The organism is Futiania mangrovi (genome assembly GCF_024158125.1).
Lineage (GTDB): Bacteria > Pseudomonadota > Alphaproteobacteria > Futianiales > Futianiaceae > Futiania > Futiania mangrovi.
Genome location: NZ_JAMZFT010000001.1, coordinates 1,352,283 through 1,406,301 on the forward strand (window position 1 = coordinate 1,352,283; position 54,019 = coordinate 1,406,301).

A 54,019-nucleotide genomic window follows, 5' to 3' on the forward strand; every position below is an offset into this window, starting at 1 on the left:
TGGAGCCCGATGCGGAAGGCGCAGGCGCGCCCCCGCGGGCGCCCGCCGACGCCGCCGTGCGCCCCCTGCTCGACCGGCTGATCGGCAGCCTGCGCGGTGCGGAGACGGTCCCATGATCCGCGGAGCCGTCACTGCCGCGGGGCTCCTCGCGCTCTGGTGGCTCGTGACGGTCGCGACGGCCGTGCCCGCCTACATCCTGCCGGGGCCGGACCGCGTGCTTGCAGCGCTCTGGACCCATCGCGCGGTGCTGGCGGAAAACGCGGGCGTGACGCTGCTGGAGATCGTGCTGGGGCTGGCGCTCGGTCTCGCGCTTGGCGTCGGGGCGGCGCTGGGCATGGCGATGTCTGCGCGCGCGGAACGCTGGGTGAAGCCTGTCATCGTGATCAGCCAGGCGCTGCCGGTCTTCGCGCTCGCGCCCATTCTCGTGCTCTGGCTGGGGTTCGGGCTCGCCTCCAAGGTGGCGATGGCGGCGCTGATCATCTTCTTTCCGGTGGCGGCCGCCTTCCACGACGGGCTCGCGCGGACCGAGCCCGGCTGGATCGACCTTGCACGCACGCTGAGGGCGCGGCCCGGCGCCCGCGTCCGCGCGGGCGACCTGCGCATCCTCTGGCATATCCGGATGCCCGCAGCGCTGCCGGCGCTGGCGTCGGGCGCGCGCGTCGCGGCAGCGGTTGCCCCCATCGGCGCGGTCGTGGGCGAATGGGTGGGATCGAGCGCGGGCCTCGGCCGCCTGATGCTGCACGCCAACGCGCGGCTTCAGGTCGATCTCATGTTCGCTGCCCTGCTGGTGCTCGCGGTCATGGCGCTGGCCGTGTGGGCGCTCGTGGATACCAGCTTCCGCCGCCTGGTGCGCTGGAACGCCACCGACAGCTGACCGGCGGACCGAGGTTCGTCAGCCCTCGCGCACCTCGATGTAGATGGCGGACCGGCCCTTGCCTCCCATCTCGAAGGCGACACGCACGGACTGCCCTTCCTCGAGGTGCAGAAGGCCGCTGCGGCGCAGGGTCTCCATGTGCACGAAGATGTCGCCGCCGTCGGCGGTCCCGTCCACGAGGAAGCCGTAGCCCTTGACCCGGTTGAACCATTTGACCGTTGCATCGATCAGTTCGTCCTCGGGCGGGCGCTCGGTCTGGACCTCGCGCATCTGGCCGTTCAGCATCTGCGCGCGCTGCTGCAGGACATCGGCCTCCGGCATCGCGATCTCGAAGACCTGAACGGCCTGAAGCCCGCGTTTGCCCTCGACCACGTCGCAGGCAATCGTCATTCCCTCGGTCAGCGTCGTCCGGCTGTAGGGACCGAGCGCGGAATGGTGCAGAAGCACATCCCCCGTGCCCTCGTCGGGCACGATGAATCCGTAGCCCTTGACCGGATCGAACCACTTTAACGTTCCACGCAACCGGAACACTTCCGGCTCCTTGCGCGAGGCACCTACATCCCCAGACATGACCCCCACCCCAATGAGAAGCTACTTTAGCCTTCGATTATGAGGCCTACAGTTTAAACAAAAGACAAGAGACTCTCCAAACCCATTGAAAGAAAACACCAATTAGGATGTATGAGCCTACCGGCCTCACACGTGCCGCGTGTGCAGCGGCACATTTTTTGACTTCCGGAACCTTGCGGGCGGCATCCGGACGCGCTACTTGCGACGGAACGTCAAGAACGACCGCGCACATGGCGCGGCGGCAGGCAGGGCACGAGGGGGAGTAACGGGGGTCATGCTGCATTCCGTGACGCTGGGTCTCGGTCTGGCGGTCCTGTGGCTGGCGTTGTCCGGCTATTATGACAAGCCCCTGCTTCTGGGACTTGGCGTATTTTCCGTGCTGCTCGTGACCTGGATCGCGCGCCGCATGGACGTGGTCGACGGCGAAGCCGTGCCGCTTCAGATGCGCTCCGCCATCTTCGGGTACTGGCCCTGGCTCGGCAAGGAAATCACCAAGTCCGCCATCGCCGTGTGCAAGCTTGCGCTCGGCCCGAAATCCGCGCTGTCGCCGACGCTCGTGCGGGTCAAGGCATCGCAGAGGACGGATCTGGGCCGTGTGACCTATGCCAACTCCATCACGCTGACGCCGGGAACGGTCACGGTCGACATCGACGAGGACGTCCTTCTCGTCCACGGCCTGACGCGGGCCATGGCCGCGGATGTCGAGGCGGGCGAGATCGACCGGCGCGTCACCGCGGCAGAGGGGCGGTAGCGCGATGTTCCTCGCCGCCACAATTGCCGTCCTGGTCGCGCTGGCGCTGACGCTGGTGCGCCTGTTCGCGGGGCCGTCGCTCTACGACCGCGTGCTCGCGCTCAATTCTGTCGGCACCAAGACCGTGCTGCTGATCGGTCTCGTCGGCTTCCTGACGGAACGGCCGGAGTTCCTCGACATTGCGCTTCTCTACGCGCTGATCAATTTCGCAGGCACGTTCGTGATCCTGAAGTTCTTCCGGTACCGTGCCGTCGGCGACATGGCGCACCAGAGCATGGACACGCTCAGCGCCGACACGCCGCGCGATCCGCGTGGGGAGGACCGGCGATGAGTGCGAGCGAACTCCTCGCCCTCGCGCTCGACGCGGCAAGCTGGGCACTGCTGGTGACCGGCGGGCTGATGCTGGTGATCGGCGCCATAGGCCTTCTGCGGTTTCCCGACTTCTACACGCGCCTGCACGCGGGCGGCGTGATCGACACGCTGGGCGCCGACCTGATGCTGCTCGGCATGGCGCTGCAGGCGGGTTTCTCGCTGGTGACCGTGAAACTGCTGCTGATCGGGCTGTTCCTGTTCTTCACCAGCCCGACGTCGACGCATGCCACGGCCAATGCCGCCTATTTCGCCGGCCTCCGCCCGGTTACGGCGGATGACGGGGACAAGGACGGCGGCCCCAAGCCGGGGGAGCCCGCCTGATGGAGATCTACGTCAACGTCGTGCTGATGGGGATGCTCGCGATCATCGCGCTTGCCATCGTGCGCGTGCGGCATCTCTTTGCCGCGGTGATGCTGGCAGGCGTCTACAGCCTCGTTGCGGCCATCGTCTTCGTCTCGCTCGACGCGGTGGACGTGGCCTTTACCGAGGCGGCGGTCGGCGCGGGCGTGTCCACGCTGCTGTTCCTCGGGGCGCTGGCGCTCACGACGCGGCGCGAAAAGGTCGTGCAAGGGCGAAGCATCGTGCCGCTGGTCGTCGTGCTGGCGGTGGGCGCGGCCCTGGTCTACGGCACGCTGGACCTGCCGAAGTTCGGCGACCCCTCCGCGCCGGTGCAGACCCATGTCGCGCCCTTCTACATCCAGGACACCCGCGACACGATCCAGATCCCGAACATCGTGACGACCGTTCTGGCGAGTTATCGCGGCTTCGACACGCTGGGCGAGGTGGTCGTGGTCTTCACCGCGGGCATCGGCGTGATCCTGCTGATCGGGCGTGCGCACCTGAGCCAGCGCCGCCCCGATGACGACAAATCGGGGGAAGAGGCATGAAATACCGCCTCTCCGAACGTCACAAGCTTCTCCGCATCATCGCGAAGATGCTCGTGCCGCCGATCATGCTGTTCGGCCTCTACGTCCAGTTCCACGGCGACTACGGCCCGGGCGGCGGTTTCCAGGCCGGGATCATCTTCGCCACCGGCATCGCGCTCTACGGCATCGTGTTCGGCCTCGACAAGGCGAAGGCGGTCTTTCCGATGGGCTGGGCGCGCGCCCTCGTGGCTGGCGGCGTTCTGCTGTACGCCGGCACCGGCGTGTGGTCGATGCTGCGGGGCGCGCAGTTCCTGAACTACAACGTGCTCGCCCACGAGGTCGCACACGCCCAGCATTACGGCATCCTGCTCGTGGAGTTCGGCGTCGGCATGACGGTCGCGGGCGTGATCATCGCGATCTTCTACTCCTTCGCCGGCCGCCCGCCGCGCATGAGCGACGAGGACTGGTAGCATGGCCGATTTCGACCATCTGAGCGGGCTGGTTCTCGGCCTCTACAACTACTGGATCGTCATCGCGCTGATGATGACCGGTCTCTACATCGTCATGGCGTGCGGCAACCTGGTGAAGAAGATCGTCGGTCTGAACGTGTTCCAGACGTCGGTGTTCCTGTTCTACATCTCCATGGGCAAGGTCGAGGGCGGCACCGCGCCGATCCTGACCGGCGACCCGGCGGAGGTGTTCTCCAACCCCCTGCCCCACGTGCTGATCCTGACCGCTATCGTCGTCGGCGTGGCGGGCACGGCGCTGGGCCTCGCACTCGCCGTCCGCATCCGCGAGAGCTACGGCACGATCGAGGAGGACGAGATCAACGAGGCCGACATCTCCGACGCGCGCCTTGGCAAGGGCAGCCGCGCATGAGCACGTCCAGCGGTCTCGCCATGGGCCTCGTCGCCCAGCTTCCCGCCTTGCAGGTCGTGGTGCCGCTTCTGGCCGCGCCGGTCTGCTCGCTGATGCGGGTGCGCCATTTGCCGTGGGCCTTCACCCTTGCGGTGACGGCGGCGACCTTCCTCATCTCCCTCGCCCTGCTGCTCGAGGTGCTGGCGGGCGGCACCATCTCCTACCACATGGGCGGATGGCAGCCACCGTTCGGGATCGAGTACCGGATCGACGTCTTCAACGCCTTCGTGCTGCTTATCGTCTCGGCGCTGGCGCTGGTCGTCCTGCCCTTCGCCAAGCGGTCGGTGGAGCGCGAGGTTCCGGCCAGCACGCACGCCCTCTTCTACACCATGTGGCTCGCCTGTTTCGCGGGGCTGCTGGGTGTGGTGGCGACGGGCGACGCGTTCAACCTGTTCGTATTCATCGAGATCTCGTCGCTCGCCACCTATGTGCTGATCGCCAAGGGGTCGGGCAATGACCGGCGCGCGCTGACCGCGTCCTTCCACTACCTCATCATGGGGACGATCGGTGCGACGCTCTACCTGATCGGGCTCGGCTTCCTCTACATGCTCACGGGCACGCTCAACATGGCGGACCTCGCCGAGCGCCTGCCGAGCGTGGAGGACAACCGCGCCGTCATCGTGGCCTTCGCCTTCATCACCATCGGCCTTGGCCTGAAGGCGGCGATGTTCCCGCTGCACACCTGGCTGCCGAACGCCTATGCCTACGCGCCGTCCGCGGTTACCGCCTTCCTTGCATCGACGGCGACGAAGGTCGCGGTCTATGCGCTGATCCGGATGCTGTTCACGATCTTCGGCTTCGACGTCGGGTTCGAGGTCGAGATCCTGACCTACGTGTTCCTGCCGCTGGCGCTTGCCGCCATGTTCTCCGCCTCCATCGCGGCGATCCTGCAGGAGGACATGAAGCGCATGCTCGCCTATTCGAGCGTCGCGCAACTGGGCTACATCGTGCTCGGCCTGTCGCTGAGCCTGACGAGCGAAAGCGGGCTCACGGCGAGCCTCCTGCACCTCTTCAACCATGCGCTGATGAAGGGCGCGGCCTTCCTCGCGGTCGGCGCGATCTTCTACCGGCTCGGCACGGTGAACCTCGCGGGCATCGCGGGGCTGGGGCGCCGCATGCCCTGGACGTTCGGGGTGTTCATCGTGGCGGGCCTCGCGCTGATCGGCGTGCCGGGTACCGCGGGCTTCGTCTCCAAATGGTACCTGGTGGGCGCCGCCATCCAGGCGGGCCTGTGGCCCATCGCGGCGCTGATCGTGATGAGTTCTCTGCTGGCCGTTCTCTACATCTGGCGCACGATCGAGGCGGCCTTCTTCCGCCCGCTGCCGGAGGATGCCGACGAAGTGCGCGAGGCGCCGCTGAGCCTCTTGCTGCCGGGCATCGTCCTGGCGGCAGCCTGCATCGTCTTCGGCATTCATGCCGCGCCCATCGTCGAGGTCGCGCAGACCGCGGCGGGCGCGCTGCTCGGCCAGGCGCAGTGAGGGACACGGATCCATGACCATGACCCTCGCCCTCTGGCTCGTCCTCATCATTCCGGTCGCTGCGACCGTGCTGATCCTGATGTCGGCGGGCAAGCCGAACCAGCGGGAGGCGGTGACGATCCTGTCCGCACTGGCGCTGTTTGCCAACGTCCTCTGGCTGACGGGAGAGGTGCTGTCCGGCACGCCGGGCGAGATCACCTTCCTGACGATGCTGCCGGGCCTCGACCTCGCCTTCCGGATCGAACCGCTGGGGCTGCTGTTCGGCCTCGTGGCGTCGGGCCTGTGGATCATCAACTCGCTCTATTCGATCGGCTACATGCGCGGGAACCGGGAGAAGCACCAGACGCGCTTCTACGCCTGCTTCCCCATCGCCATCGGCGGCGCGCTGGGCATCGCCTATTCGGCGAACCTGGCGACCATGTTCCTGTTCTACGAGGTGCTCACGCTCTCGACCTGGCCCCTGGTCGCGCACAAGCAGAACGAGGACGCGAAGGCCGGCGCGCGGGTCTATCTCGGCGTGCTGATCGCCACCTCCATCGGCCTCTTCCTGCCCGCGATCATCTGGACGTGGACGCTGGCGGGCACGGTCGACTTCCGCCTCGGCGGCATTCTCGCGGGCCATGTCGAGGGGGTGGCGCTGATCGCGCTGCTGGCGCTCTTCATGTTCGGGATCGGCAAGGCGGCGCTGATGCCGATGCACCGCTGGCTCCCCTCGGCCATGGTCGCGCCGACGCCGGTCTCGGCGCTGCTGCATGCCGTCGCGGTCGTGAAGGCGGGCGTGTTCTCCGTGCTGAAGGTCATGGTTTACATCTTCGGCACGGATTTCATGGCGGAAACGGGGGCGAGCGAGTGGCTCGTCTACGCCGCGGCGGGCAGCCTCACGCTCGCCTCGCTCATTGCCATGCGGAAGGACAACCTGAAGGCCCGGCTCGCCTATTCGACGGTCAGCCAGCTTTCCTACGTCACGCTGGGCGCAGCGCTTGCGACCAGTTTTGGCGTCGTGGGCGCGGCCCTGCAGATCGCCATGCACGCCATGGGCAAGATCACGCTCTTCTTCGGCGCGGGCGCGATCTACACCGCCCACCACAAGACCGAGATCAGCGAGATGGACGGCCTCGGCCGCCGGATGCCCTTCACCTATGGCGCGATGCTGATCGGCGCGTTGTCGATCATCGGCCTGCCGCCCCTGGGGGGCGTGTGGGCCAAATGGTACCTCATGTCCGGCGCGGTCGACGCGCAGATGCTGTGGGTCGTGGGCATCCTGATGCTGTCGTCGCTGCTGAACGTCGCCTATCTGCTGCCGATCATGGCGCGCGGCTTCTTCAAGCCGCCGGCGGAGGACGTCGCGGGCAAGGGCCTGGCGGAGGCTCCGGCCTTCTGCGTCGTGCCGCTGTGCCTGACCGCGCTGGGCTGCGTGGTGCTGTTCTTCATGGCGGGCGACATCATCGATCTCATCGCACCGATCGCGGGGATGCAATGACGGGGCAGCCGACAACCCACGAGACCGAAGAGACGCGCGGCGTACTGGAACGCGCACGCGGCATCGGATCGCTGGCCGTTATCTGCGCGGTGCTGGCGCTGGGCGGACTCGGCGCGCACCTCGACGCCTACGCCAAGCTCGATCTCGAGAAGATCCCCGCCGTCTATGGCATCGCGGGCGTGGCCGGGGTCTTCGCGGCAGGTATTCTGGCGCTTATCGGGCGCTGGGTGCTGGTGCGGCGGGAGGATCATTATGACCGCGGCTGACCTGATCCCCACCCTGCCCTCACTGCCCGCCGACGTGATGGCCGCGCTGTGGACGCCCGGCATCGTGCTGATGCTCGCGGGCCTCGTGGCCGCCGTGGGCAGCCAGACGATCCGCGCGGGCGCGCTGCTCCTCGGGCCGCTGCTCGCCTTCCTGGTGCTGCTCGGCACGCCGGTCGGCACGACGGTGACGCTCGAATGGCTGGGCTTCGAGTTGACACCCGTGCGCCACGACCGGCTGTCGCTCGTCTTCGTTCTCGTGTTCCTGCTCGCGGCGCTGCTCGCAGGGGTCTACGCGCTACATTCGAAAAGCCGGCTGGAGGTGTCCTCCGCCCTGATCTATGCCGGCGCGGCCGTCGGCGCGGTGATGGCGGGCGACCTCGTCACGCTCTTCATCTACTGGGAACTGACGGCCATCGCCTCTGTCTTCCTGATCTGGGTGAACGGCACCGACAGGGCGTACCGGGCGGGGATGCGCTACCTTCTGGTGCAGGTGGTCTCCGGCTTGCTGCTGATCGGCGGCGCAGTCGTGATCTGGCGCGAGACGGGCACGCTCGCCTTCGACCGGATGGTGCTCGAAAGCCCGGCGACCTGGGCGATCTTCGTGGCGTTCGGCATCAAGGCGGCCTTCCCGCTGCTCAATGGCTGGATGCAGGACGGCTACCCGGAAGGCAGCGTCATCGGCACCGTGGTGCTATCCGCGTTCACGACGAAGCTTGCGATCTACGCGCTTGCCCGCGGGTTTCCGGGGACCGAACTGCTCATCCCCATCGGCGCGGCGATGGCCGTGTGGCCCGCGATCCCGGCGATCCTGGAGACGGACCTGCGCCGCGTGCTGGCCTATGCGCTCAACTGCCAGCTGGGCTTCATGGTCGTGGGCATCGGCGTCGGCACGGCGGAGGGGATCAACGGCGCGGTCGGCCACGCCTTCGCCAGCACGATCTACCAGGGCCTGCTCTACATGGCGACGGGCGCGGTTCTGTTCCGCATGGGCACGGTGGAGGTGTCGCGCCTCGGCGGCCTTGCGCGCGCCATGCCGCTGACGGCGGCCTTCTGTATCGTGGGTGCAGCGGCGATGGCGGCGGCGCCGCTTTTCTCCTCCTATGTCGTGAAGTCGCTTACGCTGTCGGCGGCGGCCCACGAGGGGCACTACGCGGCCTACATCGCGCTCATCGTGGCGGGCGGCCTCGCGGTCGTGCATGGCGGGCTGAAGGTGCCCTATCTCGCTTTCTTCGCGCCGCGCCGCGGGCCTGCGCCGGCGGAGGAACCGCGGGAGGCGCCGGCGAACATGCTGATCGCCATGGCGCTGGCGGCGGGCGTGACGGTGGGGCTCGGCGTGTCGCCCACCGCGTTCTACGCGCTCCTGCCCTTCCCCGTGGAGTATGCGCCCTACAAGACGGCGAGCGTGCTGACGCAGCTTCAGCTTCTGACCTTCGCCGCTCTCGCCTTCGCGCTCCTGCTGCGCTGGGGGCTCGTGATCCGCGACCGCAAGGTGGTCGTGCTGAACACCGACTGGCTCTACCGGGTGCCGGGCCGCTTCCTCGCGGTCGAGCTTTCGGACCAGGCGGCGCAGTTCCGCGCCGGCCTCGCGCGCATCGGGATGGGGCTTGCCCGCGACCTGGGCGGCTTCTTCCTGCGCACGCACGGCCCGGAGGGCGTGATGGCCCGGCCATGGCCCATCGGCCTGACTGTCATGTGGGTGGCGATCGTTCTCGTCTGCAGCCTGGTTCTGTATTACCTCTAGGACGATGAACAGGCGTCCGGCCCCCTCGAAGGGGCCGGCGCGACGCACCAACGGGGCCGGACGTGCCCCGCGCAACCACGTCACGAACGGGAGAACAGCCACATGAAACTCAGCGGCGAATACCGGATCCCCGCCCCGCGCGAGCAGGTGTGGGAGGCGCTGAACGACCCGGACGTGCTGAAGGAGTGCATTCCCGGCTGCGAGGAGGTGACGAAGACCTCCGACAATTCCTTCGAGGCGAAGGTGAAGGCGAAGGTCGGCCCCGTCTCCGCCAACTTCAAGGGCAATGTGGAGCTGACCGACCTCAACCCGCCGGAAAGCTACACGATCACCGGCTCCGGCTCGGGCGGCGCCGCGGGTGGCGCAAAGGGCGCGGCGAAGGTGAAGCTGACGCCCGACGGAGACGAGACAATCCTCAGCTACGACGTGGACGCGACCGTCTCCGGCAAGCTTGCGCAGCTCGGACAGCGCATGATCGACCCGGTCGCGAAGAAGATGGCCAACCAGTTCTTCGAAAGCTTCGCCGGGCGGCTGGGCGGCAGTGCGGTGCCCGCGCAGGAAACGGCGGAGGAAGAGGAAGCCGCTACCGCCGCGGGCAGCCCGGTGGGCGCTGGCGCCGTCGGCCCGACCGCGACGCCGTCGACCGCGGGCGGCATCCCGCAATGGGCATGGATCGCGGGCCTCGCGGCCATCGTCCTGATCCTCATCTACGTCTTCACCGGCTGAGGCCAAGGGCGCGCCCGCCCGCGACGAGCGTGAGGGCCGCGCCACCGCCTGCCGTCTATCTTCCCCAATCTGGACCTTGCGTGCTGCCGTGACCGAGACGCTTCCCACCTCCATCGACGCGACCGAGGCGCTTCTGACCGGCGGCGGCTATGTCGCCGACCGGGCGCTGTCGACCGCCCTCTTCCTGTCCCTGCGCATGGGCCGACCCCTGTTCCTCGAGGGCGAGGCCGGCGTCGGCAAGACCGAGATCGCGAAGGTGCTGAGCGCCACGCTCGGCCTGCCGCTCGTCCGCCTGCAGTGCTACGAGGGGCTCGACACCGCCGCGGCGGTCTACGAGTGGAACTACGCTGCCCAGATGATCGAGATCCGTCTCGCGGAGGCAGAGGGCATCCGCGACCGCGCCCAGCTCGGCACCGACATCTTTTCCGAGCGGTTCCTGATCCGCCGCCCGATCCTGCAGGCGCTGCAGCCCGCCGACACGGGCCGCGCGATCCTGCTGATCGACGAGCTGGACCGCACCGACGAGCCGTTCGAGGCCTATCTGCTCGAGGTGCTCTCCGACTTCCAGGTGACCGTGCCGGAGATCGGGACGATCAGGGCCAAGGAGCCGCCCATCGTCATCATCACCTCCAACCGCACGCGCGAGATCCACGACGCGCTGAAGCGCCGCTGCCTCTATCACTGGGTCGACTACCCCGATGCCGCGCGCGAGCTTGAGATCCTGCACGCCAAGGTGCCGCACGCACCGGAGGCGCTCACCGCGGAGATCGTCGCCTTCGTGCAGGCGCTGCGCGAGGAGGACCTGTTCAAGCTGCCGGGCGTCGCGGAGACGATCGACTGGGCGACCGCGCTCGTGGAACTCGACCGCCTCTCGCTCGATCCGGAGACCATCAACGACACGCTGGGCGTCGTCCTGAAGTACCAGGACGACATCGAGAAGGTGCGCGGCGGCGAGGCGCGGCGCATTCTCGACAAGGTCAAGGCCGACCTCGCCGCGCGCGGCTGACCGGGGAGGCCCCGCACGATGCCCCAAATGCGCGAACGCGGCGATCCCGGCGCCCTGGCGGAAAACATCATGCACTTCGCCCGCGTGCTGCGCGCCGCCGGCGTGCCCATCGGCCCGGCGACCGTGGTCGATGCGGTCGACGCCATGCGGTTCGGCGCCGTCCGCTCGCGCGAGGATTTCTACTGGGCGCTGCATGCCTTCTTCGTCCGCAAGCGGGAGCATCACGTCCTGTTCGACGAGGCGTTCCGCCTCTTCTGGCGCAATCCGCAGGTGCTGGAGCGGATGCTCGACACCATGCTGCCGACCATCGAGATGCCGCAGGACGCCCGCCAGAAGGACAGTGCGCGCCGCCGCGTGGCCGAAGCCTTCCTGCACGGTCTCGACCGCAAGTACGACGATCTGCCGCCGCCGAAGGTCGAACTCGACGCGACCTATGCCGCGTCGGGCGAGGAAGTGCTGAAAACCCGCGATTTCGAGCAGATGAGCGCAGAGGAACTGGAGCGCGCGAAGGAAGCCATCGCGCGCCTGCGCCTGCCGCTGCACGAGGTGCGCACCCGGCGCACCCGGGCCGCACGCACCGGCCCTGCCGTCGATCTTCGCGCGAGCCTGCGTGCCGCGATGCGCACGGGCGGGGACGTTCTGGCGCTGAAGAAGCGCCGCCAGGTCGTCCGGCACCCGCCGCTGGTCGTGCTCTGCGACATTTCCGGCAGCATGAGCCGTTATGCCCGCATGGTGCTGCATTTCCTCCATGCCATCACCGGCGCGCGCGACCGCGTGCACGTCTTCACCTTCGGCACGCGGCTCACCAACATCACGCGCGCGCTCGCACGCCGCGACGTCGACGACGCGCTGGCCGAGGTGGCGAAGGAGGTCAAGGACTGGTCGGGCGGCACCCGCATCGGGGAGGCGCTGCATGCCTTCAACCGCGACTGGTCGCGCCGCGTGCTGGGCCAGGGGGCGGTGGTGCTGCTGATCACCGACGGGCTCGACCGCGACGCGGGACGCGGGCTCGAACGGGAGGTGGAGCGGCTGCACATGTCCTGCCGCCGTCTCGTGTGGCTCAACCCCCTGCTGCGCTGGGACGGGTTCGAACCGAAGGCGCTGGGCGTGCGCGCAATCCTGCCGCACGTTGACGAATTCCGCCCGGTTCACAACATCGAAAGCCTGGAGGCGCTCGCCGCCGCGCTCAGCGATCCGCGCGTGGCCGAGCGGGGACGGAGGCTCGCCGCATGACAGACACGACGACAGATAACAATCCGACCGGCGGCACCGCGCCCGCCGACGTGCTTGCGGAGGTCGCGCGCTGGCGTGAGGCCGGCAAGGACGCCGCCGTCGCAACCGTGATCCAGACGTGGGGCTCCGCGCCGCGGCAGGCGGGCTCCATGCTCGGTATCTCCAGCGAGGGGGAGCTTGCGGGCTCCGTCTCCGGCGGCTGCGTCGAGGGCGCCGTGCTGGAGGAGGCTCTCGAGATCATGAAGACCGGCACGCCGAAGCTCCTGACCTTTGGCGTCTCCGACGACGAGGCGTGGACCGTAGGCCTCGCCTGTGGCGGCACGATCCGCGTCTTCGTGGAGAAGGTGGGCTGAGGCGATGAAAAGCGAGACCCTCGACGAGATCCTGAAAGCGCGGGCCGAGGCGCGCGCCCTCGTCGTCGCCACGCGGCTTTCCGACGGCGCACAGCGCATCGTGGCACCCGACGCGCAGGCGGGCGAGTCGACGCTCGAGCGCGCCGCGCACGCAGCCCTTCTGAGCGACAAGCCCCGCACCGTCGAGGCGGACGGCGAGGATTGGTTCCTCAACGTCTTCAACACGCCGCTGCGCCTCATCGTGGTGGGCGCGGTGCACATCGCGCAGGCGCTCGTCCCGGCGGCGCAGCTTGCGGGCTATGCGGTGACCGTGATCGACCCGCGCACCGCCTTCGCCACAGCCGACCGGTTTCCTGGCGTCGCGATCAGCCACGACTGGCCCGACGAAGCGATGGAGGCGCTGAAGCCCGATCACCGCACCGCCCTCGTCACGCTGACGCACGACCCGAAGCTCGACGATCCGGCGTTGCACGTGGCCTTGCGCTCGCCCCTTTTCTACATCGGTGCGCTGGGGTCCACACGCACGCACGCAAAGCGTGTCGCACGGCTGACCGAGGCGGGCTTCACGGAGGCCGAGATCGCGCGCATCCATGCGCCCGTTGGCCTCTCCATCGCGGCCTCGACGCCCGCCGAGATTGCCATCGCCACGCTGGCCCAGATCACCAGCGTGCTGCGGGGAGGCACGGTCCGGTGAGGTTCGGCCCGGTCCCGCTGGACGAGGCGGAGGGCGCGGTCCTCGCCCACTCCCTGAAAGCGGGCGCGGTGCGCCTGAAGAAGGGCCGCGTGCTGACGGCGGACGATCTCGCCGCACTTTCCGCTGAGGGTGTGGGCGAGGTGATTGCTGCCCGTCTCGGCAACAACGACGTGGCCGAGGACGAAGCGGCAGACATCCTCGCCGCCGCCATCGCCGGCCCCGGCACGCGCGCGGCGCCCCCCTTCACAGGCCGCGCCAATCTCTATGCGGAACTTGCGGGCCTTCTCGCCGTCGACCGTGACCGGATCGACGCGGTGAACCTCGTTGACGAGGCGATCACGCTCGCGACTCTGACGCCGTACGAGGCGGTCGCGGAGAACGACATGCTGGCGACCGTGAAGATCATTCCGTTCGCCGCACCGCGGGCGGCGCTCGACCGCGTGCTGGAGATCGTGCGCGCGGGGCCGCCCCTGCTGACGGTCGCCCCCTTCCGCGCGATGACGGCGGGGCTCGTCGCGACGACGCTGCCCGGCCTCAAGGACAGTATCCTCGACAAGACGCGGGGCGTGACGGATGCGCGGCTTGCCCAACGGGGCAGCGGCATCGGACAGGAAGACCGCGTGCCCCATGCGGAGGCCGACGTAGCCCGCGCCATCGGCGTGCAGATCGCGGCGGGCCTCTCCCCCATCCTGGTCTTCGGCGCATCGGCAACGGTCGACCGGCGCGACGCAGTGCCCGCGGGCATCGTGGCGGCGGGCGGCGAGGTCATGCACTACGGCATGCCGGTCGATCCTGGAAACCTGCTCGTCATGGGCCGCGTCGGGGACACGCCCGTCATCGGACTGCCGGGCTGCGCACGGTCTCCCAAGCTCAATGGCTTCGACTGGGTGCTCGACCGGGTGCTGTGCGGCCTGGAGGTCACGCCACGCGACATCATGCGCATGGGCGCGGGGGGCCTGCTGAAGGAAATCCCCACCCGCCCGCAGCCGCGCGACAACAGTGCCACGTCCAAGGGCCCCCGCAAGCCGCGGATAGCCGCCCTCCTGCTCGCCGCCGGCCAGTCGCGGCGGATGGGCGCCGCAAACAAGCTTCTGGAGGACATCGGCGGCGTGCCGATGGTCGTGCGCGTTGCCGATACGCTACGCGAAAGCCAGGTAGACACCGTGATCGCGGTCACGGGGCACGAGGCCGAACGGGTCTCCGCCGCGCTCGAGGGGCATGTCGCGGCCAGCGTCCAGAACCCCTCTTACGCCGAGGGTCTCAGTACGTCGCTGAAGGCGGGGCTTGCCTCCCTGCCCCCCGATGTGGATGCGGTCCTCGTCGCGCTGGGTGACATGCCGGGCCTGTCGGCCCGCGACATCGACCGGCTGATCGCCGCCTTCAACCCGGTGGAGGGGCGCGCCATCGTCGTCCCGACATACAAGGGAAAGCGTGGAAATCCCGTCCTTTGGGGCCGTCAGCTCTTTTCTGACATGAAGTCGGTTTCGGGCGATACTGGCGCGCGGCACCTCATCGGCGAACACGCAGACCTCGTGACCGAGGTCGAGATGCAGACCGACGCCGCACTCACAGATCTCGACACGCCCGAGATGCTCTCGGCCTACCGGAACCGGACCCGCACATGAGCGACCTGCCCTTCACCAAGGAGATCCTGCGCATCGCCGCCCGCGCGACGGGGGCCGGCCGCCTCGACGTGCCGGACGGCACCGCGACGCGGCGTAGCCCGACCTGCGGGGACCGCATCACGGTCGATGTCACACTGTGCGATCACGCGATCCGCTCGCTGTCCCACGACACCCGCGCCTGTGTTCTCTGCCAGGCGTCGGCTGCCATTCTGGCAGCATCTGCGATTGGCAAAACACAAAATAGTCTCCGCGACTTGCGAGAAACAGTTGCAGCGATGCTGAAAGAAGGCGGGGCCCCGCCCGCCGCTCCCTTCGCCGACTATGCCCTGCTGCAACCGGCTGCGACGCACCGTAACCGGCACGGCTGCGTCCTGCTGCCGATCGATGCGGCACTCGAGGCACTGGAAACGGCAGGCGCGGATGCCTGACGCGCCTCAGGCTGCATCTCGCCGCCTCCGGGTCCGCAGATCCAGGGCGGTCTCCTCGCCCGGCACGCACGCAGGCTGATAGAAGACGCTCACCTCCGGCAGATGCCCGCGGGCCAGCGCTGCGCGGGTCGCCGCATGCGTGATTTCGAACGCGGTCGCGCCGACGCGGCGCAGGAACGCGATCTGGTCGAGCAGCACGTCACCCGTCGCCCGGATCTCTCCCTTGAAGCCATGACGCTCACGCAGCAGGCGGATGGTCGAATACCCGCGCCCGTCGTTGAACTTCGGGAAACGCACCGCAATCATGTCGAGATGCGAAAGGTCCGCGAGCAGCGGATCAAGTGCCGCGCCGCCCTCGATCTCGACCGCCACAGGGGCCGGCCGAGCGTGCAGGGCGTCCCTCTCGCCAAGCCAGCGGCCGAGCGATACGAGCACAGCCCCCGCCTCGGGCATCTCCGCTGCATCGGCTAGGCGGGCCCACACGTCGCGCACGAAGGAGCCGTCTCGGTAGATGATCATGGGGTCGCCCTCCTCTCCCTGCCGTGCGCCCTGCCCGCCGAGACGCGCAGCCGGCGCCAGGTGGATGCCGCACTCGGTCTTCTCCTGCCCGCGCCAGCGTCCTGAGCGGCTGTCCTCCCCCGCCGCCACGCGCGTGGTGCATGGCATGCAGCCAATCGATGGATATCCTTCTGCAACAAGGGGATGTGCGGGAAGATTTCGTGCTTCCATGAAGCGTGTGACATCGTCCGCCGTCCAGCCGGCCAGCGGGTTGACCTTGATATGCCGGCCATCGCTCTCGAAAACCTGCAGGCCCTCCCGCGACGAAGCCTGAAAGCGCTTGCGCCCCGTGATCCACGCATCGAATCCGTCGAGCGCGCGGGCGAGCGGTGCGACCTTGCGCAGCGCGCAGCAGGCGTCCGGCTCCTGTGCCCAGAGCACACCTTGGGGATCGACGTTCGCAGCATCGCGGGACTCAGGCCTGACGCTGCGCACATCCGTCAGGCCCAGGTGCGCGACCAGCGCATCGCGGTAGCGCAGCGTCTCGCCGAACAGCTTGCCCGTGTCGATGAACACGACAGGCGTTGCCCGATCGATCTCCGCCACGAGCGAGAGGAGGACCGCAGATTCTGCGCCGAAACTTGAAACAAGCGCGATACGCCCCTGAAAATACCGCACGATCGCTGCGCGCAAGATCTGCTCTGCGCCTGCACCCTCATGCGCAAGGGTCAGCCCGCTCGCCATGCGCACACGGTCCGCAGGCGTTGGCCCTGCCGACATCAATGCCTCAAGCCCGGCCATAAAGCGCCTCCTTGAACGGCTGGTGGCCGACGCGACGCACGGTGTCGAGAAATGTCTCGGCAGGCCCGTTGCGCATGTGCACATAGGTATCGACGAGTGTTTCGACGGCACCCGCAATCTCCTCCGGCCCGAAGCCGGGGCCGAGGATCTGGCCGACCGCAGCCCGTTCATCCGGCGCACCGCCGAGCGTCAGCTGGTAAAGCTCCTGCCCCTTGCGCTCGACACCCAGGATCCCGATGGCGCCCACATGGTGATGGCCGCAGGCGTTGATGCAGCCGGAGATCTTGATGCGCAGGTCGCCGACGTCCACCTGCCGCACCGGATCGGCGAAGCGCGCCTGGATCTTCTGCGCCACCGGGATCGAGCGGGCGTTGGCCAGCGCGCAATAGTCGAGGCCCGGGCACGCGACAATATCGGTCACGAGACCCGCGTTGGCGGTTGCAAGTCCGTGTGCAGCGAGCCCGTCGTAAAGCGCGGACAGGCGGTCGCGGGGCACGTGCGGCAGAACGAGATTTTGCTCGTGGCTCACGCGGATCTCATCATGGGCGTGGACTTCCGCGAGGTCTGCCACCGCTTCCATCTGCTCCGCCGTTGCATCGCCCGGCACGCCCCCGGGGCCCTTGAGCGACACGGTGACGCTCACATGCCCCGGATCGCGGTGAGGGTGGAGATTGCGTGCGAGGAAGGCGGCAAAGCCCGCATCCCGCCGCGCACGGCGCGCAAGCGCGGCCTCCGCTGCGGCAACGTCGACGGCACGCGGCGCCGGCAGCGCGAAATAGGACCGGATGCGGGCGATCTCGTCAGCAGGCAGCGTCAGGGCGCCCTCGCGGATCGCCCGCCACTCCGCCTCGATCTCACGGGTCAGCACCTCGACCCCCGTCTCGTGCACGAGGATCTTGATGCGCGCCTTGTACTTGTTGTCGCGTCGGCCGGAGAGATTGTAGACGCGCAAAATTGCCTCGAGATAGGAAAGAAGGTCAGGCTCCGGTAAGAACTCCCTGATTTTCCTGGTAATCATGGGTGTGCGGCCAAGGCCGCCACCGACCCAGACCTCGAATCCGAGGGTGCCGTCCGCCGCCCGCTTCAGCGCGAGCCCGATGTCGTGGAAGCGGATCGCCGCGCGGTCGTGCGGCGCAGCCGACACCGCGATCTTGAACTTGCGCGGCAGGAAGGAAAACTCGGGGTGCAGCGAGGACCATTGCCGGACGATCTCCGCGTAAGGGCGCGGATCGGCCACCTCGTCCGCCGCAGCCCCCGCGAAATGATCCGCCGTAACGTTGCGGATGCAATTGCCCGAGGTCTGGATCGCGTGCATCTCGACGTCCGCCAGCTCGTCGAGGATGTCCGGCACATCCGCCAGCCGCGGCCAGTTGAACTGGATGTTCTGGCGCGTCGTGAAATGCCCGTACCCGCGGTCGTAGACGCGCGCGATGCGCGCCAGCCTGCGCATCTGGCGGGCATTGAGCGTTCCGTAGGGGATCGCCACCCGCAGCATGTAGGCGTGAAGCTGCAAATAGAGGCCGTTCATCAGCCGCAACGGCTTGAACTGCTCCTCCGTCAGGTCGCCAGCGAGGCGCCGCTCGACCTGGTCGCGGAACTGGGCCACGCGCTCGGCGACGAAGCGGTGATCGAACTCATCGTAACGGTACATGGTGCGCAAGGTCTCCGGCAGGCGGGCGGGTCAGGCGGCGTTCCCGGCGGTGGGGCGGCCGGTGGCGCGAATCCGCTCCCTGAGGCGGACGGGCGTCGCGCCGTCCTGGCCGAGGTCGATCAGGTAGAGGTCGAGGATGCGGTTCGAGGCGATGTCGGCCTCCGCCACCGTGCGGGCAGCTTCGGCGTCCTCGACCGAAGCGAAGCGCATCGCCGCGGCCATGTCCTCCGCCCATTCACCATCGGGCGTGCGAAAGACCGCCCTGCCGTCGCGCAGGCGCTGTGCGGTGAGGATCTGAGGCATGGGGTTCCCTCCCGTCTCAGGCCGCGGCTGCGGCAGGCACGGGCACAAGCGGCTCGGCCCGGCCCAGCCGGCCAGAAAGCGCGTCCCCGATCAGGATCAACACGGGGCCAGCGAGATCGCGCCGCCCCGCAAGCGCCGGCAGGTCCGCGACGCTCCCGCCGAGCAGGCGCATGTCCCGCCGGCTCACATTCTCGATCGCGGCGACGGGCGTATCCGGCGCGAGGCCCGCGGCGAGCAGCCTGCCCGCGGCCTCCGCCGCGACCGTCTTGCCCATGTAGACGGCAATTGTCGCCCCCTGCCCCACAAGCGCCGGCCAGGGCGCCGCATCCGCCCCCTCCGCCCCGTGGCCGGTGACGAACACCAGGCTCGACGCAACGCCGCGCAGGGTCAGCGGCAGCGCTGCCTCGGCGGCGGCCGCGAGCGCGGAGGTCACGCCCGGCACAATCTCGTAACCGATGCCGGCGGCTTCGAGCGCAGCGATCTCCTCGCCCGCGCGGCCATAGACCATCGGGTCGCCGCCCTTCAGCCGCGCGACGCGCGCGCCGCTGCGGGCATGGGCGACGATCAGGGCATCGATATCCGCCTGTTTCAGGGATGGACCGCCCTTGCGCTTGCCGGCGAGTATGCGCGCCGCATCGGGCCGCCCCACGGCCAGCACCTCAGCCGGAACGAGACTGTCGTGAACGATGACGTCCGCCTGCGCAAGAACCCGTGCCGCGCGCAAGGTCAGAAGGTCCGCAGCCCCCGGCCCTGCACCCACGAGCCAGACGAAACCGGGCTGCACGCACCGTGCCGTCGCGGCATGCGCCCGTGCGCGCCCAAGGGCATCGTCGCCCGCCGGCATCGCGTCGAGTCGATAGTGCATGAGCCACCCCTTTCTCCAGCCAAGGCGTGGACAGATAAATATTTTACATTGCAATAGTCAATTGTATTGTTTTTTACAAGTTTATTTTGTTATTTATATCCAAGCCAGCATGAAACGCCCAATCCTGACGGGAACGGGCGGTGAAAATCGAACATTTCCGGAGGTTTGCCGGTGGCGCTCCCTACGGGAATCGAACCCGTGTTTCCAGATTGAAAATCTGGCGTCCTAACCATTAGACGAAGGGAGCCCGATGGCGTGGGCGGGTGTTTATCGCCTCGCGGGGGGCTTGGCAAGACCGATCCGCGCAATTCTCCCCGGAAAAATCATGCCTCTGCCAGGGCCACGTCGTCGATCTGGATCTCCACCGCATCAGCGCCCTTCCAGTCGTCGCGGCGCAGCTTTCCCGCGATGTGGAGATGGGTGCCGCGCGCCTCCTCCAGCGCCTTGCCGAGCGCTTCGCCGACCGCGCGGAAGGCCACGCCCTTCACCCGCGTGCCCGACGAATCGGCAAGCGAAAGGCGCAGGTGCGCCTCTCCCATCACCGACAGGTGCGCAATCCGCACACCGGTAAAGGCGAGGCGCGGCTGCGGATTGCCCGCACCGTAGGGGCCCGCCTTCTCCAGCAGGTCCACGAGATCCGCCGTTGCACCGCCCAGCGCAACCGCCCCGTCGATGTGGAGCGCGGCATCGGCCCGCGCGGCCTCCACGTCCGCTGCAAGCCGGTCCGCGAGAAAGGCTGAGAAGGCGTCGAGCGCATGCTCGGCAACGGTCAGGCCCGCCGCCATCGCGTGCCCGCCGCCTGCAACCAGCAACCCCTCGTCCGCCGCCGCGCGCACCGCGCGCCCCAGGTCGACACCGGCGATGGACCGGCCCGAGCCCTTGCCCATGCCGTTCTCCATGCCGATGACGATGGCCGGCCGGCCGTAGCGTTCCTTCAGCCGGCTCGCCACGATGCCGATGACGCCCGGATGCCATCCCTCGCCCGCCACGGTGACGACGGGCACAGCGTCGGCGCCCGATATCTCGGCGCGGGCAAGCGCGGCGTCGAGGACCGCGGCCTCGATCTCCTTGCGCTCCCGGTTCCAGGCGTCGAGGTCGCACGCGATTGCAGCGGCCTCCTGCGGGTCGTCGAGGGCGAGCAGGCGGCTGCCCGCATCCGGCCGGCCCACGCGCCCGCCCGCATTGACGCGGGGGCCCAGCAGGAAACCCAGATGGTAGCAGTCGGGCCGCTGACGGAGTTTCGCCACGTCGGCAAGCGCGGCAAGCCCCGCATTGCCGCGCCGCGCCATGATCTGCAGCCCGCGCACGACGAGCGCACGATTGGGGCCGGTGAGCGGCACCACGTCCGCAACGGTGCCGAGCGCCACGAGGTCGAGAAGCTGGACGAGGTCGGGCACGGGCCGGCCCGAGCGGTCGAACCAGCCGCGGCCGCGCAACTCCCGCACCAGCGCGACAGCCAGCAGGAAGGTCACGCCAACCGCCGCAAGCTGGCCGAGACCGGAGCCGCAATCGGGCCGGTTCGGATTGATGTGGGCGAGAACGGGCAGCGGTGCGTCGCCTGTCTGGTGATGGTCGGAGACGACGATGTCGAGGCCAGCGTCGCGCGCGGCCCCCAGAACCTCGTGCGCGGCGGCCCCGCAATCGACGGTCACGACGAGCGAGGCGCCCTTCTCCTTCAGCGCCAGCAGCGCCGGGAGGTTGGGGCCGTACCCCTCCGCCAGCCGGTCGGGAATGTGGACGGCCACCGGCGTGCCCAGCAGCCGCAGAAGGCGCACCAGAAGGGCCGAGGACGTCGCACCGTCGACGTCATAGTCGCCGAAGATGCCGACCTTCTCCCCTGCCTCCACCGCATCGGCGAGGCGGACCGCGCCCGCATCCATGTCGGCGATCAGCGAGGGGTCGGGCAGGTCCTCGCGCAGCGACGGCGCGAGATAGCGCTCGGCGGACGCCGGACTGACGCCACGGCCTGCGAGGACGCGGCCGATCACCTCCGGCACTCCGGCTGTCTGGGCGATGGCGAGAGCCGTACGGTCGCAATCGGCGCGGTGCACCCAGCGCCGCCCCGTGAGCGAACGGGCCACGCCGAGGGCAGAGATATCCGCCCCTGGCGCAGCGCCGGAGATCGTGTCGGTCATGGACATGGGCCCCAGCCTAGCGGCTCGAACCCGATTCGGGCAGACGCGCGGCCGATCAGCTGAACTTGCCGGGCTTCTGATGGCGCGCGGTGATCCAGCGCACGGTCTGCGTGGAAGAGCGCATGACGATGGAGTGCGTGGTGACGATGTGCCCTTCCCGCTTCACGCCGGAGAGCATCGAACCGCTCGTCACGCCGGTCGCGGCGAACATCACGTCGCCGGACGCCATCTCTTCCATCGCGTACTTCTTGTTGAGGTCGGTCACGCCGATGCGGTGGGCGCGCGCCTTCTCCTCCTCGTTGCGGAAGACGAGACGGCCCTGCATCTGTCCGCCGATGCAGCGCAGCGCGGCGGCCGCCAGCACGCCCTCGGGCGCGCCGCCGGTGCCGAGATAGATGTCGATGCCGGTCGCCGCGTCCGTCGTGTGGATCACGCCCGCCACGTCCCCGTCGGTGATGAGGCGGATCGAGGCGCCCGTGCTGCGCACGCGGTCGATGATGTCGGCATGGCGCGGCCGGTCGAGGATGCAGGCCGTGATCTCGCTCGGATGGCACTTCTTGGCGGTCGCGAGTTCCTTGATGTTCTCCGCCGGATCGGCGTCGAGGTCGACCACGCCAGCCGGCAGGCCCGGTCCGACCGCGATCTTGTCCATGTAGACGTCGGGCGCGTGCAGCAGGGAGCCGCCCTCCGCCATCGCGATCGTGGTCAGTGCGTTCGGCATGGCCTTCGCTGTCAGCGTCGTGCCCTCCAGCGGGTCGAGCGCGATGTCGACGTCCGGGCCGTCGCCGGTGCCCACCTCCTCGCCGATGAAGAGCATGGGGGCCTCGTCCCGCTCCCCCTCGCCGATCACGATACGCCCCTTGATCGGGAGCGTATTGAGCGCGCGGCGCATGGCGTCCACCGCCGCCTGGTCGGCCGCCTTCTCGTCACCGCGGCCGATGAGGCCGTAGCAGGCCACCGCGGCCGCCTCCGTCACCCGCACCAGCTCCAGCGTCAGGACGCGATCGAGCACACCGCCCATGTTCCGTTCCCCTTCCCTTCAATGTCCGCCCGCGGTCCCGGTCTGCCGGAACGCCGTCGCAAGGCGTATCAGCTTCCTACCACGCGAATGAGGTGCGGCGCTTCCCGCACCGTGTCGAAGGCCGAGATCTCGGCCAGCGCCGCCTGCATCTCCGCCTCGCGCGTCTCATGCGTGATGATCACGACGGGCACCGCCGCACCCGGCGCGCGACCCCGCTGTATCATCTGATCGATTGACACTTCGTGACGGGCGAGCGTCGTCGTGATCGCCGCCATCACGCCCGGCTTGTCCACCACCGTGAGCCGCAGGTAGTAGACGCCCACCCGCTCCGCGATGTCGATCGGCGCGACGTCCGAGAGCGTTCCCACGGGCTGGCCGAACACCGGAAGTCGCAGGCCCCGCGCGATATCGACGAGGTCTGCAACCACCGCCGAAGCTGTCGGCCCCTCGCCCGCGCCGCGCCCGACGAGGATCGTGCGCCCCACAGCGTCCCCCTCGGTCACCACCGCGTTCTCCACACCGTCCACGTCGGCAATGGGCGCGCCGAGCGGCACCATGCACGGATGTACGCGCTGGTCGACCCCGTCACCGCGCCGCCGCGCCATGCCCAGAAGCTTGATCCGGTAGCCAAGTTCGCGGGCGAAGGCGATGTCCTCGGCCGAGACCTGCTCGATCCCCTCCACGTGCACGGCGTCGAAATTGACCGGCATGCCGAAGGCGACGGCGGCGAGGATCGCCAGCTTGTGCGCCGTGTCGATGCCGCCGACGTCGAAGGTCGGATCGGCCTCGGCATAGCCCAGCGCCTGCGCCTCCCGCAGCACCAGTTCGAAGGCGCGCCCGCTCGTCTCCATGTCGGAGAGGATGTAGTTGCAGGTGCCGTTCAGGATTCCGTAGACGCGATCGATGCGGTTGGCCGCAAGGCCCTCCTTCAGCGCCTTGATGACGGGGATGCCGCCGGCGACCGCCGCCTCGAATGCGAGCGCGAGGCCGCGGTCCTCGGCCAGCGTGGCGAGCCGCGTGCCGTGCGTCGCGATGAGCGCCTTGTTGGCGGTCACCACGTCCTTGCCGGCACCGAGCGCGGCCTCCACCGTCTCCAGCGCGGCGCCGTTTGCACCGCCCATGACCTCGACGACCACATCGACGTCGTCGCGCACGGCCAGCGCGCGCGGATCGTCCTCCCACGCGACGCCCGAAAGGTCGATGCCCCGGTCCTTCGTCCGGTCGCGCGCCGAAACCGCGGTCACGGCGATACGGCGGCCGCAGCGCGCGGCGATCAGGTCGCCGTTCGTTTCGAGAATTTTCAGCACACCGGCGCCGACGGTGCCGACCCCGGCCAATCCCACCCGAATCGTCTGGCTCACGTTTCCCCCGCGCGGTCCTGTTCCGCCTTGTCGTCAGAGAGGTTGTGCGTGCCGGTTTGCAGCAGCCTCTTCACACTGCGCGCGGCCTGGCGGATCCGGTGCTCGTTCTCGACGAGGCCAATACGCACATAGCCCTCGCCATGCTCCCCGAAGCCGATTCCCGGCGCGACCGCCACGTCGGCTTCCTGCAACAGCAGCTTGGAGAAGCCGAGCGAGCCGAGGTCCCGGAACCGCTCCGGCACCGGGGCCCAGGCGAACATCGTCGCGGGCGGGGCCGGGATGTCCCAGCCCGCGCGCCCCATCGCCTCGACGAGGGTGTCGCGGCGCGACTTGTAGACCGCGCGGATCTCGTCCACGCAGTCCTGCGGGCCGTTGAGCGCCGCGGTCGCCGCCACCTGGATCGGCGTGAACGCGCCATAGTCCAGATAGGACTTGATCCGCCCCAGCGCGGAAATCAGCCGCTCGTTCCCGACGCCGAAACCGATGCGCCAGCCCGGCATCGAATAGGTCTTGGACAGCGAGGTGAACTCCACCGCGATGTCGCGCGCGCCCTCCACCTCGAGGATCGAGGGCGGCGGGTTGCCGTCGAAATAGATCTCGGAATAGGCGAGATCGGAGAGGATGTAGATGTCGTGCTTCTTCGCGAAGGCGACCGCGCGCCGATAGAAGTCGAGGTCCACGACCTGCGCCGTCGGGTTCGACGGGAAGCTGAGCACCATCATCGACGGCGGCGGCACGGAATGATGCACCGCACGCTCCAGCCCCTCCAGGAACTGCTCCGGATCGGTCGCCGGGATCTGCCGGATCGCGGCGCCCGCAATGATGAAGCCGAAGGCGTGGATCGGGTAGCTGGGGCTCGGCACCAGGATCACGTCGCCCGGCGCGGTCACGGCCTGCGCGAGGTTCGCCAGCCCCTCCTTGGAGCCGAGGGTGACGATCACCTCCCGCTCCGGATCGAGCTTCACGCCGAAGCGCCGCTCGTAATAGGCGGCCTGCGCGCGCCGAAGGCCGGGGATACCGCGGGACATGGAGTAGCGGTTGATCCGCGGCTTGCCCATCGTCTCCACCAGCTTGTCGACGATGTGCTGCGGCGTCGGCATGTCGGGGTTGCCCATGCCGAAGTCGATGATGTCGGCACCGCGGGCGCGGGCCTGTGCCTTGAGACGGTTGACCTCTTCGAAGACGTAAGGTGGCAGGCGGCGGATTCGGTGAAACTCGGAGGTCATGGCTCTTCGCGCGCTCGATGGCTGGGCGGGGCCGGAGACGCGCTCCGACCCCCTTGGAAGCCGCGACTTATAACGGGAGTTGCAGCCGCGTTCCACACCCTTCACCAATGAAGGGCCCTGCAGCGTGCGCAGCCCTTGTCAGCGCGCCGTCCCACCCCCATAGAGAACGGAGGCGGCGTCCTGTTCGGCCCGCATCCGCGTCACCTCCGCATCGAGGGCCGCGGCACGGGCGCGCAGGTCGGCAATCTCGGCCGTGCGCGCCTCGGCGCTCGCCTCCGGCTGGGGCACGGGCGGCACCTCGACGATGCGCGGATAGCTGCCGTTGCCCGAGGCGCAGCCCGCGAGCGTGGCGGCGAGGCCGAGTACGAGGAGAGGCCGGGGCCGAATCCGTGGCGACCCTTGTGATGTGATGGTCATGGGCGCACGATACGTGAGGAGAGCCGCTTCGCCAATGCGCCGGAGCGCGTGCATGGCGGCGGCGGTGAGGTTCGACGCAGGGAAAGGCCGGTTCCGATGAGCGACAAGGGTCATAAGACAGGCGCGGGAGAGAAGGCCGGCACGGCGGAGACGCCCCTGCCGGATCCGACGGCGTTCGCCGCCAACATGATGAAGGTGTCGGCCCGCAGCCAGCGCCTGATCTCCGATTTCCTGTCGCGCCAGGGCACCGAAGACCAGGGGCCGCAGATCCCCGACCCGATGAACCTCGCGCAGGCCTTCACGAGCCTGATGACGGCCGTCGCCGCGCATCCGCAGAAGGTGGCGGACGCGCAGATGTCGTTGTGGGCGAACTATCTCGATCTCTGGCAGACGGCGGCGAGCCGCATGGCCGGCAACGAGGCCGCGCCGAAGGTTGCGCCCGAGCGCGGCGACAAGCGCTTCAAGGACGCCGGCTGGAACGAGGCCGTGTTCGACTTCATCAAGCAATCCTATCTCGTCACCGCGCGCTGGATCATGGAAACGGTGCACGACATCGACACGGAGCTTGAGCCGAAGGACCGCCAGAAGCTGGAGTTCTACACCAAGCAGTTCGTGGACGCGCTCTCGCCCTCCAACTTCGTGATGACGAACCCCGAGGTGCTGCGCGCCACGGTGGAGAGCAACGGCGAGAACCTCGTGCGCGGGCTCGAAAACCTGTTGGAGGATCTGGAGCGCGGCAAGGGCAAGATCGCGATCCGCCAGACCGATCTCGATGCGTTCGAGGTGGGGCGCAACCTCGCGCTGACGCCCGGCAAGGTGATCTACCAGAACGACCTGATGCAGCTTCTGCAATACACGCCGACGACAGAGACCGTGTACAGGCAGCCGCTGCTCATCATCCCGCCGTGGATCAACAAGTTCTACATCCTCGACCTGCAGCCGAAGAACTCCTTCATCAAGTGGGCGGTGGCGCAGGGATACACGGTCTTCGTCGTCTCCTGGGTGAACCCGGACGAACGGCAGGCCGACAAGACCTTCGAGGACTATATGAAGGAGGGCATCTTCGCCGCCCTCGACGCGATCGAGAAGGCGACGGGGGAGCGGCAGGTCTCGGCCATCGGTTATTGCATCGGCGGAACGCTGCTCACCGCCACCCTCTCGCTGATGGCGGCGCGCGGCGACGACCGCATCGCCAACGCCACCTTCTTCGCCTCGCAGTCCGACTTCAAGGAAGCAGGCGAACTGACCGTCTTCATCGACGAGCCGCAGATCGACCACCTGGAAGAGCAGATGAAGAGCCGCGGGGGCTATCTCGAAGGCTCGAAGATGGCGAACGCGTTCAACATGCTGCGCTCGAACGACCTGATCTGGTCCTTCGTCGTCAACAACTACCTGCTGGGCAAGGATCCGTTCCCGTTCGACCTGCTCTACTGGAACTCCGATTCCACGAACATGCCGTACCGGATGCACGCGTTCTACCTGCGCGAATGCTATCTGAAGAACAACCTGGCCGAGGGCCGCATGGTGCTGGGGGGCGAGAAGCTCGACGTCGGCAAGATCAAGATCCCGATCTACATGCAGTCCTCGAAGGAGGACCACATCGCGCCGGTGAAGTCGGTCTACCGCGGGGCGAAGCTCTATGGCGGGCCGGTGCGCTTCATGGTGGCGGGCTCGGGCCACATCGCAGGCGTCATCAACCACCCCGACGCCAACAAGTACCAGCACTGGCTGAGCGAGGTGCGCAAGCTACCCCCCACCTTCGAGCAATGGTTCGAGAAGGCGACGGAATATCCCGGCTCCTGGTGGCTGGACTGGGACAAGTGGCTGTCGCGCAAGTCCGGGCCGAAGGTGCCCGCCCGCAAGCCGGGAGACGGCAAGCTCGCACCAATCGAGGACGCGCCGGGCTCCTATGTGAAGATGAAGGGCGGCTGAAGGCGGAATTCCGAGCGCCCTCTCCGTCGCTTATCCCGGGGCTCGTTTCTGGGAAACCCTGCCCCCTCCCCCGTCATCCCCGGCCCCCGTGCCGGGGAGCCATTATCGCTGACGGAGGCGGACGAAGCGAAAGCGGTCGCCGCCGCCCCCTTCAAGAGGCAGCCGCCCCGGGCATGGGCCCTCGGGACAAGCCCAAGGGCGACATTTCCATGAAAGCGTCATTCCCGGGCTTATGCCGGCGAAACGCTCGCGCCCCCTCCCCCGTCATCCCCGGCCCCCGTGCCGGGGATCTATTATCGCTGACGGAGGCGGACGAAGCGAAAGCGGTGGCCGCCACCACCTTCAAGAGGCAGCCGCCCCGGGCATGGCCCCTCGGGACAAGCCCGAGGGCGACACATCTGCAAAAGCCGTCAGTCTCTGAGGCACGAGGCCCGAAAGCGGCGCTCACGCCCTCACGGAAACAGCGGAAGCTGGTCGATGCCCATGGTCTCCGGGTAGCCGAGCATGAGGTTCATGTTCTGGATCGCCTGGCCGCTCGCGCCCTTCACGAGGTTGTCGAGGGCTGAGAGCACGATCACCCGGTCGGGCGCGCGGTCCTGCACGACCCCGATGTGGACGTAGTTCGAGCCGCGCACGTGATGCGTCGAGGGCACCTTGCCTGCGGGCAGGACATGCACGAACGGCTCGTCCGCGTAAGCCTCGGCAAGGCAGGCGCGCACCGCATCCGCACCGCCCGCCGCCCGCACATAGCAGGTGGCGAGGATGCCGCGGTTCATCGGCACGAGATGCGGCGTGAAGCTCGCGAGCACGGGCGTGCCGGCGGCCTTCGTGAACTCCTGGTCGAGCTCGGCCATGTGCCGGTGACGCCCAACGCCATAGGCGGCAAAGCCCTCCCCCACCTCGGCGAAGAGTGTGTTCTCCTTCGGCGCACGGCCCGCCCCCGTCACACCCGACTTCGCGTCGATCACGATGGGATCGGGCGCGATGACCTTCTCCCGCAGCGCAGGCAGCAGCGCGAGCAGCGCGGTCGCGACATAGCAGCCGGTGTTGGCGACGACGCGCGCCGACCGGATCCGGTCGCGGTAGACCTCCGGCAGGCCGAAGACGACCTCTTTCTGAAGGTCGAGCGCGGCATGGTCGTGCCCGTACCATTCGGCGTATTTCGCCGGGTCCTCCAGCCGGAAGTCGGCGGAGAGGTCGACGACTTTCAGGTGCGCGGGCAGGTCCTTCACGACGCGCTGGGTCGTCGCATGCGGCAGGCCGCAGAAGACCGCGTCGATGCCGGACCAGTCGACCTCCTCCATGGAGACGAGCGGCGGCAGGTCGAGGCCGGCAAAGTGCGGGAAGACGTCTGCCATCTCCTGCCCGGCCTTCCGGTCGGCGGTGATGGCGGCGATGGTCATGCGCGGGTGACGCGCGGCCAGACGGACCAGTTCCGCGCCCGTGTAGCCGGATGCCCCGAGAATGGCGATGCGTGTCTTGTCCGTCATGGTCCTTCAACTCCCGAAATGTCGTTGGCCGGGTCTTGCCTCGATTGCCGTCCGGCTGGGCAAAGAAAAAGGGCGGCCAACCCGGCCGCCCTTTCGTAACCCCTGAAGCGGGGATAGGGGAAGCGGATCAGCGCTTCGAGAACTGCGGCGAACGGCGGGCCTTGTGGCGACCGTACTTCTTCCGCTCGACGGTACGGCTGTCGCGGGTCAGGAAGCCCGCTGCCTTCAGCGCACCGCGCAGGTCCGGTTCGAAGAAGGTGAGCGCGCGCGAAATGCCGTGCTTCACCGCGCCCGCCTGGCCCGAAAGGCCGCCGCCGGCAACGGTGCAGATCACGTCGAACTCACCCTCGCGGCCCGCGATCTTGAACGGCTGGTTGATCACCATGCGCAGAACGGGACGCGCGAAATAGGTCTCCTGATCGCGGCCGTTGACCGTGATCTTGCCGCTGCCGCGCTTGATCCAGACGCGGGCGACCGCGTCCTTCCGCTTGCCGGTGGCATAGGCCCGGCCCTGTGCGTCGATCTTCGGCTCGGCCGGCGCTTCGGCGGCGGCGACGGCGGCAGAGCCCTCGCCCAGTTCGGACAGATCGCCGAGAATACGTGGTTCCTGTGCCATGGATTAACCGAGCCTCGTGTTCTTGCGGTTGAGCGACGCGATGTCGAGCGCCTCCGGCGACTGGGCCGCGTGCGGATGCTCCGGACCCGCGTAGACGCGCAGGTTCTTCATCTGCTGACGGCTCAGCGGGCCGCCGGGCAGCATCCGCTCGACCGCCTTGACCAGCACCCGCTCCGGGAAGCGGCCGTCGAGCACCTTGTCGGCGGTGCGCGACTTGATCCCACCCGGATAGCCGGTGTGCCAGTAATAGGTCTGCTGCGTCCGCTTGCGGCCGGTGAAGCGCACCTTCTCCGCATTGACGACGATGACGTTATCGCCGCAATCCATGTGCGGGGTGAACGTCGGCTTGTGCTTGCCGCGCAGGCGCGTGGCGATGATGGCTGCAAGCCGGCCGACCACGAGACCGTCGGCGTCGATGACGACCCACTTCTTCTCGATCTCCGACGGCTTGGCGGAGTAGGTTTTCATGGAACCCTCTTTGACCTGGGCGAATTCGGTGCTGTCGGATACGTGGCCTGCGCGCCCCTGTCAAGCGTGAAGGCCGCGAAATTCGCCCCGTTTTTCAGTGCCGTTACGTATAAGGTAACTGGATACCGCAAATTTTGGCACTAGCGCCGCGGCGGGATCGCATAGGTCAGCGTGGCGTGCGCGACGGGCGCGTCGTGGCCTTGCGAATAGATGGTCACGTCGCCGGTCGCGAGCAGCTTGCCGAGCTTCAGGATCCGCGCCTTGCCGATCAGGTCGGCGGGTGCGGGCTTCCTCAGGAAGTTGATGTTGAGATTGGTGGTGACGGCCAGCCCCACGGGGCCGATCTGGGCGAGCAAGGCGATGTAGAGCCCGGTGTCGGCCAGCAGCATCATCGAGGGGCCCGACATGGTCCCGCCGGGGCGCAGGTGCCGGTCGGCGAAGGGCACGCGCACGGTCGCGGTCATCTCCCCCACCTCGTCGACGACCACGTCGCCGCTTGCCTGCGGGAACTCGGTCTTCATGAAGTCCTGCAGTTCCGCGACCGTCATCACCGTCATGCGCTCCCCTCCCCCTCTGCCGGTACCCCTGCCCGTTTCGCCGGGCCGATCCATCGTTTATATGTCTGGAAAAGGGAGGACACGGGATGAGCACGGCGTCAATGGCTGCAGACAGCAAGGCAGCCCCGGTCTTCGTGCGGGAAACCCGCGAGGGACCGGTCTATCGCATCACGCTGGCGAACGCGGCTGCGCGCAACGCGCTCTCGCGCGCAGCGATGGACGAGATTTCGGCAGCGCTGACCCGCGCCGCGGAGGACGCAGACGCCCGCGTCGTGGTGATCGGGCACGAGGGGCCGGCCTTCTCCGCCGGCCACGACCTGAAGGAGATGCAGGCCGCGAGGCGCTCTGCCGATGGCGGGCGAGCCTTCTACGACGCGCTGTTCGCCCAATGCTCCGACATGATGATGCAGGTGGTGCGCTGCCCCAAGCCGGTGATCGCGGAGGTCGACGGCGTGGCGAGCGCGGCGGGCTGCCAGCTCGTCGCGAGCTGCGACCTCGCCTATGCGAGCGAGACCTCGCGCTTCGCGACGCCGGGGGTGAACATCGGGCTCTTCTGCTCGACGCCGATGGTCGCGCTCACGCGCAATGTCGCGCGCAAGCACGCAATGGAGATGCTGCTGACCGGTGAGATGATCGGCGCGGACGAGGCGCAGGCCATCGGTCTTCTCAACCGCGCGGTGCCGCAGGCGGACCTGAGCGCGACGGTGCGCCGGTTGGCGGAGACGATCGCGTCGAAATCCCCCCTCACGCTGAAGACCGGCAAGGAGGCCTTCTACGTGCAGGCCGAGATGGGGCTTGCCGACGCCTATGCCTACACCGCCCGTGTGATGGCGGAGAACATGATGGCGCGCGACGCCAACGAGGGCATCGGCGCCTTCGTCGAGAAGCGCCCCCCCACCTGGACCGGAAGCTGACGCGATCATGGATCACGATCGCTACGAGGACGCCTACATCAAGGCGATCCTGAACGAGACGAAGACCGTCGCCATGGTCGGCGCCTCGCCCAATGTCATGCGGCCGTCGTTCTTCGTCCTGAAATACCTGCTGGAGAAGGGATATACGGTCTACCCCGTGAACCCCGGCCATGCAGGCAAGGAGATCTGCGGGCAGACCGTCTACGCCACCCTCTCCGACCTCCCCCGCCCCGTCGACATGGTGGACGTCTTCCGGGCCAGCGAGCATGTCCTGCCGATCGTCGAGGAGGCCATCGCCATCGGCGCGAAATGCGTCTGGATGCAGCTCGGCGTGCGCAACGACGAGGCCGCGAAGGCCGCGGAGGACGCGGGTCTCAAGGTCGTGATGAACCGCTGCCCGAAGATCGAGTTCGGGCGGCTCTCGCGGGAAATCGGCTGGATCGGCGTGAACTCGCGGCGTATAAGCTCGAAGCGTAAACCCGCGGTTGGCTCGTAAGACGCGCATTTACCGCAATCATGACTGTAATTAGGGAGGGGCATATGACGAACCCCGGATTCGAGACCTTGTGCATCCACGCGGGCGCGGCCCCCGACCAGAGCACGGGCGCGCGCGCGACGCCGATCTACCAGACGACGTCCTATGTGTTCGACGATGCGGAACACGCCGCGACGCTGTTCAATCTCCAGGCGTTCGGCAACATCTACAGCCGCCTCGGCAACCCGACGTGCAATGTGCTGGAGGAGAAGATCGCAGCGCTCGAGGGCGGCACGGCGGCGCTTTCGGTCGCGAGCGGCCACGCGGCGCAGCTTCTGATCTTCCACACGCTGATGCAGCCCGGCGACGAGTTCGTGGCCGCGACGCAGCTTTATGGCGGCTCGATCAACCAGTTCAGCCACGGCTTCAAGAAATTCGGCTGGAACGTGCGCTGGGCGGATTCGACCGACGCCGAGAGCGTGAAGGCGCAGATCACCGACAAGACGAAGCTCGTCTGGATCGAGAGCCTGGCGAACCCCGGCGGCGTGGTCTCCGACATCGCGGGCATCGCGAAGGTCTGCCGGGACGCGGGTGTCGTGCTGGCCGTCGACAACACGATGGCCTCGCCCTATCTCTGCCGCCCGATCGAGCATGGCGCGAACATCGTCATGCACTCTGCGACGAAGTTCCTGGGCGGCCACGGCAACTCCATCGCGGGTCTGCTGGTCGACGGCGGCAACTTCGACTGGTTCGCCCATGCCGACAAGTACCCGACCCTGACCAAGCCGTCCGACAGCTATCATGGCCTGACCTTCGCGGAGACGTTCGGCAATTTCGGCTTCGCGATCGCGGCGCGCGCACTCGGCCTGCGCGACCTCGGCCCGGCGCTCTCGCCCTTCAACGCCTTCCTCGTTCTGACGGGCATGGAGACGCTGCCGCTGCGCATGGCGCGCCATTGCGAGAACGCGCAGAAGGTCGCGGAGTGGCTGGACGCGCACCCGAAGGTCGAGTGGGTGAACTATGCCGGCCTGCCCGGTAACGACAGCCACGAGCGGGCGAAGAAATACTGCCCCAAGGGTGCGGGCGCGGTCTTCACCTTCGGCGTGAAGGGCGGCTACGAGGCCGGCAAGAAGCTGATCGACAGCGTGGAGATGTTCAGCCACGTGGCGAACATCGGCGACACGCGCTCGCTGATCATTCACCCGGCGTCCACGACGCACCGGCAGCTTGAGGCCTCGGCGCTGGAGAAGGCGGGCGTGAAGCCGGAGACGGTGCGCCTCTCCATCGGGATCGAGACGATCGACGACATCATCTCCGATCTCGACCAGGCGCTCGCGCAGGTCTGAGACACGACGCGGAACGCAAAGGGGGCGGGCTCCTTCCGGACCCGCCCCCTTTTTCGCGTTCAGAGATAGCGCGTGGTGTGAAGCGTCGCCACCGAGGCGGTAAACAGGATCAGCGCGCCAAGCTGGTGCGCCACCGCAAGCCAGATGTGCTGCATGGGCGCGACGGTAACGAGCGTCACGATCCCGAGCGCAACCTGCCCAAGCACCAGCGCAGCAATGATCAGGCCCGTCGTGGCGAGCCCCGGCTCCTTTGTCCGCCAGAGCCGCAGCGCCACGAGCAGCCCCGCCGCCACGATCACATAGGCCAGCATGCGGTGATAGAACTGCACGGTCAGGTGATCGTCGAGGCCCGCGAGCCCCGGCACCACCGATTGCGGGACCCATGCCCCATCGATCAGCGGCCAGGTGTTGTAGATGAGGCCCGCGTCGAGACCAGCGACCAGCGCGCCCGACAGGATTTGCGCGAACACGAGTACCGCGAACAGCACCGCCAGCGGAAAACCGCGCCGGCGCGCATAGGGCCGCGGTCCGCGCGCCAGCCGCAGGATGGTCCACAGGATCATCCCGTAGATCAGGATGGCGAGACCCAGGTGCGAGGCGAGCTTGTAATGGCTCACCGTCGTGCGCGCCCCCTCCAGCCCCGAGGCCACCATGATCCAGCCGACGAAGGCCTGAAGCCCACCCAGCGCCAGCAGGAACACAAGCCACGCGGCCAGTCCCCCGCGTACGCGGCCCGTCAGCATGAAGAAGAACAGCGGCACGGCGAATGTGAGGCCGATCAGGCGGCCAAGCTGACGGTGGCCCCACTCCCACCAGTAGATGCCCTTGAATTCCTCCAGCCCCATGCCGCGGTTCAGGTGCTCGTACTGCGGGCTCGCGCGGTATTTCTCGAACTCCGAGAGCCAGTCGCCTTCCGAGAGAGGCGGAATGGCACCCGTCACGGGCCGCCAATCGGTGATGGAGAGGCCGGAATCGGTCAACCGCGTCATGCCGCCGACGACGACCATGACCACGATCAGAAGCGCGACGACGCTCAGCCAGACAACGACAGGCCGCGCGGCGGCGTGCGCTCGCGTCTCCCCCGCGATCACCACACGGCTCATCTGCCCCTCTCCTCCCCATTGGTCGCAACGCTCAATGCGGCTATATGCGAGAGTTAACCGTCACGTCGAGTCTGTCGGATCGCCGCATGTCCCCACGCTGGAAAAAACTGATCGGCCTTGTCGTGCTGGTCTTCGGCCTGACCTTGTATGTGCTGCTCGCGATGCGGCTCGGCGTCGCACTGCCCGACGACACGCCGTTCTTGCTGGAGCTTGCATATTACGTGATCGCGGGCATCGCTTGGGCGTTCCCATGCATCCCGCTGATCCGCTGGATGAACAGGCCCGCACGCTGAGCGGCGGGATCGGCGTCGATCTTTCGGGAAATGATGGTCGGAGCGGCGGGATTCGAACCCACGACCCCTTGTCCCCCAGACAAGTGCGCTACCAGGCTGCGCTACGCTCCGACCGGCTGGCGCGAACCGGGGACTGCGTCCCGACCGGTCCGGCGGCGCGGACTATACCCATCGCCCCACGCCGGGGCAACGCATGAGTTTGCCGTTTCTCAGCTTTCTGAAGTGAGCCGGCGCAGCAGGGCACGGGCGCTGTCGAGCTCGTCCAGCACCTCCGCCAGGCGGCGGCGGGCATCGGGCGACAGGTGGCGCCCGCGATCAGCCGCACCGGCGTTCCCCCCCGTCTGGGACGGGGGCGCAGGCAGGGCCGGGTCGGAGCTGGACGCAAGGCCGGCTGCCGCCTCAGCCAGTGCCGGGCCGCCGTTCTCCGCCATCGCGGATGCCGCAGCCCCGGCGACGGTCTCGGCCCCGTCGACCATCCCCCGGCCGATGTCGCTCACATGGCGAACACCCTGTTCCTTCAGAATTTTCTGGACGCCGCGGATGGTCAGCCCCTCGCTGTAGAGGAGCGTGCGGATGCCGCGCAGAAGCTCGATATCCTCCGGCCGGTAATAGCGGCGCCCGCCCGACCTCTTCAGCGGGCGGACCTGGCCGAAGCGCGTCTCCCAGAACCGCAGAACGTGCTGCGGAACCTCCAGCTCGGCCGCGACCTCGCTGATCGTCCGGAAGGCTTCCGGTGACTTCTCTGTCCGTCCGTTCGCCATCACGCCGCACTCCGTGCCTTCCACGCGCGCGGGACGTTGTACCGCACGCGATCCTGTTCAGCCGGGCAAGTGCGCGCCATGCAGGATCACGACCCGACGAGCTGCTCGACGATGCGGTCCTTCAGCACGTGCGACGGGCGGAAGCTGAGCACACGCCGCGGCGTGATGGGCACTTCCTCCCCCGTCTTTGGATTCCGGCCGATGCGGCCGCTCTTCGACCTGACCGAGAATGTACCGAAGGACGAAATCTTCACCGTCTCGCCCGCGGACAATGCGGACGAAATCTCCTCAAGAACCGCCTCGACGAAAGTGGCCGATTCAGCACGCGACAACCCAACCTGCTGATAAACGGACTCCGTCAAGTCGGCACGCGTCACCGTCTTTCCCGACATCGCGCACCCCTTCCCCTTTGCGTGAAGGCTAACCGCAGCAGAGAAAAGCGTCAATGTCCAAGGGGATGCGCAAAAAGTTTGAGAAGGCGCCTACCAACGCACCAGAGCCGAGCCCCAGGTGAGGCCGCCGCCCATCGCCTCCATCAGCACGAGGTCGCCGCGCTTCACCCGGCCGTCGCGCACCGCCTCGTCCAGCGCAAGCGGGATCGAGGCCGCCGAGGTATTGCCATGACGGTCGATGGTCATCACGATCCGCTCGCCCGGAATCCCCAGGCGCCGGCCCGTGCTCTCGATGATCCGGCGGTTTGCCTGGTGCGGCACGATCCAGTCCAGGTCGGAGGGGGTGAGCCCGATGGCGGCCACGGCCTCCGTGATGCTGTCGGCGAGGTTGACCACGGCGTGGCGGAACACCTCCTTGCCCAGCATCCGCAAATGGCCTGCGGTCTGGGTCGAGGACGGACCGCCGTCGACGAAGAGCAGGTCGTGATAGCGCCCGTCGGAATGGAGGTGGGTCGTCAGAACGCCCTGCGGCGCGTCGCCCCCGTTGTCCTCCACGGCCTCCAGCACCAACGCGCCTGCGCCGTCGCCGAACAGCACGCACGTCGTCCGGTCGGTCCAGTCGAGAATGCGGCTGAAGGTTTCCGCCCCTATCACGAGAACCCGCTTCGCCTGCCCTGCCTTGATGAAATTGTCCGCCGTCGCCATCGCATAGACGAAGCCGGAGCACACCGCCTGCACGTCGAAGGCCGCACCCCGCGTCATGCCGAGGCGGGCCTGCACGCGCGTCGCCGTCGCCGGGAAGGTCTCGTCCGGCGTCGCGGTCGCAAGCACGATGAGGTCGAGATCGGTACCGCCGATTCCGGCAGCCTCCAGCGCTTGCAGCGCGGCGTTGTAGGCGAGGTCGGAGGTCAGTTCGCCAGGCGCGGCGCGCCGGCGTTCGCGGATGCCCGTCCGCTCGAAGATCCACTCGTCAGAGGTGTCGACGATCTTCGCGAGGTCATGATTGGTCAGGATCTCGGCCGGAAGATAGGAGCCCGTTCCCCGGACCACGCTGCGCCACGCCGTCACGCCGTTCCCTCCCGCCCGCCTGCGGGCACCTCGACGTCCCCGAAGGTCAGGCGCTGCACGTCGCGGGCAATGCGCGAGACGATCTGGCCTTCTGCCATGTCCACGGCAAGGTCCACCGCACTCGCGAAGCCAAGCGCATCCGTTCCCCCGTGGCTTTTCACCACGAGCCCGTTCAAGCCGAGAAATACGCCCCCGTTGGATCGCCGGGGATCGACCTTGGCACGGAACATATCGAGCGCTCCCTTGGCAAAGACATAGCCGATTCGGGCCATGAGGGAGCGCTGAAACGCCTCGCGCAGGTATCCGCCGATCTGGCGGGCGGTGCCTTCGGCGGTCTTGAGCGCGATGTTGCCGGTGAAACCGTCGGTCACCACGACGTCGACGGTGCCGCGCCCGATGTCGTTACCCTCAACGAAGCCGCGGAAGTCGAGCGAGAGGCCGTGCGCCTCCCGCAGAGCCTGGGCAGCGGCCTTGACGTGCTCGTTGCCCTTCAGTTCCTCGGCCCCGATGTTCAAGAGGCCGACGGTGGGTCTGGAGAGGTTGAGAACCGCCCGCGCGAACTCCGCCCCCATGATGGCGAAGTCGACGAGTTGCTTGTCGGTGGCCTCGGTATTCGCGCCCACGTCCAGCACGATCGACTCCGACCGGGTCGTGGGCCAGATCGCCGCGATGGCCGGACGCTCGACACCCGCGATGGTGCGCAGCTGGAACTTTGCCATGGCCATGAGCGCGCCGGTGTTGCCAGCGGAGACGACCGCCTGCGCCAGCCCCTGGCGGACGGCGTCGATAGCGAGCCACATGCTGGTCTGGCGCCCGCGGCGCAGCGCCTGGCTCGGCTTGTCGTCCATGGCGACGGCGTCGGCCGTGTGCCGGATCTCGACTGCATCGCGCAGACGCGGAGAGGCGTCGAGTGCCGCGCGCAGCTTCGCTTCGTCGCCAAAGACGAGAAAACGGGCTTCCGGATGACGCAGATGCGCGGCTTCGAGGCCGGGAATGACGACGGAGGGCCCTTCGTCGCCCCCCATGCCGTCAATCGAGATGACGAGCTTGCCGCTCACGGCTGCCCTGCCTCACCCAAGCCCCGGCGCGTTCGCCGGGCAGAACGCCCGGTCACCGACACGGTCAGACGGTCTGCGCCGGCTCGACGACCTCGCGGCCCTTGTAGTAGCCGCAGGACGGACAGACGTGGTGCGGACGCTTCAGCTCGCCGCAGTTCGGGCACTCGTTGTGGGCGCCTGCCGAGATCGCATCGTGCGCGCGGCGCTGGTCCCGCTTCGCGCGGGAGACTTTTCGCTTCGGAACGGCCATGTCCCAGGTCTCTCTTTGTCTGCGCCGGCATTGACGTGGCGTCCTGCCCCGACCCGCCCCCGCGTGGGGCGCAGGCGGGCGCACATCCGGCCCGGCTGGAAAAACAGACGCGCACCATACTCAAAACGCCGTGCGCATCAACCTCATTCTTTGCAACCGCAGGTGCGACAGCGGCCCTCACGCGCCGCCTGCCGGGTCCGCCCCCCGTTTCAGGGCGGCGAGGCGCGCAAACGGATGCTCCTCCCCGCCGTCTGCGTCGCGGGCGGCCTCGGGCAATTCCGCGCCCCGCGCGCGCGGCGCGGAATCGAGGGAGAGCGCGAATTCCTCAAGCGCCAGCGCACCCGCATCGACCGTGTCGCCCTCCAGCGCTTCGACATCCTCGGCGTCGAGGTCGATGAGCGTATCGCCGTCCTCGCTCTCCTCTTCGGGAAGGAGGTCGGGTTCGAGCAGCGTCACCGCGATCGCCGTCTGCATGTCCTGGACAACGGGGGACAGCGTGATCACGCAGGCCTGCACCGGCCGCGCGGCAAGCGTCCCGCTCGCCCGGACGCCGCGGCCGCCGCGGATCTCGGTCAGCGTGACGCTGGCCGCGAACGCCTCGAGCCCCAGAAGCCCGAAGTCGCGCACGATGGAGGCCCGCTCGGCCTCCGTCGGGACGATCTCCACGGTCACGGGACCGCGCGCCAGGTCGGCCCGCCGGACGGGCCGCGAAAGATGAAAGATGCTCATGGCCTCACTTGGTGCGCCCGGGGAGGCTGCTTCGTCAAGCGCCGTGCACGTCCGGCACCGCGGTCACGACAGGAAGGTTGCCCGCACGCAACGCCTCGGTGTCGGCCGCGGCGAGGTCGGCGTCGAGGGCCAGGACATAGCCGGCCATGGCCGCGATCTCGGCAGGCCCGGCGGCGCTCTTGCGGAACAGGTTGCGGGCGAGCGCATCCTCCAGCGCGGCCCGGTCGCCCACCTTCAGCGCAAGACCGTAGGCCCGCGCGCGGCCGAGGAACGCCTCGCCCATCTTGCGCACCTTCTTGCCGACCGAGAGATCGCCTACCCCCATTTCGCGCAGGGAACGGTCCATGTCGTCGAACATGACGCGCATCAGGGCGTCCGCCTCTGCCACGAGCGCGGTGCCCGCCCGCTCCATCCGCCGCAGCACGACGGCGACGTGCAGCGTCACCATGTCGAATCGCCCGTCGACCGTGTCCGGTACGCCGAGATCCGTGTAGAAGCCCGGCCGGCGTGCCAACTCGACGCACGCATCGTAGAGGCGCAATGCAGCCGCACGGCGGCGCGAACGGGCAAACAGGCGGAACAGCATCGGAAGGCACACTCCGTCGGATCAGCGGGTGCTTGAAGTTAGGCACGCGGCACGGTACGTCAATGAAGGAACGGAAGGCCGCGCGGAGGCCCGGCAGGCACGGGTCCGTGACCGCCCGCCCGCCGTCCATGTCCGGAGGCCGGTGATGCAGAAGATGTCCAGGAATCGTTTCGGGAGGACAGCCGCGCTGGCGGCTGCGCTGACCCTTGCAGGGACGCTCGGTGCCTGCGCGCCGATCGTCGACCGCCACGGCTATGTGCAGGAAGGATTCGACGTCGAAAGCGTCCGCATCGGCGTCGACAACCGGCAATCCGTGCAACAGAAGCTTGGCTCGCCCTCGACGAGGGGCACGTTCCAGTCGGACGTCTGGTACTATATCTCGCAGGAGCATCAGCAGCGCATGTTCTTCACGCCGAAGGTGACAGCGCGCCAGGTCGTGGCCGTCCGCTTCGCCCGCAACGGCCTCGTCAGCGAGATCGAGACGCTGGAACTCGAGGACGGGCAGGAGATCGCGCTGGTCGAGCGGGAGACGCCGACCCGGGGGCGCGAGACGACCCTGCTGCAGGAATTCTTCGGCAACATCGGCCGGTTCAACGATGCCCTGCGCACAGGCGCGATGGGCGACATGATCGACCGCCGCTGAGGCGCATCCACGGGCGCTCCCCGGCCTCGCCGGGCGCCACGCACGACAGAAGAGACGAGAACGCCGCGCCGGGGATGCCCAGGCGCGGCGTTTTGTTTGCTCGTATCGGCGCGGAAGGGCGGGCGCCCGTCAAACGGGACCCGCCCCCGCCCGCGTCAGTGCGACAGCGCAGCCAGAAGCAGCAGCGCCACCACGTTGGTGATCTTGATCATCGGGTTGACGGCCGGACCCGCAGTGTCCTTGTAGGGGTCGCCCACGGTGTCGCCAGTGACCGCGGCCTTGTGCGCCTCGGACCCCTTGCCGCCGTGATGGCCGTCCTCGATGTACTTCTTGGCGTTGTCCCAGGCACCGCCGCCCGAGCACATGGAGAGCGCGACGAACAGGCCCGTCACGATCACGCCGAGCAGCATGGCGCCAAGTGCGGAGAAGGCCGCACCGCGTCCGCCCACCGCGTCGATCACGAAGAACACCACGATCGGGGAGAGCAGCGGCAGCAGCGAGGGCACCACCATCTCCTTGATCGCGGCCTTCGTCAGCATGTCGACGCAGCGCGCATAGTCGGGCTTGTCGGTGCCCTGCATGATGCCCGGCTTCTCGCGGAACTGCCGGCGCACCTCCTCGACCACGGCACCGCCCGCACGGCCGACGGCCATCATGCCCATGGCGCCGAAGAGATAGGGCAGCAGGCCGCCGATCAGCAGGCCGGCCACGACATAGGGGCTGGAGAGCGAGAAGTTCACGTCCACGTCGGCGAAGTAGAACTTCAGGTCCTCCGTATAGGCCGCGAAGAGCACCAGCGCACCGAGGCCCGCCGAACCGATCGCATAGCCCTTCGTCACGGCCTTCGTGGTGTTGCCGACCGCGTCGAGCGCGTCCGTCGTCTCGCGCACCTTGCTGTCGAGCTCCGCCATCTCGGCGATGCCGCCGGCGTTGTCCGTGACGGGACCGAAACTGTCCAGCGCGACGACCACGCCCGCCAGTGCCAGCATCGCTGTCACCGCGATACCGATCCCGTAGACACCGGCCAGCGCATAGGTGACGAGGATGCCGACCACGATCACGATGGCCGGAAGCGCGGTCGACTCCATCGACACGGCAAGGCCCTGGATCACGTTCGTGCCGTGACCGGTCTCGGACGACTTGGCGATGGAGCGTACCGGACGATAGTCGGTGCCCGTGTAGTACTCCGTGATGACGATGATGAGGCCCGTGACGATCAGGCCCGCCATGGCGCAGGCGAAGAGCGACCAGCCGGTGAAGCTCGTCGCGCCATGGGTGAAGGCCTCATCGAAACCGACCGTCGCCCAGATCGCGATCAGGATCGCCGGAACCGACAGCACCGCCGTGGCGATGAAGCCCTTGTAGAGCGCGCCCATGATCGACTGGCTGGCGCCCAGCTTGACGAAATAGGTGCCGATGATCGAGGTGATCACGCACACGCCGCCGATCAGCAGCGGCAGCAGCATGAGGTCTCCGAGGCCCGGCGACAGGTTGAAGATGATCGATGCGAGCACCATCGTCGCGCCGACGGTCACGACATAGGTCTCGAACAGGTCGGCCGCCATGCCGGCGCAGTCGCCGACGTTGTCGCCGACGTTGTCCGCGATGACGGCGGGGTTGCGGGGGTCGTCCTCGGGGATGCCGGCCTCGACCTTACCGACGAGGTCGGCGCCGACGTCCGCGCCCTTGGTGAAGATGCCGCCGCCGAGACGGGCGAAGATCGAGATCAGCGAGGCGCCGAACGCCAGGCCGATCAGCGCGTTCGCGACCGAGCGCGAGCCCGGCTCGTTGCCGGCCGCAAGAAGGATCGCGAAATAGACGGCGATGGAGAGCAGCGCGAGACCAGCCACCAGCATGCCCGTGACCGCGCCCGACTTGAACGCGATGTCGAGGCCGCGGGCAAGGCCGCCCGTCGCCGCGCCTTGCGTCGTGCGCACATTGGCCCGCACCGACACGTTCATGCCGATGAAGCCTGCAGCCCCCGACATCACGGCGCCGATCGCGAAGCCGACCGTCGTTTCCCAGCCGAGCACGAAGAAGCCCAGCACGAAGATGATGACGCCGACGACCGCGATCGTCGTGTACTGGCGCTTCAGATACGCGCTCGCCCCTTCCTGGATGGCGCCCGCAATGGCGCGCATCCGCTCGCTTCCGGCATCCGCCGAAAGCACCGCACGGCTCGTCACGACGCCATAGGCGACCGCGGCGAGACCGCACAGGATCACGACGATCAGTCCCGTTCCCATCGGATATCCCCACTCTTCTCGGCAAAGGCACGGACCGCCCCGGTTCCGCCGGCCTTTCCCCCCTTGATGTCTTCCATTGCGAGTCGCGGCGCGGCCGGGGGTCCGCGCGATTGGCCCTTGTATAAAGGGCCTGCCGAAAACTCAAGAAAACTCGGGGCGGCGGAAGCCGCCCCTGCCCCGATCTCAGGCCGGCCGGCGCGCGCCGGTCAGCACGTACCAGCCGAGCGCGGCCAGCGCCACCGCCACGAAGGGGAAGAGCACGACCGCAATCGTCTCCCACCCGCTCGCGAAGAACAGGTTGCCGGAGAGGAAGGAGGCGAGCGTCACGGTGCCGAACACGAGGAAGTCGTTGGCGGCCTGGGTCTTGGCCCGCTCCTCCGGCCGATAGCACTCGGTCAGCAGGGTCGTTGCGCCGATGAAGCCGAAGTTCCAGCCGAGCCCGAGCAGGAAGAGACCGACCCAGAAATGCTCCAGCTCAAGTCCGCTCAGCACCACGACGCCGCACGCCGCCAGCAGCAGAAGCCCCGCTGCGATCACGCGCGGCGCCCCGAAACGGGCGATGATGTGCCCCGTCACGAAGCTGGTCGCGAACATGGCGAAGGCATGCCACTGCACCACGAACGCCGCGTCGTTGACCGAGAGGCCACACGCCACCATCGCCAGCGGTGTCGCCGTCATCACGAGGTTCATCAGGCCATAGGAAATCATTGCGCACACGGCGGGCACGATAAAGCTGCGCTGGCTCATGATCTCCAGGATCGGGCGCCCGGACTTCGCGCGCACCGCCGCCGGCAGGGGCGGAATGTTGACGAGCGCCACCACCGCGATCGACAGCAGCGAGACGCCTGCAAGCGCCACATAGGCACCCATGAACTGCACCGGCAGGAACAGATCCTTGGTGACTTTCACCATCTCCGGGCCGAGCAGGGCGGCGATGGCGCCGCCGCCCATGACCCAGGCGATGGCCTTGGGCTTGAACGCCGCGCTGGCTGTGTCGGCGGCGGCGAAGCGATAGTAGCCTGCGGTCGCCTGGTAAACGCCGAGCAGAAGGGCGGCGAAGGTAAACTGCCAGAAGGAACCGCGCGCGATGGCATCCGCGGCGACGACGGCGAAGATCACGGCGGAGAACGCCCCTACCAGGAAGCCCGCACGCCGCCCGTACCGGCGCATCAGCATGGCCATCGGGATGACGGTCAGGGCGTTGGCCAGCATCATCAGGGAGATGGGCAGGGTTGCGAGCCGCTCTCCCCCCGGCGGCGCAAGCATCGCCCCCGCCAGGCCGCCGAGCGTGATCTGCGTGGTGACGACGATCCCGTAGAGCGCCTGGGACATCGACAGGAAGACGGCGTTGCGGCGCGCCTTCGCGTCGTCGACTTCGTCGAACGCGGCAGATGCCGTCATAATGGACACGCTACAACACGACATGTCCCGATTTTAGACATGCGTGTAACCTTCGCGCAAGAACTTCATCGCACGGCCGCTCTCATCCAGCACCTCGACCGCGGGCGCACCCGCTCCGGCAATCTCGCCGATGGCCGTCACGCCCACTCCGCATCGCGCAGCGTCTGCCTCTAATACATTGAAATTACTTTTAGATGCAGAAAACGCGATCTGGTAATCATCCCCCCCGGTCAGTACCTCGGTCAATTCCGCGGCACCGCAGGACAGGGCTGCACGGACGGCGTCCGATAATGGGACACAATCCATGCGCACCACGATGCGCACGCCCGATGCCTTCGCCATGTGACCGAGGTCGGCGACAAGCCCATCGGAGACATCCAGCGCGGCATGGGCACGGCCCACGAGCGCAGGCCCGAAAGCAACCGGCGGCTGGGGGAGGAGATAGGCGGTGCGCAGAGCCCCCGCATGGCCCCCGGCGAGTCCGCCGAGCGTGCCTTGCCGCACCCGCAGGCCCAGGGCGGCATCCCCGATGGTTCCTGTCACCGCGACGACATCGCCCGGCCTCGCTCCGCCCCGCCGGACCATGCCCCCCGCGGGCACGAGGCCGATGGCCGTCAGGCTGAGCGTCAGCGGCCCCGGCGTCGCCGTCGTGTCGCCCCCCAGCAGGCCGATGCCATAGCGTGACTGGTCCGCCGCCAGCCCTGACGCAAAGCGGGCGACCGTCGCCTCGGGCGTGCCGTGCGGCCAGGAGGTTGCGAGCAGGTAGCCGTAGGGACGCGCGCCCTTGGCGGCGAGATCCGACAGGTTCACGCGCAGAAGCTTCGCGGCCACGTCCGCGGGATCGTCGTCGGGGAGGAAATGAACGCCCGCGACCATCGCGTCCTTGGTCAGCACCAGGTCGCAGCCCGGCGGCGGAGCGATGGCAGCGGCGTCGTCGAGCAGGCCGAATGTGCCTGGCATATCCTTCGCCAGCGGCGCGAAATGCCGCGCGATCAGGTCAAACTCGCCAGCGGTGTGCGGGGGCTTGCCCGGCGCCTCGTCTGCGCTCATGCAGCCCTCCCCCAGGTCTCAGCCGGCCTCGCCTGGCGTGCCGACGAGCCCCTTCTTGCGCGCGATCGCGTCGAGCACGCCATTGACGAAGCCCGGCTCGTCGCCGTCGTAGAAGGCGTGGGCCACGTCGAGATATTCGCTGATCACGACGCGCACGGGCACCTCGCGCATGGCAACCAACTCGAACGCGGCAGCGCGGAACAGCGCGCGCAGGGTCGCGTCGATGCGGGTCAGCGGCCAGCCCTCCGCCAGTACGCCGTTGACGAGGCGGTCGATCTCCGTCTGCCGTTCGACCACGCCATGCACCACCGTGCCGAAGTGTACGGGGTCTGCCTCCTCCAGCGTGCCGTCGTCGCCCTCCGCACCGAAGCGGTAGGTCTCGAACTCGCTCACGACCCGGTCGACGGGCGTGCCCGCGAGGTCCATCTGGTAGAGCGCCTGCACGGCGGCGAGACGCGCCGCGCTGCGGGCGCGCGCACCCTTGCCGCGCCGGTCGCGCGTGCTGCCTTCCTTCTTGCCGGCCTCGGCGCTCATACGGACGCGTACTCCTGTTTCAGACGCCACAGGGCGAGCGCGGCCTCCGCCGCCTCGCCACCCTTGTTCTTCTGCTTCGGATCGGCGCGCACCCACGCCTGGTCGCCGTTCTCGACGGTCAGGATGCCGTTGCCGATGGCAAGACCATAGTCGATGCCGAGCGTCATCAGGCCGCGTGCGCTCTCGCCCGCCACGATCTCGAAATGATAGGTTTCGCCCCGGATCACGCAGCCGAGCGCGACGAAGAGATCGTAGGAGCCCGTGTCCGCGGCCAGCGCGATCGCGGCGGGGATCTCCAGCGCGCCCGGCACCGCCTTGCGCGCAACCGTGCATCCCGCAGCCTCAAGCGCGGCGATGGCGCCTTCGGCCAGGCCGTCGGAGATGTGCTCGTAGAACCGCGCCTCGACGATCAGGGCGCGCGGGGTCTCGCTCATGGGTCAGGATCCTGCGGGAATGGTGCGCCGCCCGTGCACCGTCAGGCCGTAGCCGTCGAGCGCCACCAGGCTCTGCGCCGGGGAGTTGGTCAGAAGCTCCATCTCGCGGATGCCGAGGTCGAGCAGGATCTGCGCGCCCACGCCATATTCGCGCAACATGCGCGGCTGGTCGGAGACGCCCGTCTCCTTGCGGCCGAGATAGGCGGTCACCGCATCGGGGCGCGTGTCGCGCAGGATGACGCAGACGCCCCGCCCCTCGCGCCCGATCTCCGCCAGCGCATCGTGCAGCATGCGCCCGCGCGTCTCGCCCCCGAGGCCGAGCAGGTCGTCGCACACCGTGCTCGCGTGCATCCGCACGAGCACCGGCCCGCCGACGCTGATGTCGCCCTTCACCAGCGCCACATGCTCGGCATATTCGACCGTGTTCGCATAGACGATCATCCGCGCCGATCCGAGGCCCGGCACGGTCACGTCGGATTCGCGCACGCGCTTCATCAGGTGATCGTGGCGGCGGCGATAGGCGATCAGGTCGGCGATGGTGCCGATCCGGATGCCGTGCACGCGCGAGAAGGCGACGAGGTCCGGCAGGCGGGCCATCGTGCCGTCGTCGTTCATGATCTCGCAGATCACGCCCGCCGGGTTGAGGCCCGCGAGCCGCGCGAGGTCGACCGCCGCTTCCGTGTGGCCCGCACGCACCAGCACCCCGCCGTCGCGCGCGACCAGCGGGAAGACGTGGCCCGGCGTCACGATGTCCTGCGGCCCCTTCGTCTGGTCGATGGCGACTGCGATGGTGCGCGCCCGGTCGTGGGCGGAAATGCCGGTGGATACGCCCTCGCGCGCCTCGATCGAAACTGTGAAGGCGGTCTGGTGGCGCGTGCCGTTGCGCGGGCTCATCAGGTTGAGGTCGAGCGCGTCCGCCCGCTCCCGCGTCAGCGACAGGCAGATCAGACCGCGCCCGAAGCGCGCCATGAAGTTGATCGCGTCGGGCGTCGCCATCTGGGCGGGGATGACGAGGTCGCCCTCGTTCTCCCGGTCCTCGGCGTCCACGAGAACCACCATGCGCCCGTTGCGCATGTCCTCGATGATGTCCTCGATGGGCGAGAGCGCGGCGTGCATCTCCTCCGCGCTCATCTCCGGGGCGGTCGCGTCGGTATCGCTCATCCGGTCAGCTCCGTCAGGCGGGCGACATAGCGGGCGAGCACGTCGGCCTCCAGGTTCACGCGCGCGCCTTCCGACAGCGTGCCGAACGTGGTGCGCGCCTGCGTGTGCGGGATGATGTTGACGCCGAACACGTCGTCCTCGACCTCATTCACGGTCAGCGACACGCCGTCGAGCGCGACCGAGCCCTTCGGCGCAATGAATTTCTTCAGCCCCGCCGGCACGCGGAAGCGATAGCGGATCGAATCCCCCTCGCGCGCGATCGAGACGACCTCCGCCGTGCCGTCGACATGGCCGGAGACGATGTGGCCGCCGATCTCGTCGCCGACCTTCAGGCTGCGCTCCAGGTTGACGCGCGATCCCGGCGCCCAGGTGCCGAGCGAGGTCTTCGACAGGGTCTCGGCCGAGACATCCACGTCGAACCAGGTCCGGCCGTTCTCCCGCCCCTTGGCGACCACCGTCAGGCAAGCGCCGTTGCAGGCGATGGAGGCGCCGATCTCGATGCCGCCCGCCTCATAGCCGCAGGCGATGCGCACGCGCGTGTCGCCCCGCTGCTCGAGCGAGACGACCTCCCCCACGTCGGTGATCAGCCCAGTGAACATCGCATCCCTTCGTGCCCGCGGACCTCAGCGGTCCGTCCGCGTGTCTTAACGCGTTCGCACATAGGTTGCCAGCACGTCCTCGCCCAGACGTTCAAGGCCGGTCTGCGCCAGGCGCACGGCATCCGCGACCCGGTCGAGCCCCAGCCCCTCGAGCGCCGGAACCGCGTCGCCGCCGAGCAGCGCGGGCGCGGTGAACCACGCAACCTCGTCGACGAGACCGGCTGCCAGAAGCGCGGCGGCGAGGCGGCTGCCGCCCTCCACCAGCACGCGGGTCAGGCCGCGCCGCCCCAGCGCCTGCAGCGCCTCGCCCAGGTCGATCATCCCGTCGGGACCGTCGGAGAGACGGATCAGGTCGACGCCCGCCTGCTCGAACGCCGCGGCGCGCAGGTGATCGGCATCGGAACGGGTGAACAGCAGCGTCGGCACCCTCGCCGCGGTCTGCACCAGCCTGGCCGTCAGCGGCAGGCGCAGGCGCCCGTCCACGATCACGCGGACGGGCGAGCGGTCCTCGAGCCCCGGAATCCGGCAGGTCAGTTCGGGATCGTCGAGAATGGCAGTCTGGCTGCCGACCATGATCGCGTCATGCTCGGCCCTGAGCAGGTGCGCGCGCGCCCGCGCTGCCTCCCCCGTGATCCAGCGGCTGTCGCCCGTGCGTGCCGCGATCCGCCCGTCGAGCGAGGTCGCGAGTTTCAGCGTGACCATCGGGCGCCCCTCGATCACGCGGGTGAAGAAGCCGCGGTTGAGCGCCTCGGCCTCGTCGTGCAGCACACCCTCGCGCACCGCGACGCCCGCCTCGCGCAGCATGGCGATGCCCTGCCCGTTCACGCGGGGGTCCGGGTCGCGCGCGGCGACGAGGCAGGCCGACACCCCCGCCTCGATCAGCGCGGCAGCACACGCAGGCGTCTTGCCGACATGGGCACAGGGTTCGAGCGTGACATAGGCCGTGGCGCCGGGTGCGGCCGCCCCCGCCTGCTCAAGCGCGCGCGTCTCCGCATGGGGGCGCCCGCCCGCAGCGGTCCAGCCGCGCCCCACGATGTGCCCGTGGTTGACGAGGACGCATCCGACGGCGGGATTGGGCGCGGTCTGCCCCAGCGCGCGCCGGGCGAGCCCCAGCGCGTGGGCCATGTGACGGCGGTCGGCGTCGGCCATGGCAGGCCCCTCCCCGCTCAGTCGTCCTGCTCGCCGCTCAAGCCCCCGATGAAGGCCTCGAAATCCTTGGCCTCGCGGAAGTTCTTGTAAACGCTCGCATACCGGACATAGGCGACGGCATCGAGGCTCGCCAGCCCCTCCATCACGATCTCGCCGATGAGCTGGCTGTCGATGTCGGTCTCGCCCATGCTTTCGAGGCGGCGGACGATGCCGTTGACCAGCCGCTCCACCCGTTCCGGCTCGACCGGGCGCTTGCGCATGGCGATCTGGATCGAGCGCATCAGCTTGTCGCGGTCGAAGGGCGCGCGCCGTCCGTGCCGCTTCACGACCATCAGCTCGCGCAGCTGCACCCGCTCGAACGTCGTGAAGCGCGCGCCGCAGGCCGGGCAGAAACGCCGCCGGCGGATGGCGGAGTTATCCTCCGTCGGCCGCGAATCCTTCACCTGCGTATCGTCATTGCCGCAGAACGGACAGCGCATGTGACCCCCGAATCACCCCCCACATCTAGGGCAGTGACGTTAGCGCCTCACCGATAGATGGGGAACCGGTCACAGAGCGCCTGGACCTCCGCCCGGACCTTTTTCTCGACCTCCGGCGCCTCTCCTCCCGCCTTGGCGGCCGCGGTCAGCACCTCGTCGATCCAGTCGGCCACCTGGCGGAACTCCGCGACGCCGAAGCCGCGCGTCGTGCCCGCCGGCGTGCCGAGACGGATGCCCGAGGTGACCATCGGCTTTTCCGGGTCGAAGGGGATCGCGTTCTTGTTGCAGGTGATGCCGGCGCGGTCGAGCGCCTCTTCCGCCACATTGCCGGTCAGGCCCTTGGGACGCAGGTCGACCAGCATCAGGTGGCAGTCGGTGCCGCCCGTGGTGATGGCGAAGCCGTGCTCCACGAGGCGGGCGGCCATGGCGCGCGCGTTCTCGACCACGGCGCGGGTGTAGGCGCCGAATTCCGGCGTCAGCGCCTCGCCGAAAGCGACCGCCTTGGCGGCGATGACGTGCATCAGCGGACCGCCCTGCAAGCCGGGGAATACCGCGGAGTTGAACTTCTTGCCCAGCGCCTCGTCGTTCGACAGGATCATGCCGCCGCGCGGGCCCCGCAGCGTCTTGTGCGTGGTCGTCGTGCAGACGTGGGCATGGGGGATCGGGCTCGGATAGGCGCCGGTCGCCGCCAACCCTGCGAAGTGCGCCATGTCGACCATGAAGTACGCGCCCACCTCGTCCGCGATGGCGCGGAAGCGGGCGAAGTCGATCTCGCGCGGATAGGCCGAGCCGCCGGTGATGATGAGCTTCGGCTTGTGCTCGCGCGCCAGCCGCTCCACCGCGTCGTAGTCGAGCCGGTTCTCGTCCGGCGTCACGCCGTAGCTTACCGCGTTGAACCATTTGCCGGACTGGTTGACCTTCGCGCCGTGCGTCAGGTGCCCGCCCGCGGCGAGATCGAGGCCGAGGAAGGTGTCGCCCGGCTGCAGCAGCGCGAGGAACACCGCCTGGTTCGCCTGCGCGCCCGAATGGGGCTGGACGTTGGCGTAGGCGCAGCCGAACAGTTCCTTCGCGCGCGCGATGGCCAGTTCCTCCGCCACGTCGACATATTCGCAGCCGCCGTAGTAGCGCCGGCCGGGGTAGCCCTCGGCGTACTTGTTGGTCAGGACCGAGCCCTGCGCCTCCAGCACCGCGCGGCTGACGATGTTCTCCGACGCGATCAGCTCGATCTGGTTCTTCTGACGGCCCAACTCGTCGCCGATGGCGGCGGCCAGCGCGGGATCGCGCTCGGCAAGCGGGGTGGTGAAGAAGCCCGACGGGGTGACCCCCTCGTTGGCGGGACGGGAAGCGGCGGCGCTGGAAGAGGAAGCGGGCGCGGTCATCGGCACTGGCCTTTCTCACGGAGGAAAAGGAAAACCGTTCGGCGCCTGCGGGATTACCGCAAGCGCCCCTCGCTTTCAACGCTGCTGACGGGAAAGACTGCCTCGCGCGGCGTCACGCCGCGTCGGCGACGCCGATCCGGGTCCAGACGTCGCCCAGCGCCTCCACCAGACGGTCCATCAGACCGTCGTCGTGCAAGGGCGAGGGTGTGAAGCGCAGACGCTCCGTCCCGCGCGGCACGGTGGGGTAGTTGATCGGCTGCACATAGATGCCGTGGTCGGTCAGAAGCGCATCGGACAGCGCCTTGCAACGCACCGGATCGCCGACCATCACGGGGACGATGTGGCTCTCGCTCATCATCACGGGCAGGCCCGCTTCGGCCAGCTTGTGTTTCAGCGTCGCGGCCCGTTCCTGATGCCGCTCCCGCTCCGCCTGGCTGACCTTCAGGTGCCGCACGCTCGCCAGCGCGCCCGCGGTGATCACGGGCGGAAGCGAGGTCGTGAAGATGAAGCCCGGCGCGAAGCTGCGCACCACGTCGATGAAGGCCGCGCTGCCCGCGACATAGCCGCCGACGAGACCGTAGGCCTTGGCGAGCGTGCCCTCGATGATGTCGACCTTGTCCTGCACGCCGTCACGCTCGGAAATGCCGCCGCCGCGCGCGCCGTACATGCCGACCGCGTGCACCTCGTCCAGATAGGTCAGCGCGCCGTACTTCCGCGCCAGGTCGCAGATCGCGCCGATGGGGGCGATATCACCGTCCATGGAATAGACGCTCTCGAACGCCACGACCTTCGGCCGGCCGGCGGGGGCGGCGCGCAGCAACTCTTCGAGGTGCGCGAGGTCGTTGTGGCGGAAGACGTGCTTCTCGCAACCCGCGTGGCGGATCCCCTCGATCATCGAGGCGTGGTTCAGCGCGTCGGAGAAGATGATGCAGCCCGGCAGGATCTTGCCCAGCGTGGAGAGCGCGGCCTCGTTCGCAACGAACCCGGAGGTGCAGAGCAGCGCCGCCTCCTTGCCGTGCAGGTCGGCCAGTTCGCCCTCGAGTTCCACGTGGAATCGCGTCGTGCCGGAGATGTTGCGCGTGCCGCCCGAGCCCGCGCCCGCGCCCGACAGCGCGCCCTCCATCGCCGCGATCACGTCCGCGTGCTGGCCCATGCCGAGATAGTCGTTGGAGCACCAGACCACGATCTCGCGCTCGCCCTCCGGCGTCTTGAGGGTCGCGTGCGGGAAGCGGCCGCGGGCGCGCAGGATGTCGGCGAAGACGCGGTAACGCCCTTCCCGCTTCAGCCCCTCGATCCGGTCCGCGAAGATGCGATCGTAATCCATGGCCCTGTCCGCCCGATCCTGGAAACCCGTACCCGAAGTCTCGAAGGTCCGCATGCGCCCGTTTCTCCCACGTCACATCCGCATGCGCAGACGGCCTTTCTATCAGGTCCGGCCGCCTGCACGGATCACTATCGCAAAAACGCGCCCATGACATGCGTTTGCTTGTCGCAACCGCCATGACCTGAATCAAGCCGCGCGACGGCGCACATGCGAAAAGGGCCGGCGCCCCTGCGGCACCGGCCCGATCTCGATTGGGTCTGCGCCCTCGGCGAGGCGTCAGTAGCGGTAGCGGATCTGGTCCGACCAGAAGCGTTCCATGTCGCGGAACATGTCGTTGAGGCGGCTCATCTGACCCGCGTCCGCGATCTGCTTGGTGAGCATGTCGCCCACGTGCCGCTCGTAGAGCGCATCCACGATGCGGGACACCTCCTTGCCGCGCTCGGTCAGGCTGACGCGGACCGACCGGCGGTCGATCTCCGAGCGCTGGTGGTGGATATAGCCGGATTCCACCAGCTTCTTCAGGTTGTAGGAAACGTTCGAGCCCTGGTAGTAGCCGCGCGTCTTCAGTTCGCCCGCGGTCAGTTCGCTTTCGCCGATGTTGAACAGGAGAAGGGCCTGCACGCTGTTGATGTCGCCGCGGCCGAGCCTGTCCAGCTCGTCCTTGATGACGTCGAGCAGCAGTCGGTGGAGCCGCTCCACATAGGCGAGCGCGTCCAGATACTGCTGCTTCAACGCCGTCTTGTCATCCTTGTTCATGTCACCGTCGAGCGCCATGTGCTCCGCAACCGCTGCCATGTTTGGCGTCCTCTTGCTTGACCCCCGCGCGACAGGTACCGACACGTCGCGTTCACTGAATAAGATGACGCAAGTGTGCAGCTTTAGGTCTAACAAGCGGTAAATTTTCGACGGATTCCGGACACTCCGGTCAGGTGCGCGGCGGCTCTCCCCTCAGAAAGCGGATGATGCCCGAGAAGTCGATGTCGCCACCCCCCATCGCGTCGAATATGCCGTAGATCTGGGCGGCTTCGGCGCCGAGCGGGGTCGATGCGCCCGAGGATTGCGCCGCCTCCTGCGCAAGCCGCAGGTCCTTCAGCATCATGGCCGCCGAGAAGCCAGGCTGGTAGTCGCGGTTGGCGGGGCTTGCCGGCACGGGGCCCGGTACCGGGCAATAGGTGTCGAGCGACCAGCACCGCCCGGACGCCTTGGACGAGATGTCGAACAGCTTCTGGTGGTCGAGGCCCAGCTTCTCCGCCAGGACGAACGCCTCCGACACGCCGATCATGGAGATGCCGAGGATCATGTTGTTGCAGATCTTGGCCGCCTGCCCCGTGCCGGGCCCGCCCGCGTGGACGACCGTCTTGCCCATCGCCTCCAGATAGGGCCGCGCGGCGGCGACCGCTGCATCCGGACCGCCCACCATGAAGGTCAGCGTGCCCGCCTCCGCCCCGCCGGTGCCGCCCGACATGGGCGCGTCGACGAAGTGGATGCCGCGCGCTTCCGCCTCGGCGTGGACCGCGCGGGCGCTGTCGACGTCGATGGTCGAGGCGTCGATCACCACGGTGCCGGGCGCGAGTTTCGCCAGCACGCCGCCCTCGCCCAAATAGACCTTCCGCACCACCGGCCCGTTCGGCAGGCAGGAGCAGACGACGTCCACGCCGTCGATGGCGGCGGCGGTGTCGGCGGCCACCTCGATCCCGCGCGCGACCGCCCGCTCGCGGTTTTCCGCGACGAGGTCGGCGCCGCGGACCGTGTGCCCGGCCTTGACCAAATTGCCGGCCATCGGGCCGCCCATGTTGCCGAGGCCGATGAATGCGATATTGGACATGCGTTCCTCCCTAAGGCTTTGTTTCGACTTTGGCGGGAGCATAGGCCATCGCGTAGCGTCCAAGGAACTCCACGATGGATGGTGCCCTCACCTTTCTT

At 68.3% G+C, this 54,019-nt stretch carries 61 protein-coding genes and 2 tRNA genes (2 of these 63 only partly in view); 26 read left to right on the forward strand and 37 right to left on the reverse strand.

Translation table 11 applies throughout. The annotated features are described in order from the left end of the window. Both NJQ99_RS06385 and NJQ99_RS06390 read left to right on the forward strand, forming a co-directional pair. Positions 1-116 carry the 3' portion of an ABC transporter ATP-binding protein gene (locus NJQ99_RS06385; RefSeq protein WP_269331948.1) on the forward strand. The gene continues 664 nt to the left of window position 1, outside the view, so 116 of the gene's 780 nt are visible here — the last part of the coding sequence; its start codon lies beyond the left edge, outside the window; it ends in the stop codon at positions 114-116. Next, positions 113-874 (forward strand): ABC transporter permease, encoded by a 762-nt coding sequence (locus NJQ99_RS06390; protein WP_269331949.1) that lies wholly within the window; start codon positions 113-115, stop codon positions 872-874. Before NJQ99_RS06385 ends, NJQ99_RS06390 begins: the two co-directional genes overlap by 4 nt. An 18-nt stretch (positions 875-892) precedes the next feature. On the opposite strand, the gene NJQ99_RS16355 is transcribed toward NJQ99_RS06390, so the two are convergent. Then, on the reverse strand, positions 893-1,444 hold the full coding sequence (locus NJQ99_RS16355) for a cold-shock protein (protein ID WP_269331950.1): 552 nt from the start codon (positions 1,442-1,444) through the stop codon (positions 893-895). A gap of 274 nt (positions 1,445-1,718) precedes the next feature. On the opposite strand from NJQ99_RS16355, the gene NJQ99_RS06400 reads away from it, so the two are divergent. From NJQ99_RS06400 to NJQ99_RS06480, 17 genes are all read left to right on the forward strand, one after another. Next, complete coding sequence (locus NJQ99_RS06400) at positions 1,719-2,195, forward strand: Na+/H+ antiporter subunit E (protein ID WP_269331951.1); 477 nt, start codon at positions 1,719-1,721, stop codon at positions 2,193-2,195. Positions 2,196-2,199: 4 nt separating this feature from the next. Then, positions 2,200-2,526: a cation:proton antiporter gene (locus NJQ99_RS06405; RefSeq protein ID WP_269331952.1), complete on the forward strand. Its 327-nt coding sequence runs from the start codon at positions 2,200-2,202 to the stop codon at positions 2,524-2,526. After that, positions 2,523-2,888: a monovalent cation/H(+) antiporter subunit G gene (mnhG, locus tag NJQ99_RS06410; protein WP_269331953.1), complete on the forward strand. Its 366-nt coding sequence runs from the start codon at positions 2,523-2,525 to the stop codon at positions 2,886-2,888. Before NJQ99_RS06405 ends, mnhG begins: the two co-directional genes overlap by 4 nt. Continuing rightward, a complete protein-coding gene (locus NJQ99_RS06415; RefSeq protein WP_269331954.1) occupies positions 2,888-3,454 on the forward strand; it encodes a DUF4040 domain-containing protein in 567 nt (188 codons plus the stop codon). The genes mnhG and NJQ99_RS06415 overlap by 1 nt, the downstream gene beginning before the upstream one ends. Further along, a complete protein-coding gene (locus tag NJQ99_RS06420) occupies positions 3,451-3,903 on the forward strand; it encodes a Na(+)/H(+) antiporter subunit B (RefSeq protein WP_269331955.1) in 453 nt (150 codons plus the stop codon). The genes NJQ99_RS06415 and NJQ99_RS06420 overlap by 4 nt, the downstream gene beginning before the upstream one ends. Before the next feature lies 1 nt (position 3,904). Further along, positions 3,905-4,312 carry a cation:proton antiporter subunit C gene (locus NJQ99_RS06425; protein WP_269331956.1) on the forward strand — a complete coding sequence of 136 codons (408 nt, stop codon included), beginning with the start codon at positions 3,905-3,907 and terminating at the stop codon, positions 4,310-4,312. Then, positions 4,309-5,829 carry a monovalent cation/H+ antiporter subunit D family protein gene (locus NJQ99_RS06430; protein ID WP_269331957.1) on the forward strand — a complete coding sequence of 507 codons (1,521 nt, stop codon included), beginning with the start codon at positions 4,309-4,311 and terminating at the stop codon, positions 5,827-5,829. The genes NJQ99_RS06425 and NJQ99_RS06430 overlap by 4 nt, the downstream gene beginning before the upstream one ends. 13 nt (positions 5,830-5,842) lie before the next feature. Continuing rightward, entirely contained in the window at positions 5,843-7,309 is a 1,467-nt protein-coding gene (locus tag NJQ99_RS06435) for a proton-conducting transporter transmembrane domain-containing protein (protein ID WP_269331958.1), read from the forward strand. Further along, complete coding sequence (locus tag NJQ99_RS06440; protein WP_269331959.1) at positions 7,306-7,575, forward strand: hypothetical protein; 270 nt, start codon at positions 7,306-7,308, stop codon at positions 7,573-7,575. Before NJQ99_RS06435 ends, NJQ99_RS06440 begins: the two co-directional genes overlap by 4 nt. Then, entirely contained in the window at positions 7,562-9,316 is a 1,755-nt protein-coding gene (locus tag NJQ99_RS06445) for a Na(+)/H(+) antiporter subunit D (protein ID WP_269331960.1), read from the forward strand. Before NJQ99_RS06440 ends, NJQ99_RS06445 begins: the two co-directional genes overlap by 14 nt. 102 nt (positions 9,317-9,418) lie before the next feature. Further along, a complete protein-coding gene (locus tag NJQ99_RS06450) occupies positions 9,419-10,042 on the forward strand; it encodes a CoxG family protein (protein WP_269331961.1) in 624 nt (207 codons plus the stop codon). A gap of 88 nt (positions 10,043-10,130) precedes the next feature. Then, positions 10,131-11,048 (forward strand): AAA family ATPase, encoded by a 918-nt coding sequence (locus NJQ99_RS06455; protein ID WP_269331962.1) that lies wholly within the window; start codon positions 10,131-10,133, stop codon positions 11,046-11,048. Between the two features lie 27 nt (positions 11,049-11,075). Continuing rightward, on the forward strand, positions 11,076-12,281 hold the full coding sequence (locus tag NJQ99_RS06460) for a vWA domain-containing protein (RefSeq protein WP_407933357.1): 1,206 nt from the start codon (positions 11,076-11,078) through the stop codon (positions 12,279-12,281). Beyond that, positions 12,278-12,634 carry an XdhC family protein gene (locus tag NJQ99_RS06465; protein ID WP_269331964.1) on the forward strand — a complete coding sequence of 119 codons (357 nt, stop codon included), beginning with the start codon at positions 12,278-12,280 and terminating at the stop codon, positions 12,632-12,634. Before NJQ99_RS06460 ends, NJQ99_RS06465 begins: the two co-directional genes overlap by 4 nt. A 4-nt stretch (positions 12,635-12,638) precedes the next feature. Beyond that, on the forward strand, positions 12,639-13,328 hold the full coding sequence (locus NJQ99_RS06470; RefSeq protein ID WP_269331965.1) for an XdhC family protein: 690 nt from the start codon (positions 12,639-12,641) through the stop codon (positions 13,326-13,328). Next, positions 13,325-14,953: a molybdopterin-binding/glycosyltransferase family 2 protein gene (locus tag NJQ99_RS06475; RefSeq protein ID WP_269331966.1), complete on the forward strand. Its 1,629-nt coding sequence runs from the start codon at positions 13,325-13,327 to the stop codon at positions 14,951-14,953. The genes NJQ99_RS06470 and NJQ99_RS06475 overlap by 4 nt, the downstream gene beginning before the upstream one ends. Beyond that, on the forward strand, positions 14,950-15,381 hold the full coding sequence (locus tag NJQ99_RS06480; RefSeq protein ID WP_269331967.1) for an iron-sulfur cluster assembly scaffold protein: 432 nt from the start codon (positions 14,950-14,952) through the stop codon (positions 15,379-15,381). The genes NJQ99_RS06475 and NJQ99_RS06480 overlap by 4 nt, the downstream gene beginning before the upstream one ends. A gap of 6 nt (positions 15,382-15,387) precedes the next feature. Here NJQ99_RS06480 and NJQ99_RS16290 read toward each other — a convergent pair whose 3' ends face one another. From NJQ99_RS16290 to NJQ99_RS06535, 10 genes are all read right to left on the reverse strand, one after another. Further along, positions 15,388-16,680 carry a phosphoadenylyl-sulfate reductase gene (locus NJQ99_RS16290; RefSeq protein WP_331283273.1) on the reverse strand — a complete coding sequence of 431 codons (1,293 nt, stop codon included), beginning with the start codon at positions 16,678-16,680 and terminating at the stop codon, positions 15,388-15,390. Next, complete coding sequence (locus NJQ99_RS06495; protein WP_269331968.1) at positions 16,667-18,331, reverse strand: nitrite/sulfite reductase; 1,665 nt, start codon at positions 18,329-18,331, stop codon at positions 16,667-16,669. The genes NJQ99_RS16290 and NJQ99_RS06495 overlap by 14 nt, the downstream gene beginning before the upstream one ends. 30 nt (positions 18,332-18,361) lie before the next feature. Continuing rightward, entirely contained in the window at positions 18,362-18,634 is a 273-nt protein-coding gene (locus NJQ99_RS06500; RefSeq protein ID WP_269331969.1) for a DUF2849 domain-containing protein, read from the reverse strand. 16 nt (positions 18,635-18,650) lie between these two features. Next, positions 18,651-19,499, reverse strand: a complete 849-nt coding sequence (cobA, locus tag NJQ99_RS06505) for a uroporphyrinogen-III C-methyltransferase (protein ID WP_331283274.1) — start codon at positions 19,497-19,499, stop codon at positions 18,651-18,653. 172 nt (positions 19,500-19,671) lie between these two features. Beyond that, positions 19,672-19,746, reverse strand: a tRNA-Glu gene (locus NJQ99_RS06510). A 76-nt stretch (positions 19,747-19,822) separates the two neighbouring features. Then, the gene (recJ, locus tag NJQ99_RS06515; RefSeq protein ID WP_331283275.1) at positions 19,823-21,640 is read right to left on the reverse strand and encodes a single-stranded-DNA-specific exonuclease RecJ; all 1,818 of its coding nucleotides are present in this window, start codon (positions 21,638-21,640) and stop codon (positions 19,823-19,825) included. A gap of 49 nt (positions 21,641-21,689) precedes the next feature. Continuing rightward, positions 21,690-22,655 carry a class II fructose-bisphosphatase gene (gene glpX / locus NJQ99_RS06520; RefSeq protein WP_269331970.1) on the reverse strand — a complete coding sequence of 322 codons (966 nt, stop codon included), beginning with the start codon at positions 22,653-22,655 and terminating at the stop codon, positions 21,690-21,692. A gap of 68 nt (positions 22,656-22,723) precedes the next feature. Beyond that, entirely contained in the window at positions 22,724-24,016 is a 1,293-nt protein-coding gene (locus NJQ99_RS06525) for a homoserine dehydrogenase (protein WP_269331971.1), read from the reverse strand. Continuing rightward, positions 24,013-25,242: an LL-diaminopimelate aminotransferase gene (locus NJQ99_RS06530; protein WP_269331972.1), complete on the reverse strand. Its 1,230-nt coding sequence runs from the start codon at positions 25,240-25,242 to the stop codon at positions 24,013-24,015. The genes NJQ99_RS06525 and NJQ99_RS06530 overlap by 4 nt, the downstream gene beginning before the upstream one ends. A gap of 138 nt (positions 25,243-25,380) precedes the next feature. Next, positions 25,381-25,659 (reverse strand): hypothetical protein, encoded by a 279-nt coding sequence (locus tag NJQ99_RS06535; RefSeq protein ID WP_269331973.1) that lies wholly within the window; start codon positions 25,657-25,659, stop codon positions 25,381-25,383. Positions 25,660-25,755: 96 nt separating this feature from the next. Here NJQ99_RS06535 and NJQ99_RS06540 point away from each other — a divergent pair, with 96 nt between their 5' ends. Then, positions 25,756-27,591 (forward strand): PHA/PHB synthase family protein, encoded by a 1,836-nt coding sequence (locus NJQ99_RS06540; protein ID WP_269331974.1) that lies wholly within the window; start codon positions 25,756-25,758, stop codon positions 27,589-27,591. A gap of 452 nt (positions 27,592-28,043) precedes the next feature. On the opposite strand, the gene argC is transcribed toward NJQ99_RS06540, so the two are convergent. From argC to NJQ99_RS06560, 4 genes are all read right to left on the reverse strand, one after another. Continuing rightward, the gene (argC, locus tag NJQ99_RS06545) at positions 28,044-29,081 is read right to left on the reverse strand and encodes an N-acetyl-gamma-glutamyl-phosphate reductase (RefSeq protein ID WP_269331975.1); all 1,038 of its coding nucleotides are present in this window, start codon (positions 29,079-29,081) and stop codon (positions 28,044-28,046) included. 127 nt (positions 29,082-29,208) lie between these two features. Beyond that, entirely contained in the window at positions 29,209-29,697 is a 489-nt protein-coding gene (gene rpsI / locus NJQ99_RS06550; protein ID WP_269331976.1) for a 30S ribosomal protein S9, read from the reverse strand. Between the two features lie 3 nt (positions 29,698-29,700). Continuing rightward, a complete protein-coding gene (gene rplM / locus NJQ99_RS06555) occupies positions 29,701-30,165 on the reverse strand; it encodes a 50S ribosomal protein L13 (protein WP_269331977.1) in 465 nt (154 codons plus the stop codon). 140 nt (positions 30,166-30,305) lie between these two features. Further along, positions 30,306-30,722, reverse strand: coding sequence for a PaaI family thioesterase (locus NJQ99_RS06560; RefSeq protein ID WP_269331978.1), 417 nt, complete (start codon positions 30,720-30,722; stop codon positions 30,306-30,308). Positions 30,723-30,808: 86 nt separating this feature from the next. Here NJQ99_RS06560 and NJQ99_RS06565 point away from each other — a divergent pair, with 86 nt between their 5' ends. The 3 genes from NJQ99_RS06565 to NJQ99_RS06575 are packed head-to-tail and all read left to right on the forward strand — an operon-like array spanning position 30,809 to position 33,457. Then, positions 30,809-31,636: an enoyl-CoA hydratase gene (locus NJQ99_RS06565; protein WP_331283276.1), complete on the forward strand. Its 828-nt coding sequence runs from the start codon at positions 30,809-30,811 to the stop codon at positions 31,634-31,636. 7 nt (positions 31,637-31,643) lie between these two features. Beyond that, entirely contained in the window at positions 31,644-32,132 is a 489-nt protein-coding gene (locus tag NJQ99_RS06570; RefSeq protein WP_269331979.1) for a CoA-binding protein, read from the forward strand. Between the two features lie 44 nt (positions 32,133-32,176). Beyond that, on the forward strand, positions 32,177-33,457 hold the full coding sequence (locus NJQ99_RS06575; RefSeq protein WP_269331980.1) for an O-acetylhomoserine aminocarboxypropyltransferase: 1,281 nt from the start codon (positions 32,177-32,179) through the stop codon (positions 33,455-33,457). 59 nt (positions 33,458-33,516) lie between these two features. On the opposite strand, the gene NJQ99_RS06580 is transcribed toward NJQ99_RS06575, so the two are convergent. Beyond that, positions 33,517-34,560 carry a COX15/CtaA family protein gene (locus NJQ99_RS06580; RefSeq protein ID WP_269331981.1) on the reverse strand — a complete coding sequence of 348 codons (1,044 nt, stop codon included), beginning with the start codon at positions 34,558-34,560 and terminating at the stop codon, positions 33,517-33,519. A gap of 86 nt (positions 34,561-34,646) precedes the next feature. On the opposite strand from NJQ99_RS06580, the gene NJQ99_RS06585 reads away from it, so the two are divergent. Then, positions 34,647-34,853: a DUF2842 domain-containing protein gene (locus tag NJQ99_RS06585; RefSeq protein WP_269331982.1), complete on the forward strand. Its 207-nt coding sequence runs from the start codon at positions 34,647-34,649 to the stop codon at positions 34,851-34,853. Positions 34,854-34,887: 34 nt separating this feature from the next. Here the strand turns inward: NJQ99_RS06585 and NJQ99_RS06590 are convergent. The 8 genes from NJQ99_RS06590 to NJQ99_RS06625 form a co-directional block, all read right to left on the reverse strand. Beyond that, positions 34,888-34,964 (reverse strand) — tRNA-Pro (locus tag NJQ99_RS06590). 98 nt (positions 34,965-35,062) lie between these two features. Continuing rightward, entirely contained in the window at positions 35,063-35,614 is a 552-nt protein-coding gene (locus tag NJQ99_RS06595) for a MerR family transcriptional regulator (RefSeq protein ID WP_269331983.1), read from the reverse strand. An 86-nt stretch (positions 35,615-35,700) separates the two neighbouring features. Further along, a complete protein-coding gene (locus NJQ99_RS06600) occupies positions 35,701-36,006 on the reverse strand; it encodes an integration host factor subunit alpha (protein ID WP_269331984.1) in 306 nt (101 codons plus the stop codon). A gap of 90 nt (positions 36,007-36,096) precedes the next feature. Then, positions 36,097-37,074, reverse strand: coding sequence for a beta-ketoacyl-ACP synthase III (locus NJQ99_RS06605; RefSeq protein WP_269331985.1), 978 nt, complete (start codon positions 37,072-37,074; stop codon positions 36,097-36,099). Further along, positions 37,071-38,132 carry a phosphate acyltransferase PlsX gene (gene plsX, locus NJQ99_RS06610; protein WP_269331986.1) on the reverse strand — a complete coding sequence of 354 codons (1,062 nt, stop codon included), beginning with the start codon at positions 38,130-38,132 and terminating at the stop codon, positions 37,071-37,073. Before plsX ends, NJQ99_RS06605 begins: the two co-directional genes overlap by 4 nt. Positions 38,133-38,196: 64 nt before the next feature. After that, positions 38,197-38,382: a 50S ribosomal protein L32 gene (gene rpmF / locus NJQ99_RS06615; RefSeq protein WP_269331987.1), complete on the reverse strand. Its 186-nt coding sequence runs from the start codon at positions 38,380-38,382 to the stop codon at positions 38,197-38,199. A gap of 177 nt (positions 38,383-38,559) precedes the next feature. Further along, on the reverse strand, positions 38,560-39,111 hold the full coding sequence (locus NJQ99_RS06620; protein ID WP_269331988.1) for a DUF177 domain-containing protein: 552 nt from the start codon (positions 39,109-39,111) through the stop codon (positions 38,560-38,562). A 34-nt stretch (positions 39,112-39,145) separates the two neighbouring features. After that, on the reverse strand, positions 39,146-39,697 hold the full coding sequence (locus tag NJQ99_RS06625; protein ID WP_269331989.1) for a ubiquinol-cytochrome C chaperone family protein: 552 nt from the start codon (positions 39,695-39,697) through the stop codon (positions 39,146-39,148). Between the two features lie 154 nt (positions 39,698-39,851). Between NJQ99_RS06625 and NJQ99_RS06630 the strand changes: the two genes are divergently transcribed. Continuing rightward, positions 39,852-40,340, forward strand: coding sequence for an outer membrane protein assembly factor BamE (locus tag NJQ99_RS06630; protein ID WP_269331990.1), 489 nt, complete (start codon positions 39,852-39,854; stop codon positions 40,338-40,340). A gap of 155 nt (positions 40,341-40,495) precedes the next feature. Here the strand turns inward: NJQ99_RS06630 and NJQ99_RS06635 are convergent, their stop codons facing one another. The 13 genes from NJQ99_RS06635 to mmsB all read right to left on the reverse strand — a co-directional run bounded on the left by NJQ99_RS06635 (position 40,496) and on the right by mmsB (position 53,921). Further along, positions 40,496-42,586, reverse strand: a complete 2,091-nt coding sequence (locus tag NJQ99_RS06635) for a sodium-translocating pyrophosphatase (protein WP_269331991.1) — start codon at positions 42,584-42,586, stop codon at positions 40,496-40,498. Positions 42,587-42,769: 183 nt separating this feature from the next. Next, positions 42,770-43,987 carry an MFS transporter gene (locus NJQ99_RS06640; RefSeq protein WP_269331992.1) on the reverse strand — a complete coding sequence of 406 codons (1,218 nt, stop codon included), beginning with the start codon at positions 43,985-43,987 and terminating at the stop codon, positions 42,770-42,772. Positions 43,988-44,020: 33 nt separating this feature from the next. Next, the gene (gene thiL / locus NJQ99_RS06645; RefSeq protein ID WP_269331993.1) at positions 44,021-45,037 is read right to left on the reverse strand and encodes a thiamine-phosphate kinase; all 1,017 of its coding nucleotides are present in this window, start codon (positions 45,035-45,037) and stop codon (positions 44,021-44,023) included. 18 nt (positions 45,038-45,055) lie between these two features. Beyond that, positions 45,056-45,571, reverse strand: a complete 516-nt coding sequence (gene nusB / locus NJQ99_RS06650; protein ID WP_269331994.1) for a transcription antitermination factor NusB — start codon at positions 45,569-45,571, stop codon at positions 45,056-45,058. Beyond that, positions 45,568-46,005 (reverse strand): 6,7-dimethyl-8-ribityllumazine synthase, encoded by a 438-nt coding sequence (ribH, locus tag NJQ99_RS06655; protein ID WP_269331995.1) that lies wholly within the window; start codon positions 46,003-46,005, stop codon positions 45,568-45,570. The genes nusB and ribH overlap by 4 nt, the downstream gene beginning before the upstream one ends. Positions 46,006-46,008: 3 nt before the next feature. Then, the gene (ribB, locus tag NJQ99_RS06660; RefSeq protein WP_269331996.1) at positions 46,009-47,166 is read right to left on the reverse strand and encodes a 3,4-dihydroxy-2-butanone-4-phosphate synthase; all 1,158 of its coding nucleotides are present in this window, start codon (positions 47,164-47,166) and stop codon (positions 46,009-46,011) included. Then, a complete protein-coding gene (locus NJQ99_RS06665; protein ID WP_269331997.1) occupies positions 47,163-47,765 on the reverse strand; it encodes a riboflavin synthase in 603 nt (200 codons plus the stop codon). Before NJQ99_RS06665 ends, ribB begins: the two co-directional genes overlap by 4 nt. A gap of 45 nt (positions 47,766-47,810) precedes the next feature. Beyond that, positions 47,811-48,914 carry a bifunctional diaminohydroxyphosphoribosylaminopyrimidine deaminase/5-amino-6-(5-phosphoribosylamino)uracil reductase RibD gene (gene ribD, locus NJQ99_RS06670; protein WP_269331998.1) on the reverse strand — a complete coding sequence of 368 codons (1,104 nt, stop codon included), beginning with the start codon at positions 48,912-48,914 and terminating at the stop codon, positions 47,811-47,813. 17 nt (positions 48,915-48,931) lie between these two features. Continuing rightward, on the reverse strand, positions 48,932-49,393 hold the full coding sequence (gene nrdR, locus NJQ99_RS06675) for a transcriptional regulator NrdR (RefSeq protein ID WP_269331999.1): 462 nt from the start codon (positions 49,391-49,393) through the stop codon (positions 48,932-48,934). 47 nt (positions 49,394-49,440) lie between these two features. Further along, positions 49,441-50,772: a serine hydroxymethyltransferase gene (gene glyA / locus NJQ99_RS06680; protein ID WP_269332000.1), complete on the reverse strand. Its 1,332-nt coding sequence runs from the start codon at positions 50,770-50,772 to the stop codon at positions 49,441-49,443. Positions 50,773-50,884: 112 nt separating this feature from the next. Next, positions 50,885-52,096: a 5-aminolevulinate synthase gene (gene hemA, locus NJQ99_RS06685; RefSeq protein WP_269332001.1), complete on the reverse strand. Its 1,212-nt coding sequence runs from the start codon at positions 52,094-52,096 to the stop codon at positions 50,885-50,887. A gap of 276 nt (positions 52,097-52,372) precedes the next feature. Further along, complete coding sequence (locus tag NJQ99_RS06690; RefSeq protein ID WP_269332096.1) at positions 52,373-52,870, reverse strand: MarR family winged helix-turn-helix transcriptional regulator; 498 nt, start codon at positions 52,868-52,870, stop codon at positions 52,373-52,375. A gap of 151 nt (positions 52,871-53,021) precedes the next feature. Continuing rightward, positions 53,022-53,921, reverse strand: coding sequence for a 3-hydroxyisobutyrate dehydrogenase (gene mmsB / locus NJQ99_RS06695; protein ID WP_269332002.1), 900 nt, complete (start codon positions 53,919-53,921; stop codon positions 53,022-53,024). Positions 53,922-53,995: 74 nt separating this feature from the next. Between mmsB and NJQ99_RS06700 the strand changes: the two genes are divergently transcribed. After that, positions 53,996-54,019 carry the beginning of a hypothetical protein gene (locus NJQ99_RS06700; RefSeq protein WP_269332003.1) on the forward strand. 126 nt of this gene lie beyond the right edge of the window, so the window shows 24 of its 150 coding nt (coding positions 1-24); it begins with the start codon at positions 53,996-53,998; its stop codon lies beyond the right edge, outside the window.

Coding starts and splice junctions, on each gene's coding strand:
- NJQ99_RS06390 (WP_269331949.1), top strand. CDS start 113: ATGATCCGCGGAGCCGTCACTGCCGCGGGGCTCCTCGCGCTCTGGTGG.
- NJQ99_RS16355 (WP_269331950.1), bottom strand. CDS start 1,444: ATGTCTGGGGATGTAGGTGCCTCGCGCAAGGAGCCGGAAGTGTTCCGG.
- NJQ99_RS06400 (WP_269331951.1), top strand. CDS start 1,719: ATGCTGCATTCCGTGACGCTGGGTCTCGGTCTGGCGGTCCTGTGGCTG.
- NJQ99_RS06405 (WP_269331952.1), top strand. CDS start 2,200: ATGTTCCTCGCCGCCACAATTGCCGTCCTGGTCGCGCTGGCGCTGACG.
- mnhG (WP_269331953.1), top strand. CDS start 2,523: ATGAGTGCGAGCGAACTCCTCGCCCTCGCGCTCGACGCGGCAAGCTGG.
- NJQ99_RS06415 (WP_269331954.1), top strand. CDS start 2,888: ATGGAGATCTACGTCAACGTCGTGCTGATGGGGATGCTCGCGATCATC.
- NJQ99_RS06420 (WP_269331955.1), top strand. CDS start 3,451: ATGAAATACCGCCTCTCCGAACGTCACAAGCTTCTCCGCATCATCGCG.
- NJQ99_RS06425 (WP_269331956.1), top strand. CDS start 3,905: ATGGCCGATTTCGACCATCTGAGCGGGCTGGTTCTCGGCCTCTACAAC.
- NJQ99_RS06430 (WP_269331957.1), top strand. CDS start 4,309: ATGAGCACGTCCAGCGGTCTCGCCATGGGCCTCGTCGCCCAGCTTCCC.
- NJQ99_RS06435 (WP_269331958.1), top strand. CDS start 5,843: ATGACCATGACCCTCGCCCTCTGGCTCGTCCTCATCATTCCGGTCGCT.
- NJQ99_RS06440 (WP_269331959.1), top strand. CDS start 7,306: ATGACGGGGCAGCCGACAACCCACGAGACCGAAGAGACGCGCGGCGTA.
- NJQ99_RS06445 (WP_269331960.1), top strand. CDS start 7,562: ATGACCGCGGCTGACCTGATCCCCACCCTGCCCTCACTGCCCGCCGAC.
- NJQ99_RS06450 (WP_269331961.1), top strand. CDS start 9,419: ATGAAACTCAGCGGCGAATACCGGATCCCCGCCCCGCGCGAGCAGGTG.
- NJQ99_RS06460 (WP_407933357.1), top strand. CDS start 11,076: ATGCGCGAACGCGGCGATCCCGGCGCCCTGGCGGAAAACATCATGCAC.
- NJQ99_RS06465 (WP_269331964.1), top strand. CDS start 12,278: ATGACAGACACGACGACAGATAACAATCCGACCGGCGGCACCGCGCCC.
- NJQ99_RS06470 (WP_269331965.1), top strand. CDS start 12,639: ATGAAAAGCGAGACCCTCGACGAGATCCTGAAAGCGCGGGCCGAGGCG.
- NJQ99_RS06480 (WP_269331967.1), top strand. CDS start 14,950: ATGAGCGACCTGCCCTTCACCAAGGAGATCCTGCGCATCGCCGCCCGC.
- NJQ99_RS16290 (WP_331283273.1), bottom strand. CDS start 16,680: ATGGCCGGGCTTGAGGCATTGATGTCGGCAGGGCCAACGCCTGCGGAC.
- NJQ99_RS06495 (WP_269331968.1), bottom strand. CDS start 18,331: ATGTACCGTTACGATGAGTTCGATCACCGCTTCGTCGCCGAGCGCGTG.
- NJQ99_RS06500 (WP_269331969.1), bottom strand. CDS start 18,634: ATGCCTCAGATCCTCACCGCACAGCGCCTGCGCGACGGCAGGGCGGTC.
- cobA (WP_331283274.1), bottom strand. CDS start 19,499: ATGCACTATCGACTCGACGCGATGCCGGCGGGCGACGATGCCCTTGGG.
- recJ (WP_331283275.1), bottom strand. CDS start 21,640: ATGTCCATGACCGACACGATCTCCGGCGCTGCGCCAGGGGCGGATATC.
- glpX (WP_269331970.1), bottom strand. CDS start 22,655: ATGGGCGGTGTGCTCGATCGCGTCCTGACGCTGGAGCTGGTGCGGGTG.
- NJQ99_RS06530 (WP_269331972.1), bottom strand. CDS start 25,242: ATGACCTCCGAGTTTCACCGAATCCGCCGCCTGCCACCTTACGTCTTC.
- NJQ99_RS06535 (WP_269331973.1), bottom strand. CDS start 25,659: ATGACCATCACATCACAAGGGTCGCCACGGATTCGGCCCCGGCCTCTC.
- NJQ99_RS06540 (WP_269331974.1), top strand. CDS start 25,756: ATGAGCGACAAGGGTCATAAGACAGGCGCGGGAGAGAAGGCCGGCACG.
- argC (WP_269331975.1), bottom strand. CDS start 29,081: ATGACGGACAAGACACGCATCGCCATTCTCGGGGCATCCGGCTACACG.
- rpsI (WP_269331976.1), bottom strand. CDS start 29,697: ATGGCACAGGAACCACGTATTCTCGGCGATCTGTCCGAACTGGGCGAG.
- rplM (WP_269331977.1), bottom strand. CDS start 30,165: ATGAAAACCTACTCCGCCAAGCCGTCGGAGATCGAGAAGAAGTGGGTC.
- NJQ99_RS06560 (WP_269331978.1), bottom strand. CDS start 30,722: ATGACGGTGATGACGGTCGCGGAACTGCAGGACTTCATGAAGACCGAG.
- NJQ99_RS06565 (WP_331283276.1), top strand. CDS start 30,809: ATGAGCACGGCGTCAATGGCTGCAGACAGCAAGGCAGCCCCGGTCTTC.
- NJQ99_RS06570 (WP_269331979.1), top strand. CDS start 31,644: ATGGATCACGATCGCTACGAGGACGCCTACATCAAGGCGATCCTGAAC.
- NJQ99_RS06575 (WP_269331980.1), top strand. CDS start 32,177: ATGACGAACCCCGGATTCGAGACCTTGTGCATCCACGCGGGCGCGGCC.
- NJQ99_RS06580 (WP_269331981.1), bottom strand. CDS start 34,560: ATGAGCCGTGTGGTGATCGCGGGGGAGACGCGAGCGCACGCCGCCGCG.
- NJQ99_RS06585 (WP_269331982.1), top strand. CDS start 34,647: ATGTCCCCACGCTGGAAAAAACTGATCGGCCTTGTCGTGCTGGTCTTC.
- NJQ99_RS06595 (WP_269331983.1), bottom strand. CDS start 35,614: ATGGCGAACGGACGGACAGAGAAGTCACCGGAAGCCTTCCGGACGATC.
- NJQ99_RS06600 (WP_269331984.1), bottom strand. CDS start 36,006: ATGTCGGGAAAGACGGTGACGCGTGCCGACTTGACGGAGTCCGTTTAT.
- rpmF (WP_269331987.1), bottom strand. CDS start 38,382: ATGGCCGTTCCGAAGCGAAAAGTCTCCCGCGCGAAGCGGGACCAGCGC.
- NJQ99_RS06620 (WP_269331988.1), bottom strand. CDS start 39,111: ATGAGCATCTTTCATCTTTCGCGGCCCGTCCGGCGGGCCGACCTGGCG.
- NJQ99_RS06625 (WP_269331989.1), bottom strand. CDS start 39,697: ATGCTGTTCCGCCTGTTTGCCCGTTCGCGCCGCCGTGCGGCTGCATTG.
- NJQ99_RS06630 (WP_269331990.1), top strand. CDS start 39,852: ATGTCCAGGAATCGTTTCGGGAGGACAGCCGCGCTGGCGGCTGCGCTG.
- NJQ99_RS06635 (WP_269331991.1), bottom strand. CDS start 42,586: ATGGGAACGGGACTGATCGTCGTGATCCTGTGCGGTCTCGCCGCGGTC.
- NJQ99_RS06640 (WP_269331992.1), bottom strand. CDS start 43,987: ATGACGGCATCTGCCGCGTTCGACGAAGTCGACGACGCGAAGGCGCGC.
- thiL (WP_269331993.1), bottom strand. CDS start 45,037: ATGAGCGCAGACGAGGCGCCGGGCAAGCCCCCGCACACCGCTGGCGAG.
- nusB (WP_269331994.1), bottom strand. CDS start 45,571: ATGAGCGCCGAGGCCGGCAAGAAGGAAGGCAGCACGCGCGACCGGCGC.
- ribH (WP_269331995.1), bottom strand. CDS start 46,005: ATGAGCGAGACCCCGCGCGCCCTGATCGTCGAGGCGCGGTTCTACGAG.
- ribB (WP_269331996.1), bottom strand. CDS start 47,166: ATGAGCGATACCGACGCGACCGCCCCGGAGATGAGCGCGGAGGAGATG.
- NJQ99_RS06665 (WP_269331997.1), bottom strand. CDS start 47,765: ATGTTCACTGGGCTGATCACCGACGTGGGGGAGGTCGTCTCGCTCGAG.
- ribD (WP_269331998.1), bottom strand. CDS start 48,914: ATGGCCGACGCCGACCGCCGTCACATGGCCCACGCGCTGGGGCTCGCC.
- nrdR (WP_269331999.1), bottom strand. CDS start 49,393: ATGCGCTGTCCGTTCTGCGGCAATGACGATACGCAGGTGAAGGATTCG.
- glyA (WP_269332000.1), bottom strand. CDS start 50,772: ATGACCGCGCCCGCTTCCTCTTCCAGCGCCGCCGCTTCCCGTCCCGCC.
- hemA (WP_269332001.1), bottom strand. CDS start 52,096: ATGGATTACGATCGCATCTTCGCGGACCGGATCGAGGGGCTGAAGCGG.
- NJQ99_RS06690 (WP_269332096.1), bottom strand. CDS start 52,870: ATGGCGCTCGACGGTGACATGAACAAGGATGACAAGACGGCGTTGAAG.
- mmsB (WP_269332002.1), bottom strand. CDS start 53,921: ATGTCCAATATCGCATTCATCGGCCTCGGCAACATGGGCGGCCCGATG.